The 57,671-nt window shown below is 67.8% G+C and carries 41 protein-coding genes and 2 pseudogenes (2 of these 43 running past the window's edge); all 43 read left to right on the forward strand.

Features of this window, described 5'->3' with window-relative positions:
• On the forward strand, nucleotides 1-245 hold the final stretch of the coding sequence (locus ACQ86G_RS18700; RefSeq protein WP_431256720.1) for a hypothetical protein. The gene continues 355 nt to the left of window position 1, outside the view; only the last 245 of its 600 coding nucleotides appear in the window; its start codon lies off the left edge, out of view; the stop codon is at nucleotides 243-245.
• Nucleotides 235-549 (forward strand): hypothetical protein, encoded by a 315-nt coding sequence (locus tag ACQ86G_RS18705; protein WP_431256721.1) that lies wholly within the window; start codon nucleotides 235-237, stop codon nucleotides 547-549. The genes ACQ86G_RS18700 and ACQ86G_RS18705 overlap by 11 nt, the downstream gene beginning before the upstream one ends.
• A gap of 98 nt (nucleotides 550-647) precedes the next feature.
• Complete coding sequence (locus tag ACQ86G_RS18710) at nucleotides 648-1,043, forward strand: hypothetical protein (RefSeq protein WP_431256722.1); 396 nt, start codon at nucleotides 648-650, stop codon at nucleotides 1,041-1,043.
• Nucleotides 1,044-1,130: 87 nt separating this feature from the next.
• Nucleotides 1,131-1,688: an SMI1/KNR4 family protein gene (locus ACQ86G_RS18715; RefSeq protein ID WP_431256723.1), complete on the forward strand. Its 558-nt coding sequence runs from the start codon at nucleotides 1,131-1,133 to the stop codon at nucleotides 1,686-1,688.
• A 149-nt stretch (nucleotides 1,689-1,837) separates the two neighbouring features.
• The gene (locus ACQ86G_RS18720; RefSeq protein ID WP_431256724.1) at nucleotides 1,838-14,062 is read left to right on the forward strand and encodes a LysM peptidoglycan-binding domain-containing protein; all 12,225 of its coding nucleotides are present in this window, start codon (nucleotides 1,838-1,840) and stop codon (nucleotides 14,060-14,062) included.
• Nucleotides 14,047-15,372, forward strand: coding sequence for a hypothetical protein (locus ACQ86G_RS18725; RefSeq protein ID WP_431256725.1), 1,326 nt, complete (start codon nucleotides 14,047-14,049; stop codon nucleotides 15,370-15,372). Before ACQ86G_RS18720 ends, ACQ86G_RS18725 begins: the two co-directional genes overlap by 16 nt.
• Entirely contained in the window at nucleotides 15,369-16,142 is a 774-nt protein-coding gene (locus ACQ86G_RS18730) for a tetratricopeptide repeat protein (RefSeq protein WP_431256726.1), read from the forward strand. The genes ACQ86G_RS18725 and ACQ86G_RS18730 overlap by 4 nt, the downstream gene beginning before the upstream one ends.
• Nucleotides 16,143-16,572: 430 nt before the next feature.
• Nucleotides 16,573-16,971 carry a hypothetical protein gene (locus tag ACQ86G_RS18735; RefSeq protein WP_431256727.1) on the forward strand — a complete coding sequence of 133 codons (399 nt, stop codon included), beginning with the start codon at nucleotides 16,573-16,575 and terminating at the stop codon, nucleotides 16,969-16,971.
• A gap of 295 nt (nucleotides 16,972-17,266) precedes the next feature.
• Complete coding sequence (locus ACQ86G_RS18740; RefSeq protein WP_431256728.1) at nucleotides 17,267-17,533, forward strand: flagellar biosynthetic protein FliQ; 267 nt, start codon at nucleotides 17,267-17,269, stop codon at nucleotides 17,531-17,533.
• 10 nt (nucleotides 17,534-17,543) lie between these two features.
• Nucleotides 17,544-18,326 carry a flagellar biosynthetic protein FliR gene (locus ACQ86G_RS18745; protein ID WP_431256729.1) on the forward strand — a complete coding sequence of 261 codons (783 nt, stop codon included), beginning with the start codon at nucleotides 17,544-17,546 and terminating at the stop codon, nucleotides 18,324-18,326.
• Nucleotides 18,326-19,429 (forward strand): EscU/YscU/HrcU family type III secretion system export apparatus switch protein, encoded by a 1,104-nt coding sequence (locus ACQ86G_RS18750; protein WP_431256730.1) that lies wholly within the window; start codon nucleotides 18,326-18,328, stop codon nucleotides 19,427-19,429. Before ACQ86G_RS18745 ends, ACQ86G_RS18750 begins: the two co-directional genes overlap by 1 nt.
• Nucleotides 19,426-21,546: a flagellar biosynthesis protein FlhA gene (locus tag ACQ86G_RS18755; RefSeq protein ID WP_431256731.1), complete on the forward strand. Its 2,121-nt coding sequence runs from the start codon at nucleotides 19,426-19,428 to the stop codon at nucleotides 21,544-21,546. The genes ACQ86G_RS18750 and ACQ86G_RS18755 overlap by 4 nt, the downstream gene beginning before the upstream one ends.
• A gap of 52 nt (nucleotides 21,547-21,598) precedes the next feature.
• Nucleotides 21,599-22,336, forward strand: a complete 738-nt coding sequence (locus ACQ86G_RS18760; RefSeq protein ID WP_431256732.1) for a flagellar hook-basal body protein — start codon at nucleotides 21,599-21,601, stop codon at nucleotides 22,334-22,336.
• 22 nt (nucleotides 22,337-22,358) lie between these two features.
• Nucleotides 22,359-22,775 (forward strand): annotated as a pseudogene (locus ACQ86G_RS18765) (flagellar hook-basal body complex protein); the annotation flags it as partial.
• A gap of 53 nt (nucleotides 22,776-22,828) precedes the next feature.
• Nucleotides 22,829-23,011: pseudogene (flgG, locus tag ACQ86G_RS18770) on the forward strand (flagellar basal-body rod protein FlgG); the annotation flags it as partial.
• Nucleotides 23,012-23,131, forward strand: coding sequence for a flagellar basal body rod C-terminal domain-containing protein (locus ACQ86G_RS18775; protein ID WP_431261445.1), 120 nt, complete (start codon nucleotides 23,012-23,014; stop codon nucleotides 23,129-23,131).
• Between the two features lie 10 nt (nucleotides 23,132-23,141).
• Nucleotides 23,142-24,146: a flagellar basal body P-ring formation chaperone FlgA gene (flgA, locus tag ACQ86G_RS18780; RefSeq protein ID WP_431256733.1), complete on the forward strand. Its 1,005-nt coding sequence runs from the start codon at nucleotides 23,142-23,144 to the stop codon at nucleotides 24,144-24,146.
• The gene (locus ACQ86G_RS18785; protein WP_431256734.1) at nucleotides 24,143-24,823 is read left to right on the forward strand and encodes a flagellar basal body L-ring protein FlgH; all 681 of its coding nucleotides are present in this window, start codon (nucleotides 24,143-24,145) and stop codon (nucleotides 24,821-24,823) included. The genes flgA and ACQ86G_RS18785 overlap by 4 nt, the downstream gene beginning before the upstream one ends.
• 11 nt (nucleotides 24,824-24,834) lie before the next feature.
• Nucleotides 24,835-26,025, forward strand: coding sequence for a flagellar basal body P-ring protein FlgI (locus tag ACQ86G_RS18790; RefSeq protein ID WP_431256735.1), 1,191 nt, complete (start codon nucleotides 24,835-24,837; stop codon nucleotides 26,023-26,025).
• Nucleotides 26,026-26,105: 80 nt separating this feature from the next.
• On the forward strand, nucleotides 26,106-26,450 hold the full coding sequence (locus ACQ86G_RS18795; RefSeq protein ID WP_331616796.1) for a flagellar basal body protein: 345 nt from the start codon (nucleotides 26,106-26,108) through the stop codon (nucleotides 26,448-26,450).
• Nucleotides 26,451-26,478: 28 nt separating this feature from the next.
• Complete coding sequence (locus ACQ86G_RS18800) at nucleotides 26,479-26,916, forward strand: flagellar basal body rod protein FlgC (protein ID WP_431256736.1); 438 nt, start codon at nucleotides 26,479-26,481, stop codon at nucleotides 26,914-26,916.
• A gap of 1 nt (nucleotide 26,917) precedes the next feature.
• The gene (fliE, locus tag ACQ86G_RS18805) at nucleotides 26,918-27,289 is read left to right on the forward strand and encodes a flagellar hook-basal body complex protein FliE (RefSeq protein WP_431256737.1); all 372 of its coding nucleotides are present in this window, start codon (nucleotides 26,918-26,920) and stop codon (nucleotides 27,287-27,289) included.
• 190 nt (nucleotides 27,290-27,479) lie between these two features.
• Entirely contained in the window at nucleotides 27,480-29,093 is a 1,614-nt protein-coding gene (fliF, locus tag ACQ86G_RS18810) for a flagellar basal-body MS-ring/collar protein FliF (protein WP_431256738.1), read from the forward strand.
• A 630-nt stretch (nucleotides 29,094-29,723) separates the two neighbouring features.
• Complete coding sequence (locus ACQ86G_RS18815) at nucleotides 29,724-30,704, forward strand: FliH/SctL family protein (RefSeq protein WP_431256739.1); 981 nt, start codon at nucleotides 29,724-29,726, stop codon at nucleotides 30,702-30,704.
• The gene (locus ACQ86G_RS18820) at nucleotides 30,701-32,032 is read left to right on the forward strand and encodes a FliI/YscN family ATPase (protein WP_431256740.1); all 1,332 of its coding nucleotides are present in this window, start codon (nucleotides 30,701-30,703) and stop codon (nucleotides 32,030-32,032) included. Before ACQ86G_RS18815 ends, ACQ86G_RS18820 begins: the two co-directional genes overlap by 4 nt.
• Nucleotides 32,029-32,520: a hypothetical protein gene (locus tag ACQ86G_RS18825; RefSeq protein WP_431256741.1), complete on the forward strand. Its 492-nt coding sequence runs from the start codon at nucleotides 32,029-32,031 to the stop codon at nucleotides 32,518-32,520. Before ACQ86G_RS18820 ends, ACQ86G_RS18825 begins: the two co-directional genes overlap by 4 nt.
• The gene (locus tag ACQ86G_RS18830; RefSeq protein WP_431256742.1) at nucleotides 32,507-33,496 is read left to right on the forward strand and encodes a hypothetical protein; all 990 of its coding nucleotides are present in this window, start codon (nucleotides 32,507-32,509) and stop codon (nucleotides 33,494-33,496) included. Before ACQ86G_RS18825 ends, ACQ86G_RS18830 begins: the two co-directional genes overlap by 14 nt.
• A 1-nt stretch (nucleotide 33,497) precedes the next feature.
• Nucleotides 33,498-33,911: a flagellar hook assembly protein FlgD gene (locus ACQ86G_RS18835; RefSeq protein ID WP_431256743.1), complete on the forward strand. Its 414-nt coding sequence runs from the start codon at nucleotides 33,498-33,500 to the stop codon at nucleotides 33,909-33,911.
• Between the two features lie 17 nt (nucleotides 33,912-33,928).
• On the forward strand, nucleotides 33,929-35,110 hold the full coding sequence (locus tag ACQ86G_RS18840) for a flagellar hook-basal body complex protein (protein WP_431256744.1): 1,182 nt from the start codon (nucleotides 33,929-33,931) through the stop codon (nucleotides 35,108-35,110).
• A complete protein-coding gene (locus ACQ86G_RS18845) occupies nucleotides 35,107-36,096 on the forward strand; it encodes a FliM/FliN family flagellar motor C-terminal domain-containing protein (RefSeq protein ID WP_431256745.1) in 990 nt (329 codons plus the stop codon). The genes ACQ86G_RS18840 and ACQ86G_RS18845 overlap by 4 nt, the downstream gene beginning before the upstream one ends.
• Before the next feature lie 88 nt (nucleotides 36,097-36,184).
• The gene (locus tag ACQ86G_RS18850; protein WP_431256746.1) at nucleotides 36,185-36,514 is read left to right on the forward strand and encodes a FliM/FliN family flagellar motor switch protein; all 330 of its coding nucleotides are present in this window, start codon (nucleotides 36,185-36,187) and stop codon (nucleotides 36,512-36,514) included.
• A 19-nt stretch (nucleotides 36,515-36,533) separates the two neighbouring features.
• Nucleotides 36,534-36,884, forward strand: coding sequence for a hypothetical protein (locus tag ACQ86G_RS18855; RefSeq protein ID WP_431256747.1), 351 nt, complete (start codon nucleotides 36,534-36,536; stop codon nucleotides 36,882-36,884).
• A complete protein-coding gene (gene fliP / locus ACQ86G_RS18860) occupies nucleotides 36,881-37,507 on the forward strand; it encodes a flagellar type III secretion system pore protein FliP (RefSeq protein WP_431256748.1) in 627 nt (208 codons plus the stop codon). The genes ACQ86G_RS18855 and fliP overlap by 4 nt, the downstream gene beginning before the upstream one ends.
• Nucleotides 37,508-37,526: 19 nt before the next feature.
• Entirely contained in the window at nucleotides 37,527-38,027 is a 501-nt protein-coding gene (locus ACQ86G_RS18865) for a sigma-70 family RNA polymerase sigma factor (RefSeq protein WP_431256749.1), read from the forward strand.
• Nucleotides 38,027-38,308, forward strand: coding sequence for a sigma-70 family RNA polymerase sigma factor (locus ACQ86G_RS18870; RefSeq protein ID WP_431256750.1), 282 nt, complete (start codon nucleotides 38,027-38,029; stop codon nucleotides 38,306-38,308). The genes ACQ86G_RS18865 and ACQ86G_RS18870 overlap by 1 nt, the downstream gene beginning before the upstream one ends.
• 163 nt (nucleotides 38,309-38,471) lie before the next feature.
• Nucleotides 38,472-39,650, forward strand: coding sequence for a tetratricopeptide repeat protein (locus tag ACQ86G_RS18875; RefSeq protein ID WP_431256751.1), 1,179 nt, complete (start codon nucleotides 38,472-38,474; stop codon nucleotides 39,648-39,650).
• 185 nt (nucleotides 39,651-39,835) lie between these two features.
• Complete coding sequence (locus ACQ86G_RS18880; RefSeq protein WP_431256752.1) at nucleotides 39,836-42,658, forward strand: hypothetical protein; 2,823 nt, start codon at nucleotides 39,836-39,838, stop codon at nucleotides 42,656-42,658.
• A complete protein-coding gene (locus tag ACQ86G_RS18885) occupies nucleotides 42,642-43,154 on the forward strand; it encodes a hypothetical protein (RefSeq protein WP_431256753.1) in 513 nt (170 codons plus the stop codon). Before ACQ86G_RS18880 ends, ACQ86G_RS18885 begins: the two co-directional genes overlap by 17 nt.
• Nucleotides 43,139-48,136, forward strand: coding sequence for a hypothetical protein (locus ACQ86G_RS18890; protein WP_431256754.1), 4,998 nt, complete (start codon nucleotides 43,139-43,141; stop codon nucleotides 48,134-48,136). The genes ACQ86G_RS18885 and ACQ86G_RS18890 overlap by 16 nt, the downstream gene beginning before the upstream one ends.
• 203 nt (nucleotides 48,137-48,339) lie before the next feature.
• The gene (locus ACQ86G_RS18895) at nucleotides 48,340-55,107 is read left to right on the forward strand and encodes a LysM peptidoglycan-binding domain-containing protein (RefSeq protein WP_431256755.1); all 6,768 of its coding nucleotides are present in this window, start codon (nucleotides 48,340-48,342) and stop codon (nucleotides 55,105-55,107) included.
• Nucleotides 55,107-55,397 carry a hypothetical protein gene (locus ACQ86G_RS18900; RefSeq protein WP_431256756.1) on the forward strand — a complete coding sequence of 97 codons (291 nt, stop codon included), beginning with the start codon at nucleotides 55,107-55,109 and terminating at the stop codon, nucleotides 55,395-55,397. The genes ACQ86G_RS18895 and ACQ86G_RS18900 overlap by 1 nt, the downstream gene beginning before the upstream one ends.
• Before the next feature lie 180 nt (nucleotides 55,398-55,577).
• Nucleotides 55,578-56,003 (forward strand): hypothetical protein, encoded by a 426-nt coding sequence (locus tag ACQ86G_RS18905; RefSeq protein ID WP_431256757.1) that lies wholly within the window; start codon nucleotides 55,578-55,580, stop codon nucleotides 56,001-56,003.
• A 487-nt stretch (nucleotides 56,004-56,490) separates the two neighbouring features.
• Nucleotides 56,491-57,671, forward strand: the 5' portion of a protein-coding gene (locus tag ACQ86G_RS18910; RefSeq protein WP_431256758.1) for a LysM peptidoglycan-binding domain-containing protein. Its footprint extends 628 nt past the window's final position; only the first 1,181 of its 1,809 coding nucleotides appear in the window; its start codon is at nucleotides 56,491-56,493; the stop codon falls past the right edge of the window.

The following is a 57,671-nucleotide window of genomic DNA, read 5'->3' on the forward strand; positions in this document are numbered from 1 at the left end:
ACGGTCTTGTCCATGGCTCGCCGGTCGAATGCGCTCCGAGGCCAATGCCGTCAGCCACGACGTTGGTCACCAACCTTGTCGTGTGGCATCCGTTCGAAGCGGCTCGAACCTTCGTGTCGACGGTGCGCGCTCAGCCGCGGCGCAGACGCAGACCTGCCCCCGAAGTGTCCGGTGTATCTCGGAACCGTGAGCGCGGCGCGCAAGACAGCGAAGAGACCGATACGATGAACGACCATGCGGTCTAGCGTTGCCATCCAGATCTCCCGATTCGTTGACGAAGACTTTCCGGGCTTCATCGAGTGCGTGCTGGTCGACGCATTCGGGAAGTCGCACGTCTTCATCGAGAAGGCGTCTGTCGTCACGACCGAAAACCTCGTCTCTACGAGCAGCTACCCCTGTCCTGGCGCCATCGATTGCGAAGTGGTGGGCGAATGGACGGACGACAAGGGACACGAGCTCTCGCGAGTGAGCATCGAACGGCCCTGGAGTGTCGAGTCCACCGAAGGACTGACCGAGTTCGTGGTGTCGACGTCGAAGCTGCGATCGTGAGTGCCCTGCGATGGGCCTTGGCCATCGAGCATGCCGACGAAGAGGACTTCGACGCGCCCACGCGCGGTCTGAAGTTACGGTGAATCCCCCGGACCGATATGAGAGACATCCTGATTCCGGAAGACCGATTGGCTGTTGGCGACGCGTTGCTGTTGTGTCTTGCAGAGAGCGTCCCTTCCGTTCGCTGGCGTGAGCTGGACGATGACTTGAGGCAGGCGTATGCCCGTCATGTTGCGCTGCTCAACGTCGAGTTGAGGGGCGAGCTGAACGTCGCAGACCTGCCGGAGCCGATCGCGTTCTGCAATGCGTACTACTGGATTCTGGTGTTCGCGAAGCGATATCAAGCCCGGTACGGCTTTGATGCCGGCATCGAGCAGGAGGTCTTCAGTGTGCTGGAACGAGCGCCCGCCAATGTCGACTGGCAGGCCGTCGAACGCGTCAACGAGGCTGTGCGACAGCTTGCGCGAAGTGATGAATCTCCGAACAGGTCATGAGGATTGAACTCGCCGGCAAGCGTCGTGAGGACTTGATCTTTGCGGTGCCGGATTGATCGCGAAGCGTCGGCATCATTGAGGATGAACATGCAGCTGCTGTCCATTGACCAGATCCGCGAGAAGTTGGATCTTGCGTTCCTTCCGCTGGAACCCGCGCTCAGTGGGCTTCGGTTGATCGAGGGAGGCGCATCGTCCCAAGCGTTGGACACCGTCGAGACAACGCTTGGCATGCTGCTCCCTTCCGATTTCCGTCAGCTCGTGCAGACCTACGATTTCGGTCGCCTGACAGTGGGCCCGGTGGCGTTCGGGTACTCTGGAAGCTACCCGTCAGAATTGCTCGATCTCAATCGCCCGGGTCCGGCGAGCACGGCGGGTCTGAAGCAGGCAGGACTTCTCCTGATCGCACATTCGGATCCCTACAGGATCCTGCTGCGAAGTGCCGATGGCGCAGTCCTGGCATCGGACGTGGAACTTCCCTGGCCCACTGCGGAACGGGTCGCGAGTTCCTTCCTGGTGTTTCTCCGAGGGGTGGGCACCGTCTTGTCGAATCGGGTCGACTGCAACGACCGCGTCGCACTGGCGCAGAACGTCGCAGCGCTCGTTGCCGCCGAGTCCTTCGAGTACTGGAGACAGCTGGCGGCCTGAGCGTCGTCCTATGGGGTGGGTTTGATCTGGTATTCGCCCACTGGATGCCGAGCCGCTAAACCATCCTCCAGAAGTCCGGACAACTTCCCCAGAAGACCGCCTGCCGGCGGTTCAGGCAAGGGGCGGCGGGAGCCGCAGGGGGAGCGGATATGGTGGCGATCGTTGCGGGCAATGGCCTGGGTCTGAGTCTGGGTTCGCTGGGCGGGCTGGGGGCACGGGGATCGTTCGGGGATGCGGCGCTGGGTCGGGCGGGGGCGCTGGCCTACGTCAACGCGTCGACCGGCAACCTGATCCTGCAGAACCAGGACGAGCTGCTCGCCGGCCACGGCTTGAGCGCCTCCAGCCTGCGGACCTACAACAGCCAGGGCCAGCTCAACGATGACAACGGCGACAACTGGACGCTGGGGTTGTATGCCCGGCAGATCCAGCTCTTCGGCACGGTCAACACGGCGGGCAGCACGATCCAGCGCATCGGCCGGGACGGTGCGGTGCAGGTGTTCAGCTTCAACACGGGCACGGGTACCTACCTCTCGACGGCGGGCGCGGGGGCGCACGATGTCATCGAGTACGTCGCAGGGACCGGGGAGCTGGTCTGGACCGAAGGCAGCACCCGGCTGCGCGAGCGTTATGACGCGCAAGGCCGGCTGGTCGCCACCAACGACGCAGCGGGGAACTCGCTGCAGTACACGTACGGGTCCAACGGCCTGGTGTCCTCGGTCAGCCACGGCAGCGGGACGCAACGGACCTTCTACGACTACAACGGCACGCTGCTGACGCAGATCCGCACCGTCGGCCAGGATGGGTTGAGCGAGACGCGCGTGCGCTACGGCTACGACGCCAGCAACCGCCTCAGCACCGTCACCGTCGACCTGACGCCGCAGGACGGCTCCATCGCGGATGGCAAGGTCTACCAGACGACCTACACCTACGACGGCGCGAGCACGCGCGTGGCCAGCGTCGCGCAGAGCGATGGCACGAGCCTGGCCATCACCTACAAGCTGGTCGGCAGCGACTACCGGGTGGAGACGCTCACCGACGCGCTGGGCGCGGTGACGCGCTTCGCGTACGACACGGCCAACCGCCGCACGACGGTGACCGACGCGCGGCTGCAGAACACCGTCTACAGCTACGACGCGCAAGGGCAGCTGCTGCAGGTGGACGCGCCGGCGGTCAACGGGACCATCGCCAGCACGAGCTTCCAATACAACGGCAACGGCGACGTCACGCGCGTCACCGACGGGGAAGGGCGCTGGGTCGCGACCGAGTACGACGGCTGGGGCAACGCTACGAAGCAGACGGACTCGGCCGGCAACGTCGTGATCCGCGCGTACAACGGGTCGCAGCAGCTCGTCGCCGAGTCGATTGCCGGAGACGGTTCGACGTCCTCCGCCTCGACGCGTTTCGTTTACGCGCAGGCCAATCCGACGCAACTGCGTTTCCAGATCAGCCCGGAAGGGCGAGTGATCGAGTACCGCTACAACGGCTTCGGTGAACGCAATGCAGCGATCCAGTACGCCGCAGGCGCGTATGCGGTGGCAGGCCTTGCCTACGACGCGGTCCCGAATGAAGCGACGATGAGCAGTTGGGCCGCTGCCCGTGACCTGACACGGACTCAGCGTCAAGACTTCGAGTACGACGGCCTGGGACAGCTCAACAAGTCCATCGAGTACGGCAAGGTCGACGCCCAGGGCGTCGGCATCGCGGACGACACGCGCTCGATCACGCAGTACGTCTACGACCGGCACGGCAAGCTGCTCTCGACGATCAATCCGCGCAACGGCACGACGGGCTACACGTACGACGGTCTCGGTCGTGTGCGCACGACCACCGACGCCGCGCAGCGCCTCACGACGACGATCTACGACGACGCCAATCGAAAGATCCAGGTCTCGGCGTTCAACGGGCTGATCACGACGAGCAGCTACGACCGGGCCGGTCGGCTCGTGTCGGTGCTCGAAGGCAGCGCGCAGACGACGAACCTCGGCGAGACCACCTACGCCTACGACGCGCGCAACCAGCTGCTGATGAGCAGGGATGCGACGGGGAATCGGCACTGGTACGTCTACGACACGGCGGGACGCCGGGTCGGCGATGTCGACGCACTCGGCACCCTGACCGAGTACCGCTTCGACAGGAACGGGCAGGTCACGTCGACGCTGCGATACGGCACGTTGATCAACACCGCGGTGCTGGTGGACGGGTCGGGCAATCCGCTGACGGTGTCCATCGATGCGCTGCGTCCCGCAGCGACTGCGAAGGACCAGCGCAGCTGGCGCGTGTACGACGAGGTCAACCGGCTCGTGAAGGAAGTGAGCGCGCTGGGCGAGGTGGTCGAGTACACCTACGACCGGAGCTCGCGCGTGGTGATGACGCGCCGGTATGCGACCTTGATCGACGTCTCGGCGCTGGGCGACAAGCCGGCTGCCAGCGCGATTGCGCCGGCGCAGAACGCGGGCGACGGCTGGACGCGCACGTTCTACGACGCGGATGGCCGAGTGGCCGCCACGCTCGACGCGGTCGGCACGATGGTCGAGAGTCAGTACGACGACGCGGGCCGACTCGTCACCACGGTGCGGCGCGCCAACCGGGTGACCGCCGCAAATCCTGCGACCGGCACGTTGGCACAACTCCGTCCGCAGGCCGCCGACGGCGACGCGACCACGCGCTACTTCTACGACGCGCAAGGACGCCTGGTCGCCACGCTGGACGCGCTCAACTACCTCACCGAGAAGGGCTACGACGCCAACGACAACGTGGTGCGCGAGCTGAGGTACTCGACGAAGAGTCCGGCTGCGACGTCAGCCAGCAGCATCGCCTCGCTGCGAAGCGGCGCGGTGCTGCAGGAGTCGGGCTGGAGCTACGACGCGGTGGATCGCGTGCTGACGCAGACGACCGATCCCGCGGGACTCAAGCTCACCACGAGCTACCAGTACGACGACGCGAACCGGCGCCTCGACGTGACCGACCCGGCGGGGACGGTGACGCGGACGGTCTACGACGTGCAGGGCAATGCGCGCAGCGTGACGGTGGATCAGGGTCGGCTCGGCCTGACGACGGCGTCGACGTACGACGCGCAAGGGCGGGTGCTCACGAGCACCGATGCCGCTGGAACGGTGACCCAGTACGGGTATGACGCGCTGGGGCGAAAGGTTTCGCAGCGCGTCGATCCGGCTGGGCTGAACATCACCACGCTCTACGCGTATGACGTGCAGGGCAACCTCGCCCGCGTCACGGATCCGAATGGCAAGCAGACACGCTACATCTACGACGCGCAAGGGCGGTTGAAGTACACGCTCGATGCGGAGTACGGGCTGAGCGAGAACGTGTATGACGGGCTGGGGCGCGTCGCGGAAACGGTCCTATACACCACGCGCCAGACCGGGATCCAGACTTACGACGCCGGGCAAGGGCTGATATCCAACGGATTCGCTTCCATTGCTCGCGACCTCGTGCTGGACGCTCGAACGCAATACAAGTACGACTCCGCGGGTCGAAAGATCGCAGAGATCGACGCCGCCGGCGGGGTCAAAGAATTCGTCTATGACGCGCTCGGGCGCGTGATCAAGACGATCGACTACGGCACCTCGACGAAGAACCTGCTGAAGAACGCGGACTTCAAGGACGGTACGTCAGGCGGCTACGGCATCTGGTCTCAGGACGCTGCCAACGTCGCCTGGGGCAACCGCTACAACGACGACTGGGCGGTGCCAGGGCAGGGCACCTTGTGGTTGCGCCAGACGGGCAACAGCCAGGACCCCGCGGTGCTGACGCAGCACACGACGCCGGCGATCCCCGGCCAGCGCTACTACTTGTCGGTGCTGACGGCGGTGCATCGGGCCAGCGCCTATCTGCATGTGTATTTCGTCGATGCCAATGGCAACTACGTCGGAGAGGGGCCACTGACCGGTGGTGACTCGGCCATGGGGTACGAGGAGAAGACCGGCGGACGTTTGCTGAGCAACTACAAGGATCTCAACGGTTACTTCACTGCGCCGACGAACGCGGCATTCATCCGCGTTGACGTCGTCAAGAACCCGACAGCGCCGGGCTGGTCCGACTCCTACCTGTTCGTTGCGGGAATGTCGCTGCAGTTGGCAAATCCGAATGCCACCGACGTGCAGGGCTGGCGTCCCGCGACGACCTCCAGCGACAGGGTGACGCAATTCAAGTACGACGCAGCCGGGCGCATGGTCGGTCAGATCGACAACGCGGGCGCAGTCACCAGCTACACCTATGACGCCGCCGGTCGAGTGATCGAGACGACCCAGTACGCGACGTCGTCGAAGAACCTGCTGACCAACCCAGACTTCAAGGATGGGACGTCGGGCGGGTACGGCATGTGGACGCTGGACACCGGTGGCGTGGCGTGGGGCAATCGATTGAACGCCGATTGGTCGGTCCCGGGGCAGGGGACGCTGTGGTTGAGCCAGACCGCTGGCAGTCAGAACCCTGCGGTCCTGACGCAGCACACCACGCCGGCGGTGCCCGGTCAACGTTACTACCTGTCGGTCTTGGCGGCCACTCATGGAGCCAGCGCCTATCTGCACGTCTATTTCGTTGACGCCAACGGCAACTACGTCGCGGAGGGACCGCTCAGCGACGGGGATTGGGCGATGGGCGTCGAAGAGAGGACCGGCGGCCCGCTGCTGAGCAACTACAAGGACCTCAACGGCTACTTCACCGCACCGGCGGGCGCCGCGTTCATCCGCATCGACGTTGTCAAGAATCCGACAGCGTCCGGCAACCAGACGTCCCATCTGTTCGTGGCGAACATGTCATTGCGGATGGCCGATGCAGCCTCGACCGATCCTGACCGGTGGCGTCCACCGGCCTCGGCAAGCGACCGCAAGACCCGATTCAAGTACGACGCGGCGGGGCGAAAGGTCGCTGAGATCGACCCGAGCGGCAGCGTCACCGAGTTCATCTACGACAACGCTGGCCGGGTGGCGAGGACGATCGGCTACGCCACGGCGGTGTCCCCTTCTGCCGCATCGGATCCAGTGAACTGGCGTCCCTCACAGGCTGCCAGCGATCGGCAGTTCCATTTCAAATACGACACCGCTGGCCGCAAGGTGGCGGAGATCGACGCGACGGGCAGCGTCATGGAGTCGGTGCTCGACGCCGCCGGACAGGTTATTCGGACGGCGCAGTACGCGACTCGTGTCACGTCGCAGGCCGCTACCTCCACGTCCGCCCTCGACTGGCGGCCGGCGCTGAGCTCAAGTGATCGCATCACGCGGTTCAAGTACGACGCCGTTGGTCGCAAGGTGGCGGACATCGACGCTGCGGGCAGCGTGACGGAGTATGTCTATGACGCCGCTGGGCGGGTGGTGCAGTCGATCCACTATGCCAACTCGGCGCAGAACCTGCTGAAGAACGCGGACTTCAAGGACGGCACGTCGGGTGGCTACGGCATCTGGTCTCAGGACGCGGCCAACGTCGCCTGGGGCAACCGCTACAACGACGACTGGGCGGTGCCAGGGCAGGGCACCTTGTGGTTGCGCCAGATGGGCAATAGCCAGGACCCCGCGGTGCTGACGCAGCACACGACGCCGGCGATCCCGGGCCAGCGCTACTACTTGTCGGTGCTGACGGCGGTGCATCGGACCAGCGCCTATCTGCATGTGTATTTCGTCGATGCCAATGGCAACTACGTCGGAGAGGGACCACTGACCGGTGGTGACTCGGCCATGGGGTACGAGGAGAAGACCGGCGGACGTTTGCTGAGCAACTACAAGGATCTCAACGGTTACTTCACTGCGCCGACGAACGCGGCATTCATCCGCATTGACGTCGTCAAGAACCCGACAGCGCCGGGCTGGTCCGACTCCTACCTGTTCGTCGCGGGCATGTCGTTGCGAACGGCGAATCCAGATGCGCCTGATGCCGCCAACTGGCGCCCGACCGTCTCTTCTGCGGATCGTATCACCCGGGTCAAGTACGACGCCGTCGGGCGCAAGATCGCCGATATCGATGCTGAAGGCGGAGTGGTCGAGTACGTCCTGGACACGTCGGGACGGGTGATTCGGACGACCCAGTACGCGACGTCGTCGAAGAACCTGCTGACCAACCCAGACTTCAAGGATGGGACGTCGGGCGGGTACGGCGTGTGGACGCTGGACACCGGTGGCGTGGCGTGGGGCAATCGATTGAACGCCGATTGGTCGGTCCCGGGGCAGGGGACGCTGTGGTTGAGCCAGACCGCTGGCAGTCAGAACCCTGCGGTCCTGACGCAGCACACCACGCCGGCGGTGCCCGGTCAACGTTACTACCTGTCGGTCTTGGCTGCCACTCATGGAGCCAGCGCCTATCTGCACGTCTATTTCGTTGACGCCAACGGCAACTACGTCGCGGAGGGACCGCTCAGCGACGGGGATTGGGCGATGGGCGTCGAAGAGAGGACCGGCGGCCCGCTGCTGAGCAACTACAAGGACCTCAACGGCTACTTCACCGCACCGGCGGGCGCCGCGTTCATCCGCATCGACGTTGTCAAGAATCCGACAGCGCCCGGCAACCAAATGTCGCATCTCTTTGTCGCGAAGATGTCGTTGCAGGTGGCCAATTCGCAGTCGAACGATCCGGGCCGCTGGCGTCCGCGCGCCTCGGCAAGTGACCGTGTGACTCGATATGTCTACGACGCGGCCGGCCTGCCGGTTTACACCATCGACGCATCGGGCGGCGTTACGCGTCAGCGCTTCAATGTCGAGGGCGAATTGATCGAGAGCGTGCGCTATGGCCGCCGCTATGACGGCGTGGCTGAGCTCCCGAGTCTCGATGCGTTCTACGCAAACGTTGCGAACAGGACCGTCATGGACCGGGCCACCCGGACAGTCCTCGACGCCGCTGGGCGCCCAAGGTTCTCCATCGACGCGCTGGGAGGAGTCGTGGAAACGGTCTACGACGACCTGGGTCGCGTGGCTCGCACGATCGCCTATGACTCGCCGATCGATCTGAGCGCTGTCACCGACGTCGTGACACCCGTTGGCGTACGCGCCATGTTGCCTGCGAGTACGCTCAACACCCGCGAGACGGTCTACGCCTACGACGCGGACGGCCTGTTGCGCTTCACTGCGACATCACAACGGACGGAGCAAGGCTGGAAGTATTTCAACGTGACCGAACAACGCCGCGACGAGTTCGGCCAAGTTGTCGGAACGACGAGTTATGCAGACCCGATCGTCCTCCAGGACCTGCTTGCGGTCGTCACGGGCGCCCAGATCGAATCCCGACTTGCCCGGGATGCCAGCCGGGACCGCGCTCGGCAGATGAGCTACGACGCGGCCGGTCGCGTGAAGTCCAGCACCGACGGCGAAGGCTTCACCGAGTCCTACGAGTACGACGCGCTTGGCAACAAGACGCGGCACACCAACCAGGCGGGCTCGGTCTTCGACTACGCCTACGATGCGGCGGGACGACTGATCCAGGAGACCTCGCCGCAGGTCAATCTGGCCAAGCCCAACGGGCTCCCGGAGCCGGGCGTCGTGACGACGCGCATGAGCTACAACGCCTTCGGTCAGTTGGCCTCGCGCACCGAAGCTTCAGGGCGTCCGGAACAACGCACCACGCGCTACGAATACGACGCGCTGGGACGCCAGACGATCGTCCGATACGAAGCGATCGGCGTCTACGACGCCGGCGCGGAAAACTCGGCGACCAATGGCGCCAATGGCACCGTCTCCCGCACGGAAACGCTCACCGAGACCTACTCGCAGACTGTCTACGACGTGTTCGGTCAGGCGGTCATCAACCGCGACGTTGGCGGTGTGTTGAGCTACAAGACCTACGACCAGTTGGGTCGTCTGATCAACGAAGTCGACGGCAATCACGAGGTCACGGCGCACTACTACTCGGCCATTGCCGGCGAGTACAGCGGCTTCACAAGACTGGGCGCGAGGGCCGTGTTCTCCGACAGCCTCGGTGCCAGCGCGGCCGCCATCGACGCCGCCGTGGCCGCCATGGGGAAGGTCGGTTCCCGCAGTTCCTCGACCTATTTCGACCGGCTTGGACGCATCGTCGCCAACTACGAGCGGCCCACACGGAACGACCTGAGCGGCGACGCCTTCCGCTACGACCCGGCCGTCTCCGCGCAAGGCAACTGGGCGGAACAGACCGAGTACGCCTACAACGCCTTTGGCGAGGTCATTTCCCGCAACCAGTTGCTGGACCGCCTGGTCGGTCGTGTGGCGCGCTCGCGGTATGTGTACGACCAGCAAGGGCGAGCGATCCGCGAGGTCAATGCGGAAGGCTATGTCACCGACCATCGGTTCAACGCCTTCGGCGAGGAGACGCAGGTTGTCCAGTACGCGCGAGCCATCGATCCGGAAGGAGATGTCCTTGCCCAGCCGGTCGCGAGCACGGCTGCTGCCGGTGGTGATCCGGCGGGTGGCTATGACCGCGTGACCGTCTTCGCGTATGACCGCCGTGGCGCGAAGACCAGCGAGACGCAGCAGGGCACGCAGATCGGCGTGCGCTGGGGCGACCGGTCTCTGGCGCGGCAGGTCGTCGACGTGGTGACGACGTTCACCAACGATCAATTGGGACGCCAGACCCGCAGCAGCAAGGTCGTCGTCAGCAACGGTGCCCAGGTCGGTTTTGCGGAAACGACCAGCACCTTCTTCGATGCGCTGGGCCGGACCACGGGAACGATCGACGAGGCCGGACGGGCGGTGGCCTACGACCGCGACGCCTACGGCAACGCGTTGCGCATCAGGCGACTCGGCACGCGGACCACGGATGGCACCATGCCCGCAGTGACGAGCGCCAACGACCAGACCACACTGCAGAGCTACGACAAGCTCAGCCGGCTGGTGTGGACGCGAGAGGCGACCGGGGCGGAGACCTTCTATTCGCGCGATGCGCGCGGACAGGTGGTCAAGCAATGGCAACCGTTCCTGGAATGGTCGTCGCAGGACTCGCCGCCGTCGATGTGGACGCCGCTCAACGTGAGCCGCAACGCGGTGCAGTTCTTCAGCTATGACAAGGCGGGGCGGCAGATCCGCACGCTCACGTCGACGCAGCGCGCGGCCGGCCAGACGTTGACTTTCACGGCCGAGGACGTCGTCTACAACTCGTTCGGCGAGATCACGTCACGCCTGCGCGACGGTGTCCTGACGGAGCAGAACGCATACGACGTCGGTGGCAGGCTGTGGAAGAGCAGCGTCAAGGGCGTGACCACGATCTACTGGTACAACCTGCAGGGCCTGGTGACCAGCAGCTTCACGAGCGACTCGGCCAATCTCGGCGCCGTCGCCGACCCAGCCGCGGCGGCCAGTGCCAGCGGCGTGCGCCGCACCACGACCGAGTACGACCGTCTCGGCCGCGCGGTCCGGCAGGTGGGGCCGACGGTCAGCCATGACGAGGGACGCGGGACCACGCAACTCGCCACCTTGCAGACGCTCGACGCCTGGGGCAATGTCCTGTCCGTGACGCGCAACGGCGTGCTGCGCCAGACCTACCGCTACGACGCGGGCAACCACGCGATCGCGACCTACACGCACAACGTGACCAGCGTGAACGCCAACGGCGTGTCGAGCAGCGCAGCCATCCTGAGCCAGGCGTTCTTCGACGCTTCGGGACGCCAGGTCGGGGCCATCGACGGCAACGGCAGCTACACGAGCTGGGTGTTCAACAACGCGGGGCTGCTCGACACCGTCTACCGTGGCGACAGGACGATGGAGTCCTACTGGTACGACGGCCTCGGCCGGATGATGAATCGCTACGACGCGCTGGGCCGGCAGTACACCTACAGCTACGACAAGGCGGACCGGGAGATCAGTCGCATGGTGTTCGTGCCCGGTGCCCGGACGTACCAGTTGGCCCAGGTCCGCTACGACGAGCTCGGCCGCAAGATCAGCGAGACCAGCGGCGAGGAGACGTCCATCGCCGGGCAGTTGACGCTGTACTGGTATGACGGCCGCGGCAACCTGACGATGAGCGCGAAGCCGCAGGGCCAGCGCACGAGCTACAGCTACGACGCGGCGGGCAACAAGATCAGCGAGACCGACGCCAACGGCTTCACGGCCACCTGGAGCTACAGCGCGGCCGGCCAGTTGACGAGCCACACCGACATCGGCGGCGCGGTCTACAGCTACGGCTACGACTTCGCCGGAGCGCTCAAGACGCAGACGAACACGGCCACCCGGGGTCAGAACCTGGCCTACGAATACACCGAGAGCGGGTTGCTGCGGCAGATCACGGACAACTACCGTGGTTCGAGCACGCGCTACGACTACGACGCCGAGGGCAACCGCACCCGGGAGACCTTCAAGGAAGGCGGCCTGGTGTATCGCGACGTGACGTCGACCTACGACACGCAGGGTCGGCTCGCGACCGCACAGGATGCGTCGGGGCCGAGCGGGGGGCAGGCGTACTCGTTCAGCGTGTCTTACGACGCTGTCGGCAACCGTCGCCGCGTGCAAGGTACGCAGGGGTACCGGTCATTCAATTCGGACACGGGCGTGCAGGACGTGACGCCGCGCGCCTTCGACCAGTGGTTCACCTACGACGAGATGAATCGCGTCGTGATCAATGAAGGCGTGCTGACCAACGGCGTGATCTCGGACGTCGGCGCGAAGAACGTCTTCTATTACGACGGGGAAGGGCGCCGTCGCCAGTCGCTGACCAAGACGGGCGGCACGTCTCCGGGCGGCACGCGGCTCGACTACGAGTTCGATTTCGCCGATCGCCTGACCAAGGAATCCACGCGAAAGCTGACCTACGCCAACGGCGCCTACACGGCAGGTGACGCGGTGGTGAAGCACAAGATCGACTACAGCAGCGGCACGCAGGTCGACTACGCCTGGGACACGCTGTTCAGCGGGGAGCAGTTCAAGCTGACCACGTCGACGACGACCTTCGACGCCAACGGCCGCGCGTTGACGCGCAAGGACTTCGTCGAAGGCATCGCGTCGTCGCAGACCACCGCGACGACACCGCAGTCCTGGGCGGAGCAGACCCTGTCCTACGACAAGGTCGGCAACCTGATGCGGGTGAACGCGACCGCCTATGCGTTCAAGGGCACCACGGGCGGCACGACCCAGGTGCGCGCGACCTACAAGAACTCGGTCACGACGACGGACTACTCGTACTACCTGCAGGAGGGCTATCTGGAGCGGGGTCAGGCCTTGTCAGGCCAGGTGTGGGGCGAAAACAGCTCGACGCCGACGAACATGACGCCGAGCCAGTCGATCCAGTCCTACGATGCCAACGGCAACCTGCTGCAGTTGCAGCGCGGGACGTCCTACCGCTGGTACGTGACGGACAACAGCGGACACATCGTGACCACCTGGGCGACAAACAGCTCGACGTTGAGCGGCTCGAACCAGGACGGTGTGATGAGAGTCTGGACGCCGATCAGCGGCGCCGTGACCGGTACGGCGGGCGCATTCGCCGCGATGCCGGCGACGCCGACCGTGTCGCTGACGAAGGACCTGTATCGCGAGAAGCAGCTGTATCTCAACGACCGGCGCGTCGGAATGATCCAGGAGTCGCGGCGCAACATCGCGGGCAAGGGAGGCCGGGATCCGTACCGCATCGAGACATCCGCGGTAGACATGGACGTGTCCGGGCTGCGCTACGACACGAGCCTGAAGGAAGGCAGCACGGTCACCTACACCGTGCAGGCTGGCGAGACGCTGCAGAGCCTGGCGCTGCGCTTCTACGGCGACGACGCGCTGTGGTACCGCATCGCCGAGGCCAACACGCTGGACGACAGCACGGTCGAGCTCAAGCCGGGGCAGTCGATCAACATCCCGCAGGTGACGAGGTCGCTGAACTCGTCGTCGAGCGGCGCGGTCTACAACGCCGATAAGCTGATCGGGGACACGTCGGCGCCAGTCGTGATGCCGCCGCCGCCGCCGGCCAAGGGAGGCTGCGGTGCGGTGGGGATGTTCATCGTGATCGTCGTGGCGGTCGTGGTGACGGCACTGACCTACAACTACCTCGCGGGTGAGGGCATTCTTTCGATGCTGGGTGCCGGGGCTGCTGCGGGAGCTGCTGGATCGGCTGCTGGCCAGCTCACTGGAATGGCGCTGGGCATGCAGAGTGGCTTCAGTTGGAAGCAGGTGGGCATCGGTGCGATCGGCGGGGCAGTCTCCGCGGGTATCGGGCCAGCCGCAGGCATGGCCCCAATGGAAATGGCGTGGCGGGCCGCACTCTCGAATGCCTTGACTCAAGGCATCGGCGTCGTGACAGGGCTGCAGGACAGCTTCAGCTGGAGGTCAGTGGCGATTGCAGCCGTCGCTGCGCCCGTCGCAGATCAGGTCGGCAAGGCGTTCGGAACGGCCGCATCGAGCATGCAGCTATCGACCGAAGCTACGCGGATCGGACAAGCGCTTGTCAGGGGGTTGCGTCCCAAACGGTGCGTGTGGCGGTGATGGGTCGAGGGAAGATCGACTACGCGCAGGTGCTGGGAGATGCTTTCGGGACGGCGATTGGGGGAGCCATCGACGAGGCTCGCTTCCCCACCGCGACCGCGGAAGAGAAAGCCGCGGTCCGGGAGATGTTTGCGAACGATGCCCCATACACGGCTGGTAGCGGCTTGCGCATGGGTGGAGGCTCAGGCCTCAGCTTCTCGCCTGATATGACAGCGAAATGGTCTCGACAAGTCGATCAGGGCATTGAGGACAAGGCGAGGGCTCTGGCCAACTGGGACAGGGCGTGGAGCGACTACACCGCCAAGCAAGATGCCGAGGCTGTTACTCGAGCAGAGGCGAGCCGTGTCGCGCAGAACCGCAAGGCGGAGGCGTATGGACGCCAACTTGACCAAGAGGCTGTGTTGAAAATTCTTGCGCTCAAGAACCGAGACGATCCGGCGCTGCGAGGCTATGTCAATGAGCAGATTGCACTGGGCCGAGCAGTGCAGCGTCAAGCAATGGCTGAGGTCGCGCCTGCTGCTCCCGGAGGCGCGCAAGGATGGTTCGACAGCTTTGATGGCACTGGTGCGCGCTTGACCAACAGCACGTATCGAACGGTCAATGGTTCGCGCGACATTCAGACTGGTCGCTTTGCTGCGGATGCCTGGACCGTAAACAGTGTCAACGACACTGCCATGAGGGCACCGCAAGGCTTCTCCAAGAAGGACGTGATTTGGGATGGAATCAAGTGGGAGGCAGAGCGCAAATTCGGTGGCACTGAGTACACGCTGGGCCGTTTATACGACACGGACGGTCAGTTCTTAGGCGCGCGAACTTATGAACGAGGCTTGGCCAAGTTCGAAGCGGTTGCCAAGTCGACCACGGAGTTTGAAGTCAAGGGCAGCCTCAGCGGGCAGACGGGGGTGGAATACGCTTCGGGAAGCGCTACGCCTTTTGGGGCCAAGTTGCAAGGCAACATCTCTTCAGGGGCCGACGCCACCGCCGAAACGGCTGTTGGGCTCAATTTTGGTGGCAATAGCATAAAAATTAATGCATTCGGCAACGTTGGGGCTAGTGCGGCCCTGCTGCGCGCGCAAGGAGAGGCCGGATACGACTTCAAGTTTGGGCCGTTGACGGTCACGCCCAAGGCCAATGGGGAGGTCCAAGCATTAGGGCTTGGCGCCACAGCGGGCGGGGGCTATCGCTCCTTCGACACGCGCAATGGAGGACAGTTCTTTGTGACGGCGGGTGCAACGCCCGTGCTGGTGGGCGGAAAGCTGAAGCTTTCGCTCACGTGGGATTGGGATACAACTTGGAAGAGAACGCCATGAAAACACCAATGATCATGCGCCGCAGCAAGCGTTGGGTCTTGCTTGCGCTGCTGGGTGTCATGGTGCTGAATCCCGCACAGGCCGCGTTAAGCGCTGCTGACTGTGAGGCACGGCTCCGGGCACCTGATCTCAACAACGCCCCTCTTTCTCTAGATTCATTGCGGCGTGTTGAACAACGCGAGGCCACATGTCTCGGCACAGGCATGTTTGATGTGCGTTTGGCGGGCGAGTATCTTCTGTCGGGAGATACGACCGGCGCAACGCGGGTCGTGGAGCGTGCTCTCACGAAGCAGAACAATGCGAGGCCAAACTTGCTTCATATGCAAGTTCGAATCGATCTCAAGCTTGGCAAAGTTGATCGGGCAATTAGATGGGGAGAGGCGATGGCAATCGATTACCCAGAGTACTCGCTGATTCAATTCGAGTTGGCTGGGATCGCATTCAAACAACAGGACTGGTCACGCGCTTTGCGGCACGCTCGGCGTGCATACGAAATCGAAGGGAGCGCTTTGTCTTTGATGAGCATGGCCGCAGCTTTGCATCAATTGGATCGGCACGAGGAGTGCATTGCTGCGGTGCGACAAGCGTTGAAGCTGGATCCACGGCGGATTGCAAAGATCCCCGGATTGCTGGAAGGCATCTACTCACTAGGCGTTCTAAACCGCCGTGTCGAGGCGGCGGAACTGGTGCGACAACACATTGCAGCGAATCCCAATTGGCGAGCCAATGCGGCCTTCGTGGAAGCTGCCAAGGCCTTGGGAGTTGTGTAAGCAGCACATGTCATCGCGAGCTCAAGCGATCAATCCTGGCGTAGCCAGAACGGCTATTTCCAATGCTGAAACCGTTAGCAAGGCAATTCAGACGAGTGTCCTCATCGCGCTGGTGTGCTACGGGGATTAGGCCCCGCGGAGTAATTCGTCTCGCCGGAACTTTTCGGCCGGCTGATGACGCTGGGCATAGTTGTTCCGAACGGTGTCCTGATCTGGTCTATGTTTGACGGCGTGCAGGGGCACCATCAGTTCGTGCATAGAGCTTCGACGGCGGCGAGGTGGCCTATTCATCGATGGTTGCGCTCTTCCCGAAGTAGTTCAGTTGCTGGGGCGTCCAACTGGATGCGCGTCTTCGCGACTGACTGGCTGATGTGTTGACCAATGCACCCCACGGGCTCGGCCATGGGCGCCAAAGCGCGGAAGACGTGGAATGAAGCCTAAGAGATCAATTGCCCAATTCGAGAACGAACTCGAGGGAATGCAAGGAAACATTGCTCTGTGCAGACGAGGGATCAATGAGTTCTTCCTCTCGCAGAGCTTCCCTCTGATCTATGAACGTCTGGAAGCGGTGCGTCGAGACCTTGAGTCATTGGGCATGTACGAAGTCTGTAGGGGCGCCCTGACTCAAGCGGAAGCGTTGGTCAAGCAGGGGGCTGAGCACGATGAGGCAGCAAGAAAGCTGATCCTCAATGCCAATCGCGCGTTGATGCAGGCGTCAGGTAGTTTTGACGCCATGCGCCATCGCTATGGTTCCGGCAACGACAACGCCGGCCCGCCAAGCGGTGACTCACGGTCAATGGAAGAGGGCGCCTGGAAGCCTTCGACCTGAAGGCGTCATCCACATGGCGTTAACCGGTCTGACAACGCTTACTAGCCCGTCTGTCGAACTGTTTCCGTCGACGCGACCCCCTGTTGTTGCTCAACCCCCATCTGGGTGACTCACCCCTTCTACCAGAGGAGACCTGACCCCTTCTGAAGGGGGATGCAATGTCCTGTTACTCCTTCCCTCATGTGTCCAATCTGAAAAATCTGCTTAAGATCGCGACACATTTTTCAGGCGGCTATGTACCGCTTTCATGACGAGGGGCCGACGACACGCGTCGGTGGTAATCGGGAGTGGTTTCATGAGCGCCGATGTCGCGCTGCAGATGGTCTCGGATCTTCTGTGGACTGGCTTGTTGGTTTGTCTGCCTGTGCTCGGCCTGACGATGCTCGTCGGCTTGCTGGTCAGCGTTTTCCAGGTGGTGACCCAGATCCAGGAAATGTCCCTGGCCTTCGTCCCCAAGCTCGTCACCGCCGCCATCGCCCTCATCGTCTTCGGCCCTTGGATCCTCAAGCGGCTCGCGGGCTACATGACCCAGCTCTGGTCCGGCATCCCCTCGATGTTCTGACGCCCGGATCGTGCTCGAGCTGTCCACCCTCGTCGCCGGCGCCACCGGTGAGGCCGGCCTCGCCGTGCTGCTCACGCTCGCGCGCCTCAGCGGCCTGCTGCTGGTCGTGTCGCCCATCGGCGCCGCGCTCCCCGGCACGCTGCGCGTCGCGCTCTGCCTGGTGCTCGCCGTCTGCCTCGCCCGCACCCCCGTGCCCGGCGCCGAACACCTGCTCGCCGACCCCTGGCGCCTCGCCGGCGCGGCCGTCTCCGAGTTCGGCCTCGGCGCCGTCCTCTCGCTGGGCATCAACATCGGCTTCGCCGTCTTCACCACCGCCGGCCGTCTGCTCGACATCCAGATCGGCTTCGGCATGGGTCAGGTCCTCGACCCCGTCACCCGCCAGCAGATGCCCGTGCTCACCGGCATCTTCCGGCAGTTGGCCCTCGTCGCCTTCTTCTCCGGCACCGCCTTCGCGAGCTTCCTGATCGGCTTCGCCCGCGGCCTCGACCTGATCCCCGTCGGACAAGCCTGGCTGCCGGGCGCGGCCGTCGCCGCCGCCGTCACCGCCTTCGGCGGCATGTTCTCGCTGGGCTTCGCGATGGCCGCCCCCGTCGTGGTTGTGCTCATGCTCATCGAGTTCGCGCTCGGCGTCATCGCGCGCAACCTGCCGCAGATGAACATGTTCGCGCTCGGCATCCCGCTCAAGGTCGTCGCCGGCACCGCCGCGCTCGCGCTCTGGATCGGTTCCGCCGACGCGCTGGTCGCCCGTGCCTTCCAGCTCGGCTTCGACGTCTGGTCCGGAGTGCTGCACTGATGGCCGAGCAGGACCTCGATCGCAACCAGCCCGCCACCCAGCACAAGCTGGAAGAGGCGCGCAAGAAGGGCCAGGTCGCCAAGAGCGCCGACCTGGTGTCCGCGCTCGTCTTCGGCGCCGCGATGCTGTACTTCCACGCCGGCGGCTTCCAGGCGCTGACCGACCAGTTCCGCTTCGACCGCCTGCTGCTGGCCACCGCGACGCGCGCCGGCCGCGCCGACCCCGTCTACTGGCCCGCCGTCGCCGAGGCCGCCCGTCACGGCGCCGCGCTGATGCTGCCGGTGCTGCTGCTCATCATGGTCGCCGCGATGCTCGCCAACCTCGTGCAGGTCGGCGCCGTCTGGAGCACCACGCCCGTCAAGCCCGACTGGCAACGCCTCAACCCCGTCACCGGCTTCAAGCGCATCTTCTCGCTGCGCACGCTGTTCGAGACCTTCCGCGCCCTCGTCAAGCTGGCCGTGATGTCGCTCGTCGTCTACTTCGCGCTCGCCGCCCTGGTGCCGCAGTTCCACGAGATCGCCGGCCTCTCCGGCCTGGCCTTCCTGAAGATGCTGCACGCCGACCTGGCCTCCGTCGGCTGGAAGCTCGCGCTGACGATGTTCGTGATCGCGCTGCTGGACCTCGGCTACACGCGCCGCGAGTTCGCGAAGAAGATGCGCATGAGCCATCGCGAGATGAAGGACGAGCACAAGAACCGCGAAGGCGATCCCCGCATCCGCCGCCGCATCCGCGAGCTCCAGCGCGAACTGCTGCAACGCAGCGCCTCGATCTCCCGCACCCGCGACGCCTCGGTGCTGCTCACCAACCCGACGCATTACGCCGTCGCGCTGCGCTACGAGCACGGCGTGATGGCCGCCCCGGTCCTGCTGGCCAAGGGCACCGGCGTCGTTGCCAAGGTGATGCGCGCCATCGCCGCGCGCCACGGCATCCCCGTGGTCGCCATGCCCTCGCTGGCCCGCGCGCTGCACGCCGAGATGCGACCCGACCAACCCGTTCCCGCCGCGCATTACGCCGCCGTCGCCAAGATCATGATCTGGGTCATCAACACCCGCCGCGCGCGCCAGCCCGCGGACGCCGCCGCCTCGCAGGGAGCCCGCGCATGAGCGCCGCCGCCCCCGCCGCCGCAGGAGGCCTCGGCCGCCACAGCGACCTCGCGCTCGTCGCGCTGGTCGCCGGCATCCTCATCGTCCTGTTCGCGCCGATTCCGTCGGGGTTGCTGGACGTGCTCATCCTGGGCAACCTCGGCTTCGCCTTCCTGATCCTGCTGCTGACCTTCTACATGCAGCGGCCGGTCGAGTTCTCGACCTTCCCGTCGCTGCTGCTGATCGCCACGCTGTTCCGGCTCTCGCTCAACGTCGCGGCCACGCGCCTGATCCTGTCGGACGCCGATGCCGGCCGCGTCATCGCGGCCATCGGCTCCTACGTCGTCGGCGGCAACTACGTCATCGGGCTGATCGTCTTCTTCATCCTGATCGTGGTGCAGTACGTCGTCGTGACCAGCGGCGCGCAGCGCGTGTCCGAGGTCGCCGCCCGCTTCACGCTGGACAGCATGCCCGGCCAGCAGATGAGCATCGACGCCGACCTCAACATGGGCTTCATCGACCAGGCCGAAGCCCAGCGCCGTCGCAAGAACCTCGAGCGCGAGGCCGGCTTCTACGGCTCGATGGACGGCGCCAGCAAGTTCGTCAAGGGCGACGCCGTCGCCGGCATCATCATCCTGCTGATCAACATCGTCGGCGGCATGATCGTCGGCGTCATGCAGATGGGCATGTCCTGGTCGCAGGCGCTGCAGACCTACACGCTGCTGACCATCGGCGACGGCATCGTGACCCAGGTCCCGGCGCTCGTGATCGCCGTGGGCACCGGCATCATCGTGACGCGCTCCGCGTCCGACACCAACCTCAGCGTCGAGGTCTTCCGCCAGATCGGCTCCCATCCGAAGGCGTTGCTGCTGGTGGCCGTCACGCTGTTCCTGATGCTGCTGCTGCCCGGCATCCCGGCCGCGCCGCTGGCGGTGCTGGCCGTGCTGCTGGCCGTCGCCGCCTGGTTCTCCCGCCGCGCGAAGCAGCGCGCCGCGCTGCTCGATGGCGACGCCGCGTCGCCGGCCGGTGCGCAGGCGGACATGAGCGGTGCGCCGGGCGCGGCCGGCGCCGGCGCGGGGGGCAGGGCGGGCGATCCCTATGCCTCGCTGGCCTTCGAGCCGGTGGAGCTGCGCGTGGGCAGCCGCTGGTCGACGCTGGCGGGCAAGGCCGGCGCGCCGTTCCAGGAGCGGCTGGAGACCTTCCGCCGCCTGCACGCGCAGGAGTTCGGCCTGATCCTGCCGACGATCGCCGTGCGCGACACCTGCCGCCGCGGCCCAGAGCATTACGAGATCCATGTAGACGGCGTGATGGTCGGCCGCGGCGAGGCGCATGCCGACCGCTGGCTTGCCATCCACCCGGCCGGCGACACTCGCGGCGTGCCCGGCGAGGTCACGCGCGACCCCAGCTACGGCCTGCCCGCCGTCTGGATCGCGCCGCAGCACCGCGAGACCGCGCAGGCCGCGCGCTACACGCTGGTCGACGCCGAGACCGTGCTGCTGACCCATGTCACCGAGGTGCTGCGCCGCGAGTCCTCCACGCTGCTCACGCGCGCCGAGACCGAACGCCTGTTGCAGCGCGTGCGCCAGACCCAGCCGACGTTGGTCGAGGAACTCGTGCCGACGCTGCTCTCCGTCAGCGACATCCAGCGCGTGCTGCAGGCGCTGCTGCGCGAGAAGGTCAGCATCCGCAACCTCGAGGCCATCCTCGAGGCGCTGTCCGACGCCGCGCGCCTGGGCAAGGACACCGGCACGCTGTGCGAGCGCGTGCGCCAGCGCCTGGGCGCGGCCATCTGCCAGGGCCTGGTCGGCGACGGCACCGCGCTGCAGGTGCTGACGCTGGACCCGCTGGTGGAAGGGCAGCTGCTGGGCGCGCTGCGCGGCAGCGACGGCGCGCCGCCGGCGCTCGATCCGGCGCTGACCGAGCGGCTGCTGGGCCGCCTGGCCACCGCCGCCGAACGCATGATGAAGAGCAACACGCTGCCGGTGCTGCTGTGCGCGCCGGACCTGCGCCGCCAGCTGCGGCTGATGACCGAACGCGTGCTGCCGCATCTGCGCGTGCTGTCGATGGCCGAGGTGCCCAGCACCATCGAACTGAAATCCTTCGCCGTGGTGGGCGCACCGCCGGCGGCCACCGCATGACCTCGACGATGACCTCGACGATCACGACCCGTCTGCTTCCAGGACTGTCCCGATGAACGACCTGATGCTCACCACCCTGTCCGCGATGCAGCGCGACGCCTACCGCCTGGAGCGCGTCAGCGCCAACATGGCCAACATGCTGACGCCCGGCTACAAGCGCGAGCTGGTCGTCGAGCAGCTGGAAGCGGCCGCGGTGCCGTTCGGCCAGCAGGTGGCCGACGGCATGGCCGCGCCGGTCACGGACGAGGTCACCGTCGACGCGCGCCGCGACCTCAAGCCCGGCCCGATGAACCGCACCGGCCGTGCGCTCGATCTCGCGCTGTCGGGGCCTGGCTTCTACGAAGTCCGCACGCCGCAAGGCCCGGCCTACACGCGGCAGGCCAGCTTCCGCATCGACGATCGCGGCGAGCTGGTCGACGCCGCAGGCAATGCCCTCATGGGCGCCAACGGCGCGCTGACGCTGGCGCCCGGCGCGGTCGACGTCGCCGCCGACGGCACGGTGCGCCAGGAGGATCGCGTGGTCGGCCAGCTGCGCGTGCTGGTGCCCGACGCGGGCACGCGGATGCAGGCGCTGGGCGGCGGGCTGTTCGTCACCGAGGGCCGCCTCTCCGCCGCGGCCGAAGGCGCCGCCGGCGTGCGCCAGGGTTTCGTCGAAGGCTCCAACGTCGACACCGCGCAGGAGATGGTCCAGCTGATGGGCGCCGTGCGGCACTTCGAGTCGATGACCCGCGCCACGCAGATGTACGACGACATGATGGGTCTGGCGGTGCGCAAGCTCGCCGACCTGTGAACGGATTCCAGGAGAGACACCCATGATCGAAGCCTTGCAGATCGCCGCCACCGGCATGCAGGCGCAGCAGCGCCAGGTCGAGACGATTTCCAACAACATGGCCAACATGGCCACGCCAGGATTCAAGCGGTCCAAGGTCAGCTTCGTCGACCTGGTGAGCCGCGGCGCGGAACCCCAGGCGGGCAGCGACACCGTGGCCACCGCCGCCTCGCGCGGACTGGGCGTGTCGGTGAACGGCGTGTCGCTGGTGATGGACGCCGGCGACGTGCGCCGCAGCGACGATCCGGCCGACCTCATGATCGCCGGCGCGGGCTACCTCGAGGTCCTGCTGCCTGACGGCGGCACGGCCTTCAGCCGCGGCGGCCATCTGCGCGTCGGGACCGACGGCCAGATCACCACCGCCGAGGGTTATCCGCTCAAGTCCGCGCTGGTATTGCCGGCCGGCGCAAGGATTTCGTCGTCGCCAGCGACGGCACCGTGGCCGCGCGCGACGTGCAGGGCCGCGACCAGGTCGTCGGCCAGATGGCGCTGGTGCGCTTCAACGACGAGGACGGCCTGGAAGCGCTCGGCGACCGCCTGTACCGCGCCACCGCCCGCAGCGGCGAGCCGATCTCGGGCCGCGCGGCGGAGCAGGGCTTCGGCGTGTTCCGCCAGGGCTTCCAGGAAGCGTCCAACGTGAAGCTCGGCGACGAGGTCGTCGGCCTGATGCTGGCCCAGCGCGCCTACGAGGCCAATGCGAAGGTGCTGCAGGCCTCCGACGAGATGCTGGCGATGGTGAACAACCTGCGCAAGTGACGGCACGGCGATGACGCTCAACGCGGCTTTCCAGTCGGCTTCCTCGCATCGCGGCTCGCCCGCGCGGCGCGTCGTTGCGATCCTCGCGATCGCGGCAGGCGCGTGCGCTGCCGCGGCGCCGGCGTGGGCCGATGCGGGTCGCACGCTGCGTCTTCGCGATGAGGCCCGGGTGGATCTGGCCTCGACGACGGTGGCCGTCAACGATCTGCTGGTGACGCCGGTGGGTGGCGAGTGGGCGTCCTGCGCCGACGCGCCGCGGCCCGTCGGCGCGCGCACCCTGGTGCTCGGCCGGCTGTGGGTCGAAGCGCGCCTGCGCGAATGCGGCACCGCGCGCTGGCACTGGGCCGGTCCCTTGAGCGCCCGCCTGAAATGGGCCGACGCGGCGATGCACGCGACGCCCCGCGAGGCCGTCGCCGCCGCGATGGACGTGTATGCGCGGGACGGCCGCACGCCGCCCGAGCTCGACGAGGCCGCGCTCGCCGCGCTGCCCGCGGGCGAGGCGGGCTTCGGTTATCGCGCCTCGCTGCCGACGGGGCAGGGCGGTGGCGTACCCGCCCTCGCGCTGCTGCGCCTGGAGGCTTATCGCGAGGGCCGCCTGGTCCGCAGCGACGCCTGGCAGGCCCGCATGCATCGCGTGGTCGAGGCCTGGATCGCGACCCGCACCGTGCAGCCGGGCGAGCCGCTGTCGGCGGACGATTTCGAACGACGCGCGGTCGACGTGGCCGGCTGGTCCGAGCCCATCGACGCGAACGCGCCCTGGCCGGACGGCTGGCGCGCGCGCGGCCGCATCGCCGCGGGCGCGCCCTTGCTGCGCACGCGCATGGCGCCGGTGCCGGACGTGAGCGGCGGCGAACGCGTCGTCGCCAACGCGTCCGCGGGCCGCGTGACGCTGCAACTCGCGGCGACCGCGCTGCAGGATGGACAAGCCGGCTCGTGGGTGCGCGTGCGCCTGCCGGGCCGGCGCGACACCGTGATGGCCCGCGTGGCGGGCGACGGTCAAGTGGAGGTGAAATGACGAACGACACGACACGTGGCGCGCGCGGCCTGAAGGCCGCCTCCGCTGCGCTCATCGACACGGCGGGCACCGCCGGCCGGACCGCGCGCCTGGCCGCGGGCGCCCTGGGAATGATGGGCGCGCTGCTGCTGGCCTTCGCCGCCGCGACACCTGCCGCCGCGCAGAGTCTCTATGAGGAGGCCAACTACCGCTCGCTGACCGCCGACAACAAGGCCTTCCGCGTCGGCGACGTGCTGACGGTCCAGGTGGTGGAGAACGCCAGCGCCGTGGCCAGCGCCGATTCGGGCAGCCATCGCAAGAACTCGGCGGGGCTGGAGCTGTTCCGCGACTCGAGCAACTTCCGCCGCGACGTCGGCGTCGCCACGACCGGCGACTTCGACGGCGGTGGCCGCACCTCGCGTGCCGGCAAGCTGGTGACGCAGATGTCGGTCACCGTGACCGAGGTGCTGCCCAACGGCGACCTGCGCGTCAGCGGCGAGCAGTCGCTGGTGATCAACCAGGAAAAGCAGCAGATCCGCGTGACCGGCCAGGTCCGTCCGCAGGACATCACCGACGGCAACGTCGTGCTGTCGAGCCGGATCGCCGACGCCACCATCGACTACGACGGCGCCGGCGCGCTCACCGACAGCCAGCGCGTGCCCTGGTGGCAGCGCGTGCGCTCGTGGTTCGGACTGTGATGAGGCCCGTGATGTCCGTGATCCGATCGATGGCCGCTCCGGCGGCAGCTTCTTCCAGGGCCGCGACAGCGGCGATGGCCGTGGCCATCGCGTTTTCAGCGGTGTTCTCCTGCGCGCCCGCGCTGGCCGCGGCACCCGCGTCCGTGCCGTCCCCCGACGACGCGTTGCGGCTCAAGGACCTGGGCAAGGTGCAGGGCTGGCGCGAGAACGCGCTGATCGGCCAGGGCCTGGTCACCGGCCTGGCCGGCACCGGCGACGGGCCGTCCAACCGCGCCACGCGCCAGGCGCTGTCCAACGCGCTGTCGCAGTTCAACCTGAGCGTCACGCCCGAGCAGGTGCAGAGCCGCAACGTCGCCGCCGTGATGGTGACCGCGCAGCTGCCGCCCTTCGCCAAACCCGGCGACACCATCGACGTCACGGTGACCTCCATCGGCGACGCGCGCAGCCTCGTCGGCGGCACGCTGCTGCTGACGCCGCTGAAGGCGCCCAACGGCCGCATCTATGCGCTGTCGCAGGGACCGCTGGCGGTGGGCGGCTACCGCTACGACGCCAACGGCAACGTGGTGCAGAAGAACCATCCCACCGTCGGCGCGATCCCCGGCGGTGCGACCGTCGAGACCGGCCTGCCGGCGCAGGCCGCGCGCGCCACGGTCACCTTCGTGCTCAACGAGCCCGACTACACGACCTCGTCGCGCATGGCGGACGCGATCAACGCGCGCTTCGGCGTCACGCTGGCCGAGCCGCGCGACGCCGGCGGCGTGGAGATCCAGATCCCCGAGGCCTACCAGGCACGCCCGGTGGCCTTCCTGGCGCAGATCGAGAACGTCACCGTGCACCCCGACCGCCGCGCGCGCGTCGTCATCAACGAACGCACCGGCACCGTGGTGGCCGGCGGCGACGTGCGCATCTCCGCGGTCGCGGTGTCGCACGGCGAGCTGCGCGTGTCGGTGTCGGCCGAGACCTCGGTGTCGCAGCCGCTGGTGATCGGCCGGCCGGGCGGCGGCGTGCGCACGGCGCTGGTGACCAACAGCCGGCTGGACGTCGGCGACAACGAACGCGCCGCCTACGTGACCGCCGACAACACCGTCGCCGACCTCGTGCAGGCGCTGACCCGCATGCGCATCGGCACGCGCGACGTGATCTCCGTGCTGCGTGCCGTCAAGGCCGCGGGCGCGTTGCACGCCGACCTCATCGTGCAATGACCGCGCGACGACCACGCATTCACCACGCATTCAGCACGCATTGACCACGTCCTGACGACCGACTTCCGAAAGACAACCCCATGCAGATCGAAGCCCTCTCCACCGCGCTGGTCGGCGCCGCGCTCGACGCCGCGGAACTGCGCCACCGCGTGATCGCCGCCAACATCGCCAACGCCGGCGCCGCCGGCTACACGCGCCAGACCGTGAGCTTCGAGGCGCAGATGGACGCGCTCTCGAGCACCGGCGTGCCCGCGGCGCCCGAGGTCGTGCCCGCGCTCGGCCCCGGCGGCGAGCCCATGCCGGTGCGCCTGGACCAGGAGGCCGTGGACATGGCCGCCAACAGCCTGCAGTACCAGGCCTTGCTCAAGGCGCTGTCGCGCCATTACGGCGTGCTGCAGAGCGCGGTGACCGAAGGCAAGCGCTGAGCGCACACGACAGCACGAAGGACCCGACATGGACATCCAAGCGAGTTTCGCCATCAGCGCCGCCGGCATGGATCTGGAGCGCCTGCGCTACGAGATCTCGGCGGCCAACCTGGCCAACGCCAACACCGTCAGCGGCAGCGCGCGCGGCGGTTTCCAGCCGCTGCGCGTGACGGCGCTGGCCGCCTCGCAGGCGGTCGGCGGCGTGGGCTTCGACGCGATGGTGCGCCAGGGCCTGACCGGCCCGGCCTACCAGATCGAACCCGTGGGGGCCGAGGCCCGCGCGGTGCAGGACCCCGCCCACCCGATGGCCGACGCCGCGGGCAAGGTGTACTACCCGGCCGTCGACAACGCGGCCGAGATGATGCTGATGATGAGCGCGTCGCGGGCCTACGAGGCCAACGTCGCCGCGCTCAACACCGGCCGCACGATGGCGCTGCGCGCGCTGGACATCGGCAACGGAGGCTGACATGACGCAGGCGATCCCCTTCATCGAACCGGGCATGGCGCTGTCGGCGCTGACCGAGCTCCGCCCCGTGGCCTGGGCCGCGACGGCCGCCGCGCAAGGCGCCAGCGCCAACGCCGCGACGGCAGCCGCCGGGGCCCCGGGCATCGTCGGCAATGCCGACTTCGGCAAGCTGGTCAGCGACGGCCTCCAGGGCGTGCAGTCGGACTGGACGCAGGCGCAGTCGTCGATGCGCGCGCTGGCCGAGGGCCAGCCCGTCAACCTCCATCAGGTCATGATGAAGATGGAAGAGAGCCGGATCTCGTTCCAGCTCTTCCTGCAGGTGCGCAACCGGCTGCTCGAGTCCTACCAGGACGTGATGCGGATGCAGGTGTGACGGGCAGGACGCGTTGGAGGCGCGCTCGCGGCCCGTGAATGCGGGTGACGGCGGCTGACGACGGGCGAAGTCGCCCGAGGACGTGCGAAGACGGACACGAAGAGCAGGGGACGCCGATCCGGCGGCCCGGCGGAGCAGGATGCGGATCGGGCGCCACGAGCCCCGGCCGCCACGAGGATCGAGGGACGAGATGCGGGAGTTGTGGAACAAGCTGGACGGACGCCGTCGCGCGGGTCTGACCGTGGGCGCAGTGGTCATCGTGCTGGCGGTGGTCGTCGCCGGCGTGCTGCTGCTGAAGACCGAGCGCGACGTGCTGTTCAACGCGCTGGCGCCGCAGGACGCCGCCGCGATGACGGCCGAGCTCGAGAAGATGAAGGTGCCGTACCAGGTCTCCGAGGACGGCCAGGCCATCCTGGTCGACAAGGCGCAGGTGCACAAGCTGCGCATGAAGCTGATGGCGCGCGACCTGCCGCTGCACGGCGCGGTGGGCTTCGAGCTGTTCAACACCAACGACTTCGGCATGACCGAATTCGCCCAGAAGGTGAACTACCAGCGCGCGCTGCAGGGCGAGATCACGCGCACCATCCTGTCGCTCGAGGAGATCGAGACGGCGCGCGTGCATCTGGTGTTCGCGGAGGACGGGCTGCTCAAGCGCGAGCCGCAGCGCGCCAAGGCGTCGGTGACCGTCGGCGTGCGCCACGGTCGCACGCTGAAGGCCGACCAGGTCGCGGGCGTGCAGCGGCTGGTGGCCGCGGCGGTGCCGGGCATCGCCGTCGACGACGTGACGGTGCTGAGTCAGCGCGGTGTCGTGCTGAGCCGCTCGGGCGGCGCGGACGGCGACGGCGGCGCGGGCCGCGCGGAGCTGCAGCAGGACGTGGAACGCCAGCTCGAGCGCAAGGTCGCGCAGGTGCTGTCGCAGGCTTATGGCGCGGAGCAGTTCGTCAGCAGCGTCTCCGTCACGCTGGACCTGGATCAGGTGCGGGTGACGTCGGAAGAGGTGCTGGGCGCCGGCGGGGAAGTGCCGCAGGGCTCGGTGCTGCGCGAGCGGGAGACGCTCACCGAAGCGCCGGCCACCACCGGCGTGCGCGACGGTGCGCAGTCGCCGGGCCGGTCCACGCGCGATACCGAGTATCAGTTGGGCAAGCGCATCGAGCAGGTCGTCAAGCGGCCCGGCGCCATCCAGCGCCTGCAGGTGCTGGCGGTGGTGCGCCAGCGGCTCGATGCCGCGCAGATCGAGCGCCTGCGGGCCGCGCTGTCGGCGGCGGTGGGCGCGGTGGCCGATCGCGGCGACGTGATCACGGTGCAGTCGCTGGACATGCTGGGCGCGGCGCCGTCGACGGCCGCGAGCGCGGCGGATACGGTGAATGCGGCGAATGCTGCGAACGGCGGCGTGACCGGCAGCTTCGACACGAGCGGCGCGGCGACGTCCCAGGAGGTCGCGCCTGCCGCACGTCCGGATGCGCAGCGCGTCGTGCTGTGGGTGCTGGCCGGCCTGATCGCGCTGATCGGCGCGGTGCTGGTGGGGCGCATGTCCTCCGGCGCCCGCGCCGCCGAGCCGCGTCCGCTGGATGACGGCGAACGCGAACGCGTGCTGGCGCAGTTGCGTCAATGGACCGACGGCAACGCGCCGGCCGACGCCGCGCGCGGCGCGGAGGAGCGGCGCGATGAGCGACCAGGGTTTCCAGGCGGCACTGGCGCAAGGCGCCGGCGACGCCGGACTGCGGCAGGCGGCGGCGCTGATCCACGCGCTGGCGCCGGCCGATCGCCGCTGGGCGATCGCGCAGTTGCCGGCGCAGCAGCGTGACACGGTCGAAGCGCTGTTGGCCGAACTGACCGAGATGGGGCTGCCGCGCGAGCGGGCGATCGTCGAGGCGGCGCTGCAGCAGTCGCCGACGCACGGTGCGTTCGAGACCTCATCGCAGCCTCGTGCCGCATTGGCCGGCGGCGCGATCGCCGGAGCTGGTGCTGGTGCGGAATCCGCGTCCATCAGTCATTCGACCAACCACGGGAGCGCTTCCGACGAGGTCCCGCCCACCGCCGCGGTCACGGCGATCGATCGTTGGGTGAGTGCCCAAGGCGTGCCGGCGCTGGTCCGCACGTTGTCGAGCGAGCCGGTGGCGCTGCTCGCGCGACTGTTGACCGCGCGGGACTGGGCGTGGCGCGCGGAAGCCGTGCGTCATCTGCAACCGGCGTTGCGGCAGGACGTCGTCGAAGCGATGCGACAGCGCGCCGAGACCGCCGCCGGTACCTCGAACGCCGACAACCGGCTGCTGGAGCTGCTGGCGCAGCGCCTGGACGCACTGCATCCAGTGCTGGACAAGCGCTCCGGCCCATCGCCGGGTGCTTCGGGCGCCTCGAGAGATCCGGGTTCGTCGGAGGGCGCCTCGACCTTGAGCCGCCTGCTGTCGCGCTGGCGTGCGGGGCGGAGCCACCGATGAGCCGCCACAACGCCGCCAAGCCGGCGCCGCAGGTCCTCAAGGGATTGCGGCTGACGACCGTCGTCCGCGGTCTGCCGTATCACGCGCAGACGGCACAGACGCACGCGCAGACGCTGGCCGCGAAGCCGGTCGCGGCCGGCGCGTCTGCCGCTGCCGCCACGGCGGCATCAGCGGCGTCTGCGTTGACCACGCCGACCCCGCCTGGCATCGCACGGCAGGGCGGCAGTGGCGCGAGCTTCTCCGATGAGACGCAGCCGGCGCAGGCGGTCGAGCTCGAGGCACAGGTCGCCGCGGCGCTCGCCGAGGCGGAGCGCGCCGGCTATCAGCAAGGGCTCGCCGGCGGACGCAAGGACGCGCAGCAGGAACTGGCGCGCGAACGCGAGGCGCTGGCCGTCGAGGCTCAGAAGCAAGCGGCCGAGCGACAGGCCTCGGCGGAAGCCGCGATCGCGGCGCTCGAACAAGCCCTGCGGCGCACTGACGACGCGCAACGCGCGCATCGCGAGCGCGTCGCCGCGCAGGCGGCCGGCCTGGCGTTCGAGGCGCTGTGCCGCGTCGTCGGGCAGCCGGGCGCGGTGAAGGACAGCCTGCTGCCGTTGATCGACGCGGCGCTGGATCGTTGGGCCGGCGCGCCACGTCCGACGCTGCGACTGTCGCCCGACGACTTCGCCGCATTGAAGCTCGCGGTGTCGGAAGACCGGTGGCAGGCGTTGATGGCGCGCGTCGAAGCGGTCGCCGACCCGTCGGTGCGACCGATGGGCGTGCTGATCGAGGACGAGGACGGTGGGCTCGACCTCGGGCTGGACACGCAGCTGCGCGCGCTGGGCCAGGCCTGGACCCGCGCGTTGTCGACGCAGGACCAGGAGGCTGACCGCAATCCGGACCGCAATCCGGACCGCCAGTCCGACCGCGCCTCGAGTCGCCCGTCTGCCGCTCAGGCGGAAGGCCATGGGCCCGGCACGCCGGAGGATGCGGCATGAGCTCGATGGACGCGCTGTTCGACGCGACGCGGCAGGCGACGCTGGCCCGGCCGTTCGGCCGGCTGCGCGGCGTCAGCGGCCTGACCGTCACCAGCGCGGGTCCGGCGCTCGCGATGGGCGACCTGTGCGAGGTGTTGCACGAGGACGGCCGCGTGCAGGCGCTGGCCGAGGTCGTGGCCGTGCGCGGCCGCGATCTGACGCTGATGCCTTTCGGCGATGCGCACGGCATGCAGGCCGGCGCGCGCGTGCGCGCCGCGCCGCGCCGCAACGTCGCCGAGGTCGGCCCGGCCCTGCTGGGCCGCGTGATCGACGGCCTGGGCGAGCCGCTGGACGGCTTCGCGCTCCCGCGCAGCCACGGCGCGCGTCCGCTGCGCGCGGCGGCGCCGGACGCCATGGCACGGCCGCGCATCGCGCGCACCCTGTCGACCGGCGTGCGCGCGCTCGACGCGATGCTGCCGCTGGGCCACGGCCAGCGCGTCGGCATCTTCGCCGGCAGCGGCGTCGGCAAGAGCACGCTGCTGGGCATGATGGCGCGCCACGCGCGCGCCGACTACAACGTCATCGCGCTGATCGGGGAACGCGGCCGCGAGGTGCGCGAGTTCATCGAGGACCAGCTCGGCGAGGAAGGCCTGGCGCGCAGCGTCGTGGTCGTCGCCACCTCGGACCAGCCCGCGCCGATGCGGGTGCGCGCGGCCTACCTGGCGGTCGCTATCGCCGAGGGCCTGCGGGCGCAGGGCGCCGACGTGCTGCTGACGATGGATTCCATCACCCGCCTGGCGATGGCGCGGCGCGAGATCGGCCTGTCCGCCGGCGAGCCGCCGACGGCGCGCGGCTACACGCCCTCGGTGTTCAGCGAGCTGCCCGCGCTGTGCGAGCGCCTGGGCACGCACGGCGGCGGCGGATCGATCACCGGGCTGCTGACCGTGCTGGTGGAGGGCGACGATTTCAACGAGCCGATCTCGGACTGTCTGCGCGCGACGCTGGACGGCCACATCGTGCTGACGCGCGAGCTCGCCCATCAGGGCCACTATCCCGCGGTCGACGTGCTCAAGAGCAGCAGCCGCCTGCTGGGCGACCTGTTCGACGCCGGCGAGCGCCGGCTGGTGCACCGCGTGCGCGCGGGCATGGCGTTGCTGGCGCGCAACCGCTCGATGATGGAGATCGGCGCCTACGAGAAGGGGAGTCACGCCGCGCTGGACCGCGCGATCGCGGCCGAGCCGGCGCTGCTGCGTTTCCTGCGCCAGGACCGCGAGCCCGTGTCGCGCGATGCCGCGTTGAGCGCGCTGGCCGGCCTCGCCGACCAGTTCGGACCGGAGGATGCGGCATGACGGTGGACCTGCGCGGCTTCTCGCACCCCGCATCGCGCCTGCGCGAGCGGGCCGAATGGCGCCTGGCCCGCGCCGAGCGCGAGCTGGCGCTCGCGCAGGCGGCGCTGGACGAGGCGCAGGCCGCGCTCGACGCGACGGCGGCGGCGATCGAGTCGACGGTGCGCGCCATGTCGGTGGAACAGCTGCGCGGACACGGCGGCGAGGTGCATGCGCTGCATGCGAATCGCGTCGTCCATCTGCTGGCCGAGCGTCGGACCCGCGAAGGCGACCGCGACCGGCGGCGCGAGGCGCGCGACGCGCGTGAGCGGGGCTGCGTCGAGTTGCGCCAGGAGATCCAGGGGTTGGAACGCGTCCACGCGCAGGCGCTGGACCTGTATGCCGTCGAGCAGACGCAGGCGCATTGGCGTGCGCTCGACGATCACGTGATGACCCGCGCGCAATGGCTCGCCGCGCGCGCGGTGCGGAAGGATGACCATGCGGATCGATGACCCGGTGCTGTCGCTCGCGACGCGTGATGCCACCCGTGACGTGACGCGTGACTTGACGCGTGACGGCGGCCGCACGGCCGGCGGCGACGCCGGCGCCGAGGCCTGGCGGCTGGAGATGGAACGCGCGCACCGCGACAGCTGGCGGTGCGATGCGACCGTGCCGGGCGAGGGCGCTTCGGCGATCGAGGCGCCCGCCCGCGAGTCCGGCGTGACCGCGTCGACCGCGGCTCTGCGGACGTCCTCCGGCGCGATCGGCGCCGCGGCGCCCGCGATCGGGGACCGTCCGCTGTGGCCCTACGGCGCGGCGTCGCTGGGCGCGCTGATGCCGCCGAGTCCGACGGGGACTGGCGGGAACGGGGGCGCGATCGCGTCCGCCGCCCTCGGCATGAGGGCGGAGGCCCGGGCGGGCGGCGTCGCCCCCGTGACCGCGCCGCAGCCGGCCGTGTCCGACGATGGCGCGGCGGCGATCCTGGCGGCTGGTCCGACCGGTTCGCGCGCGGGGGCTGGTGCACCGGGGGCGGCGACGCCACGCGGCGTGGACGGCGACACCGGCGGCGCGACGGGCGATCCGTCGGGTGATGCGTCAGGTGATGCGTCAGGTGATGCCGCCACGACCGCCCGGGAGGCGCCGGCATCAACCCGCAGCGCGATCGCGACCGCCCCCAGCGCCGCGGTCGCGAACGATCGCGCCGCCGGCGGCGAGCATCAGCCGGTGCGCCTGCACGTCGAACGCGGCATCGACGGCCGGCTCAACGCCTGGCTGGGCGTCGACCGCGGCGCGACGGAACAGGCCGCCGCCGTGGTCGCGCACTGGCGCGACGACACGCGCCGCCGCGGCGAGTCCGTCGGCACCGTCCACATCAACGGTCAGGCGCTCGCCCGCGACGGCGCGGCGTCCGACCCGCCGGCCGCCGCGCCGGCCGACCTGCCGGCTGTCACGCCGGCCTTCATCGATTCCAACGCAGGGGAACACTGACATGGCAACCATCGGCGCGGTCTCCGGGACCGGTTCGGCACTGTCCGGCAATTCGTCCATCGGGCTGCAGGACTTCCTCAAGATCCTGATCTCGCAACTGAGCTTCCAGGATCCGCTCAAACCCATGGACAACCAGCAGTTCATGGCGCAGATGGCGCAGTTCACGGCGCTGGAGCAGAGCCAGCAGCTCAACACCAAGATGGACGCGCTGCTGAGCACGCAGGCCTCGCTGCAGTCCGTCGGCCTGATCGGCCGCACCGTCGACATCACCACGGAGACCGGCACGCTGTCGGGCACGGTGGTCGCGTTGTCGCTGTCCGGCCCGCAGCCCAGCATCTCGGTCCGGGACAGCAACGGCACGGTCACGCCGAACCTGTCGCTGGACCAGATCACCGCCGTGCGCACCACCACCTGACCCGCGAAGGACTCGTCATGCTCGACTCCATCTTCATCGGCATGTCCGGCCTGGACAGCTTCTCCAAGGGCATCAAGCTCATCGGCAACAACACGGCCAACATGAACACGCCGGGCTACAAGGGCTCGACGCTCCAGTTCGGCGACCTGATGTACAGCGGCCACGCGCCGGCCGGCGGCGAGGGCGACCGCGCCGGCACCGGCGTGAACGCGTTCGGCAGCTACCTCAACCTGAAGGCCGGCGAACTGCGCCAGACCGAGAACGGCATGGACATGGCCGTCGACGGCGGCGGCCTCTTCGTGCTGCGCAACACCGACGGGCACCTGCGCTACACGCGCGCCGGGCAGTTCGACTTCGACCTCCAGGGGCGGCTGATCAACCGCAACGACCAGTCGCACGTGCAGGCGCTGGACGGCGAGGGCGGCCTCGTCGACGTCGTGCTGAACGACCTGCGCGTCAACCCGCCGGCCGCGAGCAAGCGCGTGGCCTTCCGCGGCAACCTGTCGAGCTCGGCGACCGACCAGACCATCTCCAACGTCAACGTGCTGGACGCGCAGGGCGGCACGCACCCGCTCACCGTCAAGCTCACCAGCCAGAGCCCGGACAAGGTCGGCTACTGGAAGGCCTCCGTGCTGGACGGCACCGTGGAGATCGGTACCGGCGAGATCGGCTTCAAGGACGGTTCGCCGATCGCGGCGGCCGCCAAGATCAACATCAGCTACACGCCGGCGGGACAGGACACGGCCTTGCCGCTGGTGCTGGACTTCAGCACCGAGGTGACCTCCTTCGCCTCGGGCAACCTGTCGACGCTGGCCTTCGCGTCGCAGGACGGCTTCCAGGCCGGCACCCTCAGCAAGACCGCCGTGGACGAGACCGGCACGCTGGTGCTGACCTACTCCAACGGACAGACCGCGAAGGGCCAGAAGCTGGCGCTGATGCGCTACGAGTCGCCGGAGGCGGTGCTGCAGGTCGGCAACAACCAGTTCGAGGACGCCGGCCGCGGCGGACTGAGGCTCGGTCATGCGCAGGAGAGCGGCTTCGGCGCGGTGAAGGCCGGCTACATCGAGTTGTCCAACGTCGACCTGTCCAAGGAGTTCTCCGACCTGATCATCATGCAGCGCGGCTACCAGGCCTCGTCGCAGATCGTCTCGACGGCCAACGAGATGATCCAGCAGCTGTTCTCGATGAGGGGCAAATGAGCGCCGGCGCCTTCCTGCGTCTGCCGGGCGCGGTGCCCGTGCGGCGGCTGTCCGCCGGACAGCGCGATGCGCTCGCGCAGCGCCTGCTGCCCGGCTGGCGCGCGTGGTGCGCGGACTGGTCGCTGGCGCGCGCGGACGTGCGCGTCGAGCCGCTGGTGCAGGGCGCCGCGCGCGTGCGTCCGTCGGACGGCTGGCGCGTCGCCGGACGTCTGGACGGCGGTGTCGGAAGCCTCGGCGGCAGCGGTGGGGCGGGCCGTTCCGGTGGCGCTGTCGGCGGCTCTGTCGGGGGCTATATGGGCGGCGATATCGATGGCGACAGCGTCGGCGACGTTGGCGGCGACGTTGGCGGCGCGCTCGTGCGCGAGTCCGGCCGCGAGGCGCTGACCGCCGCCGCGATGGATCTGCCCGGCGAGACCGCCTGGCCGCAGGACAGTCTGGCCGCGTCGTTCGCCGCGTCGGTGGAGGCCTCGTGGCGCGCCTGGCGGGACGGCTGGCTCGGCGCGGTGTCGCCCGCCGACGAGGCGCCTGCCGGTGAGACCGCAGAGCCCACCTCCGCGGCCGAGCTCGGCGAGCTGGTCCTGACCTTCTCGTGCGTGCGCGCCGGGAACGCGGCTTCTGCGGAGCCGGTCGAACGGACGGTGCGCGTGGCCGCCTCGTCGCTGATGGCGCTGCTGCCGTCGGCGTCGGCGGGCGATGCCGCGGCGGCATCCGCATCGGCCCGCGGCGCACTGGCGCCGCTGCCGCGCGCCATCGCCCACCTGCCGGTGCGGGTGCGCGTGCACCTGGGCCAGGCTGCCTTGCAGATGGGCCAGCTGATGGACCTGCAACCCGGCGACGTGATCCCGCTGGCCCACCCGCTGGCGCGTCCGGCCGGACTGACCTTCGCCGAGCCCGGCGGCCTGCCGCTCGCGGCCGAGGCCCGGCTGGGACGCAGCGGCCCGCACTGGGCGGTGCGGGTCGACCCCGCGCCGCCGACGACCTCCTGACCCGGCGTCCCGACCCCGCCGGTCGCGACCGCCGCGCCGGCGTCGATCGTTCCTTCCGACTGTTTTTTCTTCGATTGCGTTTCCCGCCATGCAACCCGCTCTCCACGACATCGATCTGCAAGACCTGACCCCCGACGCCGCCGGCGCCGCGGGCGGCACTCCGCAACCCCTGGCCGGCCTGGAAGGGCTGAAGACGCTGCCGGTGCAGCTGGACGTGCTGCTCGGCACCGCGCAGGTGACCGTCGGCGACCTGATGGCTTGCCGGCCCGGCGAGGTGCTGCGCCTGGACCGCACGGTGGCGCAGGGCGTGGACCTGGTGATCAACGGCCATGTGGTCGCGCGCGGCCGCCTGGTCGCGTTGGACGACAGCTTCGCGATCCAGCTGACCGAGACCCCCGACCTGCGCGCGGCGGGCTGACCGCGGGCGGGCGATGGCGATGACCTCTTCTTCCGTGATGCCGGAGTTCCCGGTGGCCGGGCTGGTGCTGCTGGGTCTGCTAGCGCTGGTGGCCGTGGTGGCCTGGGCCCGCGTGCCGGGCGTCGGCGCACGCTGGCGCGCGGCCTGGCCGGGCGCCGCCGTGCGCGCGGCGGCCCGTGCCGCGGCGCAGGGCGGCGACCGCGACGCGGCGCCCCGCGTGCGCGCGCAACAGCGGCTGGACGCATTCAGCGTCGTGCACGAGCTCGAATGGGCGGACGGCCGGCGGCTGCTCGTCTGCACGACGCGCGGCGCCGCGCCGGTGGTGCTGGACCGCAGCACGCCCGCGGGCGCCGGGGAGCCGCAGCCATGAGCGGCAGCCCCATCCAGATCGTCCTCGGCCTGACGCTGCTGGCGGCCCTGCCGGCGCTGCTGGTCTGCCTGACCTCGTTCCTGCGCATCATCGTCGTGCTGTCGATGCTGCGGCATGCGATCGGCCTGCCCGAGACGCCGCCCAACGTCGTGCTGATCGGCATGGCGCTGCTGCTGACCGGCTTCACGATGTCGCCGGTGCTGGAGCGGGTGCACGACGACGCGCTGCGGCCCTACCTGGCGGGCAAGATGGAAGGCACCGTCGCGCTCGACAAGGGCTTGCAGCCGCTGCGCGGCTTCATGCTGAAGCAGACCCGCGAGGCGGACATCTTCATGATGGCCGACCTCGCCAAGCGGCCGCGGCCCGCGACGGAGGCCGACGTGCCGATGACGCAGCTGGCGGCCGCCTTCATGGTGTCGGAGCTGCGCGCGGCGTTCCAGATCGGCTTCGTGGTGTTCCTGCCCTTCCTGCTGATCGATCTGCTGGTGTCGAGCATCCTGATGGCGCTGGGCATGATGATGATGCCGCCGGTGACGATCGCGATGCCGTTGAAGATCCTGATGTTCGTGCTGGTGGACGGCTGGGGCCTGCTGCTGCGCGCGCTGATCGGATCCTTCCACTGACGGACGGGCGCGCGTCGCGATGTCGACCGGGTTGGACGTCACGCCCTGGCCGCAGCCGGCGGACCTGTCGCCGCTGTGGCGCGCGCGGCGCGACGACGCGCGCTCGCGCGACGCGCTGGTGCGTCACTTCCTGCCCTATGCGCGCATGCAGGCGGCGCGGCTTTTCGCCGGCCGGCCCGGGGACGAGCTCGACTTCGGCGACTACTTCCAGTTCGCCAGCGTCGCGTTGACGGAGGCCGTCGACAGCTACGACCCGTCGCGCGAGGCGCGTTTCGAGACCTATGCGGCCTACCGCATCCGCGGCGCCGTGCTGGACGGCGTGGCCTCGATGTCGGAGCGCCAGCGGCAGATCGCCACGACGCGTGAGGTGCGCCAGGCGCGGCTCAAGGCGCTGCTCCGCGGGCCCGGCGGGCCCGGCGGGGACGAGTCCGGCGAGGCGCCGCGCGCCGCGACGCCGTTCCCCCGGGCAGCGCGCTCGACCGTCTGGCCGAGGCCGGCCTGGGACTGGCGATCGGCCTGATGCTGGAGGGCACGGGCCTGATCGATCCCGGTCCCGACGCGCCGGCGCCGGCCGCGCAGATGCCGTATGCGCGCCTGGAGATGCGTCAGCAGCGCGAGCGCCTGCTGGCCCTGATGCGGCAGTTGCCGGAGCCTCAGCGGCAGGTGCTCGAATGGCACTATCTGCAGGGGCATCCGTTCGATGCGCTGGCCGCACGCGCAGGGCTCAGCAAGGGGCGCATCTCGCAGTTGCACCGCGCCGCGCTCGACGCGCTGCGACGACGGCTGGAGGAGGACGGATGATGTCGCTCCGAAGTCCATCCGCCACCGACCCACCGACCTGCCGCGCCGCCGGTCACGTCAGCCTGTCAAGACCGCCTTTCCTTCCTTCGTCTCCTTCCTGCGTTTCTCGCCTGCCTTTCCCGCCTGCGAGCTCGCTCGATCCTGATTTCCCGGACACGACCCGATGACCAACGACACCTCGCCCCAAGTGCAACGACTGCAACGCCTGCTGAGCTACCTGACGCAGGATCCCGGCAACGACCTGCTGCGCCAGGACGCGATCGCGGTGGCGTGCGACGTCGGTGACGGCGCCACGGCGCGTCGCCTGCTCGACGAGCGCGCCGTGCGCGGCGAGATGCCGGCGCTGCCGTGGGGCTTCCTGGCCGCCCGCGCCGCGCTGGCCGACGGGGACCTCGATGACGCGCTGCGGCAGTGGGACGCGCTGGCGGGCGACGTCGCGGTGGGCGTGGAAGAGCGGATGCTGGCGGCCTCGGCCGCCGCGCAGCTGCGCCTGCGGCGGGGCGGTCCCGACGCCGTGGCGGAGGCGGCGCGCACGCTGGCGCCGTTCGTCGACGGCGCGACGCCGTCGTCGCCGCTGCCCGATGCGGCGCAGGCGGCGTGGTTGCGGGTCGAGCACCATGCCGGTCGTCTGCGCGAAGGACTGGACTGGGCGCTCGCACGCGAGGCCGCCGGACAGCTGGCGCCGGAGGCCGCCGGTGTCGCGAGCCTGATCGCGATGGATGCGAACGACGTGGCCGCGAGCGGCCGGCTGTCGCGCATCGCGCTGACGGCGCTGCCGGAGCAGGGCGAGGCGCTGGTGTCGGCGGCGGCCCTGTCGCTGGTGGACGGACAGCCGGAGGCGGCGCTGGCCCTGAATGAACGCGTCACCGCGGCGCGACCGGCGGACGGCCGGGCGTGGACGCAGCTGGGCGCGGCGCGTCTCATGGCGCTGGACCTGCAGGGCGCGCGCGTGGCGTATGCCCGCGCGACCGAGCTGATGCCCGGTCACGCCGGCAGCTGGCACGGCCTGGCCTGGACGCAGCTGCTGCTGGAGGACCTGGTCGAGGCGGAGCGTCTGCTGGACCACGCGCTCGAGGTGGATCGCAACTTCGCCGAGACGCACGGCGCGCTGGCGGTGGTGTACGCACGCACCGGTCGCCGCACGATGGCGCAGGACGCACTGCGGCGCGCGCGCGGCCTGGATGCCGGCAGCTTCGCCGCGCATTACGCGCAGGCGCTGCTGGATCATCCGGAGCTGGCCGGCGAAGACATGGTGGCGCTGGCGACGCGCCTGCTCGACGGGCAGCAGCTGCCCAACGGTCAGCGTGCCTCCAGCCTGCTGGGGACCGTCCGGCGCCGCTGAAGTCCGTCGCGAACCGATCGACGCCGCGTTCGCGGGCGTCGACCCGGCGAGGTCATCCCCGTGGATGACCTCGTTTTTTTGTCCCCGGCCTAAACCGCGTGTCGTTCGTCCGGATGTATTGCTCAGTCGGAGGCGTTCGCGGCAGGAGCCGCGCGCCTCCATGAGCAATCGACGGAGCGAGCGAGATGGTCGGCATTGTCAGTGGCAGCGGTCTGGGTCTGAACTTCACCTCCTACACGGGCACGGTAGGGAAGACCGGCGTGTGGGGTCAGGCGGGGCTGGGCCAGCGCGGCACGCAGATCTACATCAACGGCTTCACCGGCAACCTGATCGTGCAGGACCGGGACGGACTGCTGGCGGCCGCGGGCAGCGACCTGCAGGCGCTGCGCACCTACAACAGCCGGGGCAGCTTCAACGACGACAACAGCGACAACTGGATCACCGGCTTCGTGCGCCAGGCCATGCGGCTCACCGGCGGCGCGTGGGGCGCGGCGGGCAGCACGGTCACCGTCACCAACGAGGACGGCTCCGAGCGGCTGTACACCTGGGTCACCAACCGCTACGTCAGCACCACCGCGTCGGGCGGCGACACCTACCTGACCCTCAACGCGGGGCTCACGCAGGCCACCTTCAGCGACGGCCCGCAGTCGGGCACCTTCGACGTGGCCACCGGACAGCTGCTGGGCTGGAACTCGCCGACGCTGCTCAACGCCGTGTTCAAGTACGACGCCAACGGACGCCTGTCGAGCATGGCGGCCGATTCCAACGGCAGCGGCGGCCGTATCGTCTACGAGTACAACGGCAACCAGCTGCAGCGCGTCAGCGTCCTGGACGACCAGACCAAGCGGATCTCCAGCACGCTCTACGCCTACGACGCCAACGGCCGGCTGTCGCGCGTGACGGTGGACCTGACCCCCACGGACGGCCTGGTCACCGACGGCCAGGTCTACACCACCGACTACACCTACGTCGTCTCGTCCGACGTCACCAACGGCATGCTGCGCAGCATCGTCAACAGCGACGGCAGCTCGCAGACCTTCCGGTGGATCGTGTCCGAAGGCACGGCGCGCGTCTCGCAGAGCTGGGGCGCGGACAACCAGGTCTCGGACTACGTCATCAACATGGCCGCGAAGGCCTCGCGCGTGACGCAGCCGGGCGGCTTCACGACGGACTTCTCGTACGACGGCACGGGCCGGCTCAAGCAGAGCCACCCGTCCAAGGGCGCCAACAACGGCGTCACCGCCGACGCCGTCCGGATCTTCTTCGAGTACTACGCGAACGACAACCACGCGACCTTCGCCGACTACGACCGCGGCATCACCACCTACAACTACGATGCCGACAACAACCTGACCCTGGTCCGCGACGCCGCGGGCAACACGGTCCGTCGCACCTTCGTGAACCGGCAGGTGGTCACGGAGACCGTCTACGCGGTCGCCGACCCCGATGGCAACGGCACCGCCCAGCCGTCGGCACCGGCGACGACACGGTATGTCTACGACGCCGAAGGCAAGCTGCGCTTCAAGCTCAGCCCCGAGGGCGTGGTGACGGAGCTGCGCTACACGGCGGGCCGGCTGCCCAACGCCACGATCACCTACCTGGGCGGCGCGTACAACGTGTCGGGCCTGACCGAGACGCAGGTACCGACGGAAGCGCAGCTGACGACCTGGGTCAACGGCGCGGACAAGACCCGCACCAGTCGCACGGACACCGCCTACGACGCGCGCGGCCAGAAGGTGAGCGAGATCACCTACGCCGCGACGGACGCCGCGGGCGTGGGCCTGACCGATGGCAAGCACGTCGTCGCCTATGTGTACGACCCGGCGGGGCGCCTGCTGTCCGTGACCGACGGCTCGAGCGCCACCATCACCTACACCTATGACGGGTTGGGACGCGTGCTGACCCGGCTCCAGGGCGGCATCAACACCACCTACGTCCACCAGGACGGCAGCGATGGCTATGTCTCCACGGTGTCCGAGCAGAACGGCCTGGTCACCGTCAGCACCTACGACGGCATGGGGCGGCTGCTGGGCGTGACGCGCACGCAGAACAGCCAGCCGCTGGGCACGTCGACGAACGTCTACGACGCGCGCGGGCTGCTGTCCAAGACGAGGGACGCCGGCGGCGTCTACCACTGGTACCTGTACGACGAGCGCGCCAACAAGGTCGCGGAGATCGACGGCAACGGCACGGTCACCGAGTTCCGCTACGACGTGTCGCAGCGGCCGATCCAGACCATCGTGTACGCGACGCCGCTGGCGGCGCTCAGCGGCGCGACGCCCAACACGGCCTGGGCCGATCCGCCGGCCGCGCCGACGCTGGCAGCCATCCGTCCGGCGGAGGTGGCCGGCAAGGACATCAAGACCTGGACGGTCTACGACGCGGCGGGGCGCCCCATCAAGACCGTGGACGGTGCGGGTTTCGTGACCGAGACCCGCTACGACGGCACCGGCCGCGTGGTGGCCACGCTGCGCTACGCCAACGCCATCGATCTGGCGGTGTTCGCGGCCAACCCCGTGACGGGCAATGCCTCGCCGACGCTTGACGGGGACAAGGACCGCGTGACGCGGAGCTTCTACTCCACCGAGGGCCGGCTGCTGGGCGAGCTCGACGGCGAGGGCTATCTGGTCGAGTACCGCTATGACGCGGCGGGCCGGCTGAGCGCCCGCGTGCGCTACGCCGATCAACGACCGGTGGGACAGCGCGCCGCCGGCACGCTCGAACAGTTGCGCCCCTCCGCCGCGTCGGCCGATGACCAGCGCACGCGCTACGTCTACGACGGCCAGAACCGAGTCATCGGCGAGATCGACGCCGAGGGCTACGTCACCGAGCAGGTCTACGACGACCGCGGCCACATCGCGCAGCGCACGCGCTACGCGAAGGCGCTCCACATCCGACGAGCTGCTGCGCGTCGACGCCGGCACGCGCGGCTGGCGCCCGGACGGCACCGGCGGCTTCGCGGGCGACCGGACCGAGCTGTGGCGGTACAACGTGCTGGACCAGCTTGAGCAGCAGACCGATGCCGACGGCACGGTGACGACCTTCGCCTACGACAAGGCGGGCCGCGTGGAGTCCACGACCCGCGCCGTAGGCACGGCGGAGGTTCGGACCCAGAAGGTGCGCTACGACGGCGTGGGGCGCGTGACCGGCGAGCTCAGCGCGCGCGGCGTGCTGCAGCTGAGGGACGGTCAGACGCAGCCGGAGATCGACGCGGTCTGGGCCCAGTTCGGGACGACCTACACCTACGACCTCGGCGGTCGCAGGACGAGCCAGACCGTCTCCGACGGCACGAACACGCAGCGCACGATCTTCTTCTACAACGAGGACGGCCAGGTCACGCACACGATCAATGCGCTGGGCGAGGTGCAGGAGAACCAGTACAACGGGCTGGGACAGCTCGTCAACACGATCTCCTACGGCGGGCGGCTGAGCGCAGCGACCTTCAACAACCTGCAGGGGGACTCGCCAACACGGCGATCCGCAACGCGGTGCAGGAGTTGCTGAACCAGCGCGTGGCCGGCCAGCCCTTTGCCAACGCGCAGACGGTCCTGGACTACGACGCGCGCGGCCTACTCCGGACCACGACGGATGCGCTGAGCTACACCACGTCCACGGACTACAACGCCTTCGGACAGGCGGCCACGACGACGCGGCAGATCGGCCTCGGCGCGGGAGGCGCGGTCGTGTCGCAAGCCTTGATCTACGACCGGCGCGGCCTGCTGAAGGAGCGCACCGACGACGCCGGCGGCCTCAAGGCGCTGACGAAGACCGACTACGACGCGTTCGGGCGCCTCGTGAAGACGACGGACGCCCGCACGGTCGCGTCCACGACCGGCTATGACCGGATCGGCCGCATCGTGCAGACCGTGGACGGCGGCAACACGCGGCGTGTCACGAACTACGACGCGTTCAGCCGCATCATCTCGACGATCGACGGCAACAGCCAGACGACGAGCTACCGCTACGACCTGGCCGCGCGGACGGTCGTGGTCACGACGCCGGAGGCCGTCAGCACCCGCGTGACGCGCAACCGCCACGGCGAGGTGGAGAGCAGCACGGACGGCAACAGCGTCACGACGTCCTATGTCTACACCGAGAACGGCGAGCTCAAGAGCACCACGACGCCGCTGAACGCGACGAGCACCGTCTACGACCGGCTGGGGCGCGTGGAGCGGACGGTCGACGCCAACCAGGTCGCGACGCGCTTCGAGTACGACGCGCTGAACCGCGTGACCAAGCGCATCGCGGACCCCGACGGCGCCGGCGCGCTGCAACTGACGACGGTCTACGACTACCAGGACACCGACAGCGGCACGAGCGTGCTGACGACGGAGCCGGACGGTCGCAAGACGCTGCAGAACTTCGACCGCGAGGGCCGGCTGACCCGCCGCGTGGTGGATCCGGACGCGCTGAAGCTGACGACGAGCTACGAGATGGACGGCGCGGACCGCGTGCTGACCGTCACCGATCCCAACAACATCGTCACCCGGTACGAGTACGACGCGCTGGGGCGCCGCACCGCGGAGATCACGGACGCGCGGTCCGGCGGCCTGAACCTGACGAAACGGTACGTCTACGACGCCGCCGGCAACCTGATCGCCAGCCGGGACTGGAGCAATGCGCCCACGCTGTACGTGCGCGACGGCGCGGGCCGGCCGGTGTATGAGATCGATCCGCTGGGCGCGGCGCGCATCACCGAGTACGACGGCGAGGGGCGCGTGCGTCGCGTGACGGCGCTGGCCACGGCGATCGCGGCCGACGTGCGGCAGGCCTGGGGCGACGCGCCGACGCTGGCGCAGGTGGCGACGGCAGTGGCGGCGGCACGGGTGCCGGCGAAGGACCAGGTGTCCGGCGTGGTGTACGACCGGGACGGCCGCGTGAAGTTCACGGTGGACGCCGCGGGCGGGGTGGTCGAGGTGCGCCTGGACGGCGCGGGCCGCGTGCGGCAGCAGATTGCCTACGAGACCGCGGTGGATCCGGCGACGTGGCTGGACACCGCGACCAGCGCGACGACGGTCGGCGCTGGCGGCAAGGACCGCGTGACGAGCACGCAGTACGACAAGCTGGGCCGGGTGACGATGGTGGTGGACGCCGAAGGCGGCGTGACCACGATGGCCTACGACGCCGCGGGTCAGCTCCGGCAGAAGACCGCATTCGCGCGGGTCACGGCCAATCTGGCGACGCTGCGCACCAAGGGCGCGGCCTGGGTGGAGGCGGATGTCGGCCTGGTGTCGGTGCCGGCGCAGGACCGCACCACCAACTACCGCTACGACAAGGCGGGTCGACTGCGTTTCGAGTACGACGCGGGCGGCTACGTCACGGAGACCCGGTATGCGGGCCTGACGACGACGAGCATCCGCTACGCCGCGACCACCGCCGTGGATGCGACGCCGACGGCGAATGCGGCGCTGGACCACGCGAGTTCGGTGACGCTGGACGCCGCCGGCAGGGTGTGGAAGTCCGTCGATGCGATGACCGTGGAGACGCGCAACGCCTACGACAAGGGCGGACGCCTGACGGCGCAGACGCAGGCCTACGGGCTGGTCGAGGCGACGACCACGGGCTACGTGTACGACGAGGCGGGCCATGTGATCCGCAAGACGGTGGCGCAGGGGACGGCGGCTGAAGGCAGCACGCGCTACGGCTACGACGCCCTTGGCCGCATGACGACGGAGATCGAGGCGCGTGGCGTGGCGCTGGCCGAGTCGACCAGCCTCTGGGCGCAGGCGGAGCGCCAGCGGCTGGGCAAGCCGGCGGATGTCCTGCAACTGCAGCCTGCGGACAAGACGGCCCTGCTGGCCAAGTACACGACGACGTATGAGTACGACGCGGCGGGCCGCCGCACGAAGACGATCAACGCGCTGAGCGCCGCGACGTCCACGCAATACGACGCCTTCGGCAACGCGGTGAAGGTCACCGATCCGCTGGGCAACGTCGGGTACTTCTACTTCGACAAGCTCAATCGAGTGACGATGCAGGTGGACCCGGAGGGGTATGCGACGCGCATGGTCTACGAGGTGGCGGGCAGCAACCAGGTCACGAAGGTGCGGCGCTATTCCGCAAAGGTCCTCGGCGTGACGACGGCGAAGATGCCCGAACCGGCGACCAACGCCACCAAGGATGCCCTGACCACGAACGTCTACGACCGGCTGGATCGGTTGGTGAGCTCGAGCGTGGCGGTAGGCCTCAGCAGCGTCACCGAGTCGACGCTGTACAACGTCGCCGGCAACCGTTTCGACAAGCAGGTCACCAACAAGGTTGGCGGCACGGCGGTGTTCAACACCGACAGGCTGGGCAACACGGTGCTGGAGACACTGCCGGTGACGATGGAGAACAAGCCCGTCGTCAACCGGTACGAGTACGACGCCTTCGGCAACCGCACCATATCGGTGGAGGCGGTGAAGCCGGCAGGCGCGTCCAGCCTGTGGCGGGAGCGGACGACGGAGTACCGCTACGACAAGGCGGGACGCCTGACCCATCGCATCGGCATGGCGTACGACGCCTACGACGGCGTCACGCAGACCTCCTCCCGGGTCGTCCCGGTCGAGTGGACGCGTTATGACGCGCTGGGTCGGGTGCTGGAGCAGGTCTCGCGCGGCACCTGGGCCAATGCCTCGCAGGTGGTGGGCGGGGCTCGGTCGCTCAACCGCTACGACGCCGCGGGCAACAAGACCGAGCAGGTCGCCGCCGACGGCGCCTACACCGCCTTCGCCTACGACGCGGCCGGTCACGTGGTGCGCGAGAACGCGATGGGCACGGCGGCGACGGTCACCGGATCGACCTGGGTCGCGCCTTCCGCGAACGTGGCGCTGGACCGCAATACCGTGAAGGTCTATGACGCGCTGGGCCGCCTGACGGAAGTCAAGCGGGAGAACGTGCGCTACTGGGAGGCCGATCCGGCCTCGAACCAGATCCTTGCGCCGCTGTCCTCGCTGACGACCGTGCGTCTGCAGGCGTTGGTCTACGACGCCGCCGGCAACGTCGTGCAGGAGATCGACGCGCGCAACCAGTCCGTCTACAGCTACTACGACAAGCTCGGTCGCAAGTCGCTGCGCATCGACCAGGCGGGGTATGCCGTCGCCTGGGACTACGAAGGCTTCCAGGATGTCGCGACCACGGAGCAGAAGTACGCCAGGGCCCTGGGCGCCGGCACCTTCAAGCGTCAGGATGACACCGGGCAGCCCACGACACAGCGGGATCCCTCCATGCTGCGGATCGGTCTGGCGGGCGCGGGCGACCGCACGACGAAATTCCAGTTGGATACCCTCGGCCGCGTGACCGAGAAGCGGGTGCTGGGCGTGGCGACCACCTACGTGAACGGCGAGGACAAGACCGTCGACACGCAGCGCGATGCCGTGTCGACCTTCGAATACGACGGGCTTGGCAACGTCACGCGCCAACGCGATCTGGTGGGCTTGACGCCGGACGGTACCGCCGAGGTCTGGAACCAGACCGACATCCGGTACGACGGCCTGGGACGCGAAGTCCATCGTGTCTCGCCCGGGTTCACGAACTTCGAGGGCAACTGGGCGCTGCCGGTGCTCGACACCGAGTACAACGGCCTGGGATTGGTCTCTCGCACCATCCAGCGCGGCATGACCGCCGCGGAGGACCGCGTCAGCGTCTACGACTACAACGACAACGGCGATCGCACGCAGGTCGTCGACGCGAACTTCAACTACACCCAGTTCGACCTGGACGCCATGGGGCAGGTGAGCCGCGAGACAGCCAAGCTCGCGATGGCGGTGAAGCAGGGCTCGGCGACGGTGCGCGTCGACCGCGTCAAGCGCTACGCCCATGACGTGATGGGCCGCGTGACCGCCGAGTACGACGGCGACGGCGCGCACACCGCGACCCAGACCGGCGAGGTGCGACGCACGCGCTACAACGTCTTCGGCGAGATCACTGGCAAGGGTGTCGGCGACGGCTGGCAGGAGTTCGCCGAGTACAACGTGCTGGGCAAGGTCGAGCGCAGTAACAGCGAAAGCGGCGTCATCGCGGTGACGCTGTACGACCGCAACGGGAACGCGACCCGCAAGATCGTCAGCGGCGTGGCGGACTGGGACCTGCGTGGCATGTCGATCGGCGACGCGGCAGCGGACCTGGTCCACCTCAACCACACGTTCAGCGTCTACGACAGCCGCAACCAGCTGGTGAAGACCGTCGACTTCGCCGCGAGCTACCAGACCGACGTCGCTGCGCGTGAGTCGGCGGTGACGCAAAAGCTGACCGACCTGTACGGCTCGATCTCGACCACGCCGGCCGGCGGCGGTGCCTACACGGGCGCTGCCGGTACCTCGCCAGGGGGCATCAAAGACACGACTGTCACGGGATCGGATGGCGCGGGTGCGCTGACCAACGGTGCGGTCATCAACGGTACGGAGAAAGCGACCGAAGCCATCGTTGATGGGGAGGCCCGCGGTCCTTACGTGATTCAGGGGGGCGAGGCCTGTATGGCATGCAGCTGGCTTGGTCAAACCATGTGACCAGCGATCCCGTGAGGTTTGGCCAGTCGCCACAGTTGCCGCCGCTCACCCTGTCGCCGTTGACGCCGCCAGCCCCCGGAGGCCAGCCCTACGAAATCTGGACAGATACCATTCCGCCGCGACAGGTCGCATCGATCCGGCCGGGTGACACGGTCCGATGGCCAACCACGAACGCGCAGGTATCACTTAATGATTCCCGGACGTTGAACGAGCGGTACTTCGTCGTGGTTAAGGTCGATGGCATCGGGACACCCTTGGCCACGCTGAATGTGGCCATCCAAACAAAGTCCAACCTTGTCGGCACCGGCCCCTGGACGATGACGACCTCGGTCCAGGTCAACAGCCAAGTATTGCTGGAAGGTCAAGGGGCCGCAACGATCAAGGTCAGACTGCCTGAGGGCGATGAACTGTCCGTATCGCGCGCCTTGGGCGTCCTCCCGACTGGCATGGTCGGGCCCGTCCAGGCTCCGCCGGACATGTACGTGCTCAGTACCATGGGATGGTCTGGTAGCCAGGAAGTGATCGTCGAACGTTACGACGCGAACAACCAGCTGATGTCGGCGATACGCCAGACCGTGAATGCGGCTGTCAACGGCACGCTGCCCGCCAACGATCTCAGGAATGAGCCGACGTTTGAGGCCTACGGCGTACTAATCCCTCGTTCGCTCAGAGCCGCCTTGCGGTTCAAGCCGACTCTGCTCGACGACAACGGCGGTGCGTCGATGCGGATCCGCCGCGTGGGCAGCGATTTCTACACTGACAGGGGGCGGAGCGGCACGCCATTCCTGCCCGATGATTTGGACATGAATGATGTCAATGTCGGCTATGAGCTCTTATTGAGCTCGTCGGCCGGCGATTTCATCATTCGCTACACAGGCAGCGGAGGCAGTGGCGTGGCGCCGGTCGTGACATCGATTAGACGCTATGTCGTTCCTGAGGCGATTTACACCTTCCAGGTCAATCCGCCTGACCTTAGTGACGCAACGGCCGCGACAGTCAGCAGCGTCAAGTTCGAAGTCAATGTCAACGGTGTCTGGACGCCCGTCGACAATACCTTCCTGAGCAATCGGATCACGGTCTCCGACCAAAGCCTGCGCGATGCGGGCATTCCGGTATCTCCATTTACCCGAGGAACCTACGAATATCGCTATCGCGCCACGGCTCAGTACGGTGATAACTACACGCGTCTGCTGGGCGTTGGCAAGGGAACCCTACACGTGGGTCAAATCCGGCAGGCGACGGCCGAGGCCATCGAGGCCTATCCGGCGATCGCCACGCTCCGCGTCGCCAGCATGAGCGGCTCGCTCCATTTGACCGTGCCCAACAAGGGCAGCTTCGACCTCGCCCCTGGCGATCCGCGACGTTGGGGCACCTCGCCGGTCTCGGTTTCGCTGTTCGACTGGATCGACCCGAACGGCACCGTGGAGATCGCCTTCTCGTACAGCGGCGATGATGGCGCCTTCAGCGGCAAACTGCAGCTGGCCTCCAATGGCCGCGTGACGATGGGACGCATCGACACCTTCTCCTACGGGGAGGGGGTCATGACGGTGAACGTGGCCGGCATGAAAAGCCTCAAGAGGATCACGTTCAAGTTGGGCAATGACTTGGTGACGCCGCGGAACCTGACGCCTGCGGACGGCAGCTTCTCGTTCACGCTGTCACCAGACGATCGGAATAAGACCTTCACCGTGTCCTTCGAGGCCGTCGACGGACTGGACGGCAACGGCAGCACCGTGTTCATCGGTGAGGGCTCCTACAGGGTCGACGACAAGGGCGCCGCCACCTACACGCCCGGCAAGACGACGTTCAAGCCATCGTTCCTTGACCTCGGCGCTGATGCTCGCACCGATGTCGTCAACGTGCGCGTGTACAACCGCAGGACCGGCGTCTGGAGCAACTGGAACCGCTTGGTCGACACGACCCCCACCGACGCCTCGGACGACCGCTACAGGCGTCTGGCGCTGAAACCATTCTGGCCAGCGTACGGCCAGGACAACTCTGGTCATCAGTACGTCGTCGAGGATACCTTCGACTATGAGTACTACGTCGAGGATGCGGACGCCAACCTGATCAAGAAGGGCCACGGCGATTTCCGTCTCAACTCGGAAGGTACCCTCAACCTGGGTCAGAAATTCTCCGACCGCACGCCGGTCGCGCCGATCACCTTCTACGGGCCGAGCAATCGCGCCGCCGTCCGCATGCGGCTGACGGTCGGCAGCGAGGTGTTCGTGCTCGACGGCAAGTGGGTCGGCAGCGACGCCGAGGGCCAGATGGCCTACGTCTGGCAACGTCCGTTCGGCGGAGCCGTCTTCAACACGGAGACCTCGCGCAACTACACGATGGAGATCCTCGACGCCAACGGCAACCCTGTGAAAGACGCCGTCGGTGAGATCATCGCTACGGTGCGCGGCGTGGTCACGGTGGGGGCGTCGTCCGGCGAGGACTTCCACTTCCAGCAGTACGTGACGCAGGTGGTCGAGAGCGCGCAGCTCCGCCGCTTCCAGGAGCACAACGCGTTCGGCGAGGTCTCCGCGGAGTACGACGACGGCACGCGGCAGCGCGCCCTGGCGATGGCGCGCCAGTACGCTGACTACGGACTGGGCAGCTTCCAGCCAAACCCCGACGCGGTGACGACGCGCTTCGAATACAACACGCTGGGTCAGCTCATCGTCAAGCGCGAGGCAGAGACCTTCGAGACGATGGCCAACGGCTTCGTGCGTCGCATCCAGCCCGAGACCCGTTACGGCTACGACCTGATCGGGCGCAACGTGTCGGTGACCGATGCGAACGGCAAGACCACGCGCCAGACCTTCGCGGGGGGCAGCAACGAGGTGTCGCGGCTGATCAACGCGGACGACTCGTTCCGCACGTCAGGTCGGGACATCTTCCTGGACGTGCGCAAGGTGGTGAACGAGCTGGGCAACGTCGTGATGCAGGACTACGACAAGCTCGGCCAGCTGACGACGGTGCGTCGCATGGGCATCACGCGGGCGCAGAACTTCACCACCGGTGAATTCACCGGGGCGGTGGCGGTCGGCGGCACCTTGACGGAGTCCTATGCCTACGACGGGCTGGGGCAGCGGATCCAGCACGTCAACGCGTCCAGCGCGACGGACAGCACCTTCTACGACTCTCTTGGACGGGTGGTCCGGACCGAGTCCGCGGCGGGTGCGGTGGTGGAATACCGCTATGTCGCGGTACCGAAGGGCAATGCGGCCGACCCGGTGCTGGGCCTGGGGTCACTGGACGTCGGCGGATACCGCCGCACGACCGTGGGCGCCGAAGGCAGCCAGATGATCGACGAGATTGACTACTTCGGCCGCACGACCTGGCACAAGGACATGGCCGGTCGCGCGTTCACCTACACCTACGGGCTGGCCGGCCAGTTGATGCGGCAGGACGGCACCTCGGTGGACGAGAAGCCGGAGCAGCACATCCGCTACGACTACATGCTTAACGGCCTGCTGCGCCAGATGGTCGACCTCACGCTGCGCACGGTGTCGCAGTACGGCTACGACGACGCCGGCAACCGGACCTACGAGATGTACGGCAAGCTGGGGCCGAACAGCGAGTCGTTGCTCGCCATCACGCAGTCCAGCCACATCCAGTACGACGAGCTGAACCGCATCAGCCGGTCGTGGGACGGCGCCAAGAGCTACGACCTGCGGTACGAGTACGACGCCGTGGGCAACCGTCGCGCAGCGATCTCGACGTACTGGAACTTCACCGGCGGCGCGGGCGACCGGACGGACTACTGGTACGTCTACGACGCGATGAACCGCTTCACGACGACGATGGGCTTCCTGACGATCCGCGGGACCTCCGCGGGCGATACCAACGGCAAGATCCTGCGCGGCGACGCGGGGACCGTGATCGGCTACGACGCGCTGGGACAGCGGACGTCGGCGTCGTATCGGGCGGTCATCAAGGGCGTGGCGACGGAGCGGGAGGAGACCTACACCTACTCTCAAGACGGCTACCTGGAGGATTCGCTGGATCACAAGGTGTGGTTCAGCCGCCGGCGCGTGGACGCGACAGGGCGGACGCTGCAGTACGTCGAGCGCGAGAACGGCTCCGTGACACGGACCAAGACCAGCCAGTACGACCTGGACAACCGCGTGCAGCGCGAGACGGTCACGGACGCGGGCACGGACAACGCGATCACGACCTTCCAGTACTACCAGACCGCGACGAAGACGTCGGGTTTCGCGCCGGGCGGATTCGGCGCGCTGGCCCAGTCGGTGACCACACCAACTGGCGGCGGCGGGGATCCGACCACGACCCGCTACACCTACGAGTACTGGGACGGTGCGAAGCAGCTTGCGATCACGAAGACTCAGTCGGGGGTGGGCACGGGGGTTTCGAGCTTCAAGTACGACGCCAATGGGCACACGGTGGAGGTCACGGACGTGGTGGCCAACGCGCACTACTTCTACACGACCAATGCGCAGGGGCTGATCATGTCCCGCGATCATTACGTGCTGAACGATCCGGTGGGGAAGGCGACAACGCATCGCTACTTCTATGCCAACGGACGTCGCATCGGCGATGTGGGCACCGATGGCAAGTCCTTGCGCTTGTCGTACGTGGAGCAGCTGGCTCAGCAGGCCGAGACGCCGCAGCAGCGGCGCGATCGACTCAAGTATCCGGCTCCGGTGACGAGTGCGGACTTCGACCAGAACTTCGAGCCCATCAACGCCGATTACCCGGGCGCGACCGCGTCGAGCTACACCGTGCGTGGTGGGGACACGCTGGCGTCCATCGCGCAGAGCGTGTGGGGCGATGCGGCCATGTGGTACATGATCGCCGACGTCAACGGCTTGACGTCTGGCGACAAGCTGGTGGAAGGCCAAGTGCTGGTGATCCCGAACAAGGTCACCAACATCCACAACAACGCGAGCACCTTCCGTCCGTACAACGCGGGCGAAGCCATCGGGCGTGTGGATCCCACGATGCCAACGCCGCCGCCGCCGAAGAAGGGCGGGTGCGGCGGGGTCGGCATGATCCTGATGGTCGTGGTGGCAGTCGTCGTCACGATCTACACGGCGGGCGCGGCGGCGGGGGTTCTGGCGCAGGGGGCGACTTATGCGACAGCGGCCGGAGCGGCCGCGGGCGTTGCTGGCGCGAGCGCGGGGTTCGCGGCGACGATGGCAACCGGCGTCGCTGCATTGTCCGGAGGATTGGCGGCAGCGACAGGCGTGATCAGCGCGGCGGCCGTGGCCGCAGGAACAATCGCCAGTGCGGCGATCGGCGCCGCTGTCGGGTCCATCGCGAGTCAGGTCGTGGGCATGGCCACGGGCAACGTGGACAAATTCAGTTGGAAGGCCGTGGGGCAAGCGGCTGTCTCCGCCGGGATAACCGCTGGCGTGGGCTCATGGCTCAACACCGCCTCGGCGACGGGCGGCATTCTTAGCAACTCGCCTATCGGAGAAGTGGTGAGGGAGGGTGGTGCCGGCAGCGCCATGCTGAAGGCAGGTGCGGGATCGGCCGTGAGCCAGGCGATCCAGGGTCGATGGAGTTGGCGAGAGGTCGGCGCGGCGACCGTCAGTGCGGGAGCTGGCTATCACGCCGGAGAGGCTGTGGGCGCGGTGTTGAAGGGCCTCGATGCCAACGTCGCGAGGATTGCGGTTTCCGCAGGCGCGGCTGTCGCCGGGTCGTGGGCCAGCAGCCAAGTGATGGGCTACAACACCGCGGAGACAAGGGCGCGTCTTTCCCAGGCGTTCATTTCGGGCCTTGGGCAGGGCCTTGGCGATGAGCTGGCGGGGGCATTCGACAGAACCGCTCAGTCGCCCAATGAACAGGAGGCTCAGACCAACAAGAGTGCGACGGATGTGGATCCTCAAGGTCGGTACAGTCTCGGCAATGGCAAGTCGGTGAAGTTGGCGCACTCAACCGCTGACGTATTGGCGGATTGGTCTGCCGGCGTCGATCAAGCGATCAGTGCTGCCGCATCACGCCTACCATCCGACGAGGTCGGTCCCGCGGGTCCGGAAGCCATGTCACCGGAGGCATTGGCGCTTCGCAAGATCGAGGTTGACGAGCAGATCCGTTTGGAGATCCGAGGGCAGGAGGCTCGCGATGCATCGATCGATGGGGCGCGCTTCTTCAAAACAGGTGGGCCAGGTCGTGCGCCGTCGCGTGGCGGCGTCGGTAACTTTGAATTGGTCCGCAATGGCAACTGGGATGCAGCGCTAAACATTGGAGCCGACCCGCTCCAGATATTGGGTGAGATTCCGGGCTTGCAGTCCGATCTGGCAAAACTCAACCGTTCGCAAGCGGAACAACGCATCGACGGCATGCGTAAGGCAATGACTGAAGCGGGTGTCAAGGCGCTCCCTGGTTACGCCACAGCCCTCGTTCCCGGTGTCAATGGCGGTAACGTTGAGGTTCGCGACTATGCCGAGACCGTCAGGCGCCTGGAAGGCGTGTACGAGAATCACGTCCGTGACCAACGTCTGCGACAGACTTGGGGAGATGACTACCAGAATGTGCGCATCGGCAAGTCGCAGATGACGGTGATGGAGTTCGAAAAGCGTGTACTGGACATCCAGTTGGGGACTACGGACAAGGCTTACGCCACCGGTAGAGACGCGATCGCACGAGGTGAGTGGAAGATCTCTGCTGGTGATTACGCAAGAGAGCTGGGCACTTACATCGATGTACAGGTGCGCAATGAACTGCGGGGGTTTGCACGTGTCGAGGGTATCAACGACAACTCGATGTCGAATATTTGGGCGATCAATCGCCGTATCACAGGCGAATATGGTCCTGGAATTCCCGACAATCGCCTTGGATTCAACCTTTACGCTGATACGACCCTGGCGCGCAAGGGGCCCTGGACAGAGCAGCTTCAAAGATGGAACGGGAACCGCCCCGGCATTAACTTGGTGATTCGACCCACAGGCCTCGGCGGGGCCTATGTCATTCGGGACAAGATCCCATTGCCGCAACCGAAAGGAAAGGGAATCTGATGTCGCTCAAGGAGCGTTTGAAAGACTTTGCAGGTTCGATTGCAAGTGCGACCACGAATTCACCCGATGACTATTCGGAGTGGAGTAGTTGGACCTATGAAACTCACATGGCGGACATCAAGGCGCTGTGGACGGAGGTCCGCCCTCAGCTCAAGCGCGATCTTGAACAAGCCGAGTTCATCAATGCCAAGCTGGCTGAGATGTTTGAAGCATTTGACTCGGGTGAGAAAGACGCGGGTCGAAAGGCAGCGTGGGCAATCTACAGCCTGAAGGTGGAACGACTTCGCTAAAGCGGCAGACCGACTCGAGCGTTCCAAGGAGCTGGTCAAGCTGGGGTCCGAGCATGACGATTTCGCGTGGTTGAGTGGGCGCGACTTTGCGAGCGAGACTTGATTCTGTCGGAGATTGACTGATCGCTGCGGCTGCCGCAGGCACTGAGCAAACGGCCTACCATGAAATCCGGAATGCGCATGTTCCAGTGGCTGGGCCTCGCGCTCGGTTCATTCCAGTTGACTGGATGCATCGGTCCACCAGTCACGCCGGAGGGGAGGGTGTATCACTGCGTGGGTACGGCACGTCCAGTAGCATCTTCTGGAACTTGGGCCAAGCCGCTTCCGCTTGAACGATTTGAGTATGGCGACCGTGTCGTCACTGATCGCCCAACCGTTGGCAGTGGCAGCTACTGCGCCATTTTGCTCGTGCCTCAGACAGCCTATATCCGCTACCGCGTTGATGGTCGAGTTATCGAAAAGCGCTTCGATTTGTCTGCGTTGACGCCCATCCGAGTGGCCAAGAAGACCATTGAGTTCTATGTTGATGGGGACAGTGTCGAGGTGCGCTTGGTCACGACAGTTCCTGGCGACTGGCCTGTTCGCGAGACTGTCGTCAAGCAGTGACCCCTCGCGCGAGGCGAAGCAAGTTGCTCCTGGAAATGTCACTAATGAGAGCTTGGCCTAGGGGTGGAACTCGGGCTTGATCGTCCTCGAAATCTTGAGCCAGCAGAAGGTTGAGAATCCAACCTTAGGTGGGTATGGCATCAATGCAGCCATGCGCTCGCGCGTTTCGAGGAACTGGTCAAACGGAGGGCGAGCTTGACGAGTTGGCGGAGATCCATCCTCCATGCGCAACAGTGCGCCGATGACCGCTTCCAGCACGCATGGGGACATGCGAAAGAAGCTCCGCGCAAGACCGGTTGCAACGATCGACGACTTCAAACCTGACCCTGATGCCCCTGGATGAGCGAGCCTCCGCGCGACGTCATCCGGGCTTGGCACGCCATGCGAGACGCTGGCCGATCAGGAAAGCGGCAACGGGATCACGACGTACAACTATCTGGACAACGGATTCGGTGCGTTGGGATCGACGGTGTTCAGGTCGAATGGCATGACCCAGACGACTGTCTACACCTACCTGTACCGCGACACCGCCCAGAAGTACCAGATCACCAGCACGCAGACCGGCGTCGGGACGGGCACGACGACATTCAGCTATGACGTCAACGGCTATGTGACCACCGTGGTCGATCAGATCGCCAAGACGACGATGCGCTACAAGACCAATGCGCAAGGGCTGATCCTGTCGCGCGACACCTGGGAGATTGGCAAGGAGGACACCACGACCATCACGCACTGGTACTTCTATGCGGACGGGCGTCGGGTGGGGGATGTGGGGAACGACGGCGCTTCGGAGCGCGTGTCGTATGTGGAGCAGCTGGCGCAACTGGGCCTGACGGCGAAGGAGCGCAACGAGCGCAACAAGAATCCGAAGCCGGTGACGACGGCGGACTTCGATCAGAACTACGAGCCGATCAACACGGGGTACCCGGGGTCGGCATCGTCGAGCTACACGGTGCGCGCGGGCGATACCTTGAGCTCCATCGCGCAGAGCCTGTGGGGCGACTCGGCGATGTGGTACATGATCGCCGACGTCAACGGGCTCAAGGGCGGCGAGCGGCTGGTCGAAGGCCAGGTGCTGGTGATCCCCAACAAGCTCACCAACATCCACAACAACGCGACGACGTACCTGCCGTACAACGCGGGCGAGGCGATCGGGAATGTGAATCCCACGTTGCCGGAGCCGCCGCCACCGCCGGCTAAGAAGGGCGGGTGCGGCGCGTTCGGCATGATCCTGATGGTGGTCGTGGCGGTGGTGGTGAGCTACGTCACGGCAGGTGCGTTGACGGGGGCCATGACCGGCTTGCTGGGCCAGACGGCCGGGTCGATCGCGGCCGCGGCGATAGGCGCCGCGGCGGGCTCCGTGGCCAGTCAGGTGGTGGGGCTTGCAACGGACACGATCGACAAGTTCAGCTGGAAGGCGGTGGGACAGGCGGCGGTGTCGGGAGCGATTGCGCAGGGCATCGTGCAGGGGACCAACCTCGCGGCGTCTGGATCCATGGGCGAGACTGCGAAGAGCGCGGCGGATTGGCTGTCTCAACCGAACAGTTTGAGTGCCGCAGTCGCACGTGGCGCACTCACGTCGAGCGTCACGCAGGCCATACAGGGCAAATGGAGCTGGAAGGAGGTCGGCGCGGCGGCGGTCGGCTCCGGCGCGGGGTATGCGGCCGG

The sequence above is a fragment of the Roseateles chitinivorans genome (genome assembly GCF_050632145.1).
Taxonomy (GTDB): domain Bacteria; phylum Pseudomonadota; class Gammaproteobacteria; order Burkholderiales; family Burkholderiaceae_C; genus Roseateles; species Roseateles chitinivorans_B.

What these genes read in the sequence shown, in the direction of transcription:
- ACQ86G_RS18835 (WP_431256743.1), top strand. Translation starts at nt 33,498, where the DNA reads ATGGCAACCATCGGCGCGGTCTCCGGGACCGGTTCGGCACTGTCCGGC.
- fliP (WP_431256748.1), top strand. Translation starts at nt 36,881, where the DNA reads ATGAGCGGCAGCCCCATCCAGATCGTCCTCGGCCTGACGCTGCTGGCG.
- ACQ86G_RS18735 (WP_431256727.1), top strand. Translation starts at nt 16,573, where the DNA reads ATGAAGCCTAAGAGATCAATTGCCCAATTCGAGAACGAACTCGAGGGA.
- ACQ86G_RS18755 (WP_431256731.1), top strand. Translation starts at nt 19,426, where the DNA reads ATGAGCGCCGCCGCCCCCGCCGCCGCAGGAGGCCTCGGCCGCCACAGC.
- ACQ86G_RS18720 (WP_431256724.1), top strand. Translation starts at nt 1,838, where the DNA reads ATGGTGGCGATCGTTGCGGGCAATGGCCTGGGTCTGAGTCTGGGTTCG.
- flgA (WP_431256733.1), top strand. Translation starts at nt 23,142, where the DNA reads ATGACGCTCAACGCGGCTTTCCAGTCGGCTTCCTCGCATCGCGGCTCG.
- ACQ86G_RS18905 (WP_431256757.1), top strand. Translation starts at nt 55,578, where the DNA reads ATGTTCCAGTGGCTGGGCCTCGCGCTCGGTTCATTCCAGTTGACTGGA.
- ACQ86G_RS18795 (WP_331616796.1), top strand. Translation starts at nt 26,106, where the DNA reads ATGCAGATCGAAGCCCTCTCCACCGCGCTGGTCGGCGCCGCGCTCGAC.
- ACQ86G_RS18865 (WP_431256749.1), top strand. Translation starts at nt 37,527, where the DNA reads ATGTCGACCGGGTTGGACGTCACGCCCTGGCCGCAGCCGGCGGACCTG.
- ACQ86G_RS18845 (WP_431256745.1), top strand. Translation starts at nt 35,107, where the DNA reads ATGAGCGCCGGCGCCTTCCTGCGTCTGCCGGGCGCGGTGCCCGTGCGG.
- ACQ86G_RS18880 (WP_431256752.1), top strand. Translation starts at nt 39,836, where the DNA reads ATGGTCGGCATTGTCAGTGGCAGCGGTCTGGGTCTGAACTTCACCTCC.
- ACQ86G_RS18760 (WP_431256732.1), top strand. Translation starts at nt 21,599, where the DNA reads ATGAACGACCTGATGCTCACCACCCTGTCCGCGATGCAGCGCGACGCC.
- ACQ86G_RS18730 (WP_431256726.1), top strand. Translation starts at nt 15,369, where the DNA reads ATGAAAACACCAATGATCATGCGCCGCAGCAAGCGTTGGGTCTTGCTT.
- fliE (WP_431256737.1), top strand. Translation starts at nt 26,918, where the DNA reads ATGACGCAGGCGATCCCCTTCATCGAACCGGGCATGGCGCTGTCGGCG.
- ACQ86G_RS18875 (WP_431256751.1), top strand. Translation starts at nt 38,472, where the DNA reads ATGACCAACGACACCTCGCCCCAAGTGCAACGACTGCAACGCCTGCTG.
- fliF (WP_431256738.1), top strand. Translation starts at nt 27,480, where the DNA reads ATGCGGGAGTTGTGGAACAAGCTGGACGGACGCCGTCGCGCGGGTCTG.
- ACQ86G_RS18710 (WP_431256722.1), top strand. Translation starts at nt 648, where the DNA reads ATGAGAGACATCCTGATTCCGGAAGACCGATTGGCTGTTGGCGACGCG.
- ACQ86G_RS18740 (WP_431256728.1), top strand. Translation starts at nt 17,267, where the DNA reads ATGAGCGCCGATGTCGCGCTGCAGATGGTCTCGGATCTTCTGTGGACT.
- ACQ86G_RS18825 (WP_431256741.1), top strand. Translation starts at nt 32,029, where the DNA reads ATGACGGTGGACCTGCGCGGCTTCTCGCACCCCGCATCGCGCCTGCGC.
- ACQ86G_RS18785 (WP_431256734.1), top strand. Translation starts at nt 24,143, where the DNA reads ATGACGAACGACACGACACGTGGCGCGCGCGGCCTGAAGGCCGCCTCC.
- ACQ86G_RS18870 (WP_431256750.1), top strand. Translation starts at nt 38,027, where the DNA reads ATGCTGGAGGGCACGGGCCTGATCGATCCCGGTCCCGACGCGCCGGCG.
- ACQ86G_RS18830 (WP_431256742.1), top strand. Translation starts at nt 32,507, where the DNA reads ATGCGGATCGATGACCCGGTGCTGTCGCTCGCGACGCGTGATGCCACC.
- ACQ86G_RS18820 (WP_431256740.1), top strand. Translation starts at nt 30,701, where the DNA reads ATGAGCTCGATGGACGCGCTGTTCGACGCGACGCGGCAGGCGACGCTG.
- ACQ86G_RS18705 (WP_431256721.1), top strand. Translation starts at nt 235, where the DNA reads ATGCGGTCTAGCGTTGCCATCCAGATCTCCCGATTCGTTGACGAAGAC.
- ACQ86G_RS18900 (WP_431256756.1), top strand. Translation starts at nt 55,107, where the DNA reads ATGTCGCTCAAGGAGCGTTTGAAAGACTTTGCAGGTTCGATTGCAAGT.
- ACQ86G_RS18815 (WP_431256739.1), top strand. Translation starts at nt 29,724, where the DNA reads ATGAGCCGCCACAACGCCGCCAAGCCGGCGCCGCAGGTCCTCAAGGGA.
- ACQ86G_RS18855 (WP_431256747.1), top strand. Translation starts at nt 36,534, where the DNA reads ATGACCTCTTCTTCCGTGATGCCGGAGTTCCCGGTGGCCGGGCTGGTG.
- ACQ86G_RS18800 (WP_431256736.1), top strand. Translation starts at nt 26,479, where the DNA reads ATGGACATCCAAGCGAGTTTCGCCATCAGCGCCGCCGGCATGGATCTG.
- ACQ86G_RS18715 (WP_431256723.1), top strand. Translation starts at nt 1,131, where the DNA reads ATGCAGCTGCTGTCCATTGACCAGATCCGCGAGAAGTTGGATCTTGCG.
- ACQ86G_RS18750 (WP_431256730.1), top strand. Translation starts at nt 18,326, where the DNA reads ATGGCCGAGCAGGACCTCGATCGCAACCAGCCCGCCACCCAGCACAAG.
- ACQ86G_RS18840 (WP_431256744.1), top strand. Translation starts at nt 33,929, where the DNA reads ATGCTCGACTCCATCTTCATCGGCATGTCCGGCCTGGACAGCTTCTCC.
- ACQ86G_RS18850 (WP_431256746.1), top strand. Translation starts at nt 36,185, where the DNA reads ATGCAACCCGCTCTCCACGACATCGATCTGCAAGACCTGACCCCCGAC.
- ACQ86G_RS18790 (WP_431256735.1), top strand. Translation starts at nt 24,835, where the DNA reads ATGTCCGTGATCCGATCGATGGCCGCTCCGGCGGCAGCTTCTTCCAGG.